Annotated in this window: 51 protein-coding genes, 3 tRNA genes and 1 pseudogene (2 of these 55 running past the window's edge); 26 read left to right on the plus strand and 29 right to left on the minus strand. The window is 37.4% G+C overall.

The window, feature by feature from the left end; translation table 11 throughout:
* The 3 genes from kdsA to G7B20_RS00795 form a co-directional block, all read left to right on the plus strand.
* On the plus strand, positions 1 to 461 hold the 3' portion of the coding sequence (kdsA, locus tag G7B20_RS00785; RefSeq protein WP_164108134.1) for a 3-deoxy-8-phosphooctulonate synthase. 355 nt of this gene lie to the left of the window's left edge; the window shows 461 of its 816 coding nt (coding positions 356-816); its start codon lies beyond the left edge, outside the window; the stop codon is at positions 459 to 461.
* Between the two features lie 181 nt (positions 462 to 642).
* Positions 643 to 2121: an alanine/glycine:cation symporter family protein gene (locus G7B20_RS00790; RefSeq protein WP_164108135.1), complete on the plus strand. Its 1479-nt coding sequence runs from the start codon at positions 643 to 645 to the stop codon at positions 2119 to 2121.
* 341 nt (positions 2122 to 2462) lie between these two features.
* Positions 2463 to 3806 (plus strand): Na+/H+ antiporter NhaC family protein, encoded by a 1344-nt coding sequence (locus G7B20_RS00795; protein ID WP_164108136.1) that lies wholly within the window; start codon positions 2463 to 2465, stop codon positions 3804 to 3806.
* A 53-nt stretch (positions 3807 to 3859) separates the two neighbouring features.
* On the opposite strand, the gene purH is transcribed toward G7B20_RS00795, so the two are convergent.
* The 6 genes from purH to G7B20_RS00825 all read right to left on the minus strand — a co-directional run bounded on the left by purH (position 3860) and on the right by G7B20_RS00825 (position 10457).
* Positions 3860 to 5386 carry a bifunctional phosphoribosylaminoimidazolecarboxamide formyltransferase/IMP cyclohydrolase gene (gene purH / locus G7B20_RS00800; RefSeq protein ID WP_164108137.1) on the minus strand — a complete coding sequence of 509 codons (1527 nt, stop codon included), beginning with the start codon at positions 5384 to 5386 and terminating at the stop codon, positions 3860 to 3862.
* A gap of 230 nt (positions 5387 to 5616) precedes the next feature.
* On the minus strand, positions 5617 to 6192 hold the full coding sequence (gene purN / locus G7B20_RS00805; RefSeq protein ID WP_164108138.1) for a phosphoribosylglycinamide formyltransferase: 576 nt from the start codon (positions 6190 to 6192) through the stop codon (positions 5617 to 5619).
* Positions 6193 to 6326: 134 nt separating this feature from the next.
* Complete coding sequence (locus tag G7B20_RS00810) at positions 6327 to 7757, minus strand: serine hydrolase domain-containing protein (protein WP_164108139.1); 1431 nt, start codon at positions 7755 to 7757, stop codon at positions 6327 to 6329.
* Positions 7758 to 7782: 25 nt separating this feature from the next.
* Positions 7783 to 8520 (minus strand): LytR/AlgR family response regulator transcription factor, encoded by a 738-nt coding sequence (locus G7B20_RS00815; RefSeq protein ID WP_164108140.1) that lies wholly within the window; start codon positions 8518 to 8520, stop codon positions 7783 to 7785.
* Positions 8513 to 9547 carry a sensor histidine kinase gene (locus tag G7B20_RS00820; protein ID WP_164108141.1) on the minus strand — a complete coding sequence of 345 codons (1035 nt, stop codon included), beginning with the start codon at positions 9545 to 9547 and terminating at the stop codon, positions 8513 to 8515. The genes G7B20_RS00815 and G7B20_RS00820 overlap by 8 nt, the downstream gene beginning before the upstream one ends.
* 22 nt (positions 9548 to 9569) lie before the next feature.
* Positions 9570 to 10457 carry a LiaF transmembrane domain-containing protein gene (locus G7B20_RS00825; RefSeq protein WP_240452769.1) on the minus strand — a complete coding sequence of 296 codons (888 nt, stop codon included), beginning with the start codon at positions 10455 to 10457 and terminating at the stop codon, positions 9570 to 9572.
* Between the two features lie 247 nt (positions 10458 to 10704).
* Between G7B20_RS00825 and G7B20_RS00830 the strand changes: the two genes are divergently transcribed.
* From G7B20_RS00830 to rseP, 5 genes are all read left to right on the plus strand, one after another.
* Positions 10705 to 11043 (plus strand): DUF3276 family protein, encoded by a 339-nt coding sequence (locus G7B20_RS00830; protein WP_164108142.1) that lies wholly within the window; start codon positions 10705 to 10707, stop codon positions 11041 to 11043.
* A 199-nt stretch (positions 11044 to 11242) separates the two neighbouring features.
* A complete protein-coding gene (locus tag G7B20_RS00835; RefSeq protein WP_164108143.1) occupies positions 11243 to 13369 on the plus strand; it encodes a S9 family peptidase in 2127 nt (708 codons plus the stop codon).
* Positions 13370 to 13787: 418 nt separating this feature from the next.
* Positions 13788 to 14579, plus strand: coding sequence for a hypothetical protein (locus G7B20_RS00840; protein WP_164108144.1), 792 nt, complete (start codon positions 13788 to 13790; stop codon positions 14577 to 14579).
* A gap of 12 nt (positions 14580 to 14591) precedes the next feature.
* The gene (locus G7B20_RS00845; protein ID WP_164108145.1) at positions 14592 to 15758 is read left to right on the plus strand and encodes a 1-deoxy-D-xylulose-5-phosphate reductoisomerase; all 1167 of its coding nucleotides are present in this window, start codon (positions 14592 to 14594) and stop codon (positions 15756 to 15758) included.
* 10 nt (positions 15759 to 15768) lie between these two features.
* A complete protein-coding gene (gene rseP / locus G7B20_RS00850) occupies positions 15769 to 17076 on the plus strand; it encodes an RIP metalloprotease RseP (RefSeq protein WP_164108146.1) in 1308 nt (435 codons plus the stop codon).
* Between the two features lie 57 nt (positions 17077 to 17133).
* On the opposite strand, the gene G7B20_RS00855 is transcribed toward rseP, so the two are convergent.
* On the minus strand, positions 17134 to 18015 hold the full coding sequence (locus tag G7B20_RS00855; RefSeq protein ID WP_164108147.1) for a LysR family transcriptional regulator: 882 nt from the start codon (positions 18013 to 18015) through the stop codon (positions 17134 to 17136).
* A 91-nt stretch (positions 18016 to 18106) separates the two neighbouring features.
* Here G7B20_RS00855 and G7B20_RS00860 point away from each other — a divergent pair, with 91 nt between their 5' ends.
* Positions 18107 to 18823, plus strand: coding sequence for a class I SAM-dependent methyltransferase (locus G7B20_RS00860; RefSeq protein WP_164108148.1), 717 nt, complete (start codon positions 18107 to 18109; stop codon positions 18821 to 18823).
* A 123-nt stretch (positions 18824 to 18946) separates the two neighbouring features.
* Positions 18947 to 20197 carry a thioredoxin family protein gene (locus G7B20_RS00865; protein ID WP_164108149.1) on the plus strand — a complete coding sequence of 417 codons (1251 nt, stop codon included), beginning with the start codon at positions 18947 to 18949 and terminating at the stop codon, positions 20195 to 20197.
* Positions 20198 to 20240: 43 nt separating this feature from the next.
* Here G7B20_RS00865 and G7B20_RS00870 read toward each other — a convergent pair whose 3' ends face one another.
* Positions 20241 to 21194: an acetyl-CoA carboxylase carboxyltransferase subunit alpha gene (locus tag G7B20_RS00870; RefSeq protein ID WP_164108150.1), complete on the minus strand. Its 954-nt coding sequence runs from the start codon at positions 21192 to 21194 to the stop codon at positions 20241 to 20243.
* 134 nt (positions 21195 to 21328) lie between these two features.
* Here G7B20_RS00870 and G7B20_RS00875 point away from each other — a divergent pair, with 134 nt between their 5' ends.
* Entirely contained in the window at positions 21329 to 22198 is an 870-nt protein-coding gene (locus G7B20_RS00875; RefSeq protein ID WP_164108151.1) for a mechanosensitive ion channel family protein, read from the plus strand.
* Here G7B20_RS00875 and coaA read toward each other — a convergent pair.
* From coaA to G7B20_RS00915, 8 genes are all read right to left on the minus strand, one after another.
* Complete coding sequence (gene coaA, locus G7B20_RS00880) at positions 22185 to 23141, minus strand: type I pantothenate kinase (RefSeq protein ID WP_164108152.1); 957 nt, start codon at positions 23139 to 23141, stop codon at positions 22185 to 22187. The two genes, G7B20_RS00875 and coaA, sit on opposite strands and share 14 nt — an antisense overlap.
* Positions 23142 to 23198: 57 nt before the next feature.
* The gene (locus G7B20_RS00885) at positions 23199 to 23603 is read right to left on the minus strand and encodes an OsmC family protein (protein WP_164108153.1); all 405 of its coding nucleotides are present in this window, start codon (positions 23601 to 23603) and stop codon (positions 23199 to 23201) included.
* Between the two features lie 6 nt (positions 23604 to 23609).
* Complete coding sequence (locus G7B20_RS00890) at positions 23610 to 23978, minus strand: methylglyoxal synthase (protein ID WP_164108154.1); 369 nt, start codon at positions 23976 to 23978, stop codon at positions 23610 to 23612.
* Between the two features lie 17 nt (positions 23979 to 23995).
* On the minus strand, positions 23996 to 25225 hold the full coding sequence (locus tag G7B20_RS00895) for a nucleoside recognition domain-containing protein (protein WP_164108155.1): 1230 nt from the start codon (positions 25223 to 25225) through the stop codon (positions 23996 to 23998).
* Between the two features lie 95 nt (positions 25226 to 25320).
* Complete coding sequence (locus G7B20_RS00900) at positions 25321 to 26607, minus strand: anthranilate synthase component I family protein (protein WP_164108156.1); 1287 nt, start codon at positions 26605 to 26607, stop codon at positions 25321 to 25323.
* A 3-nt stretch (positions 26608 to 26610) separates the two neighbouring features.
* Positions 26611 to 27885: an adenylosuccinate synthase gene (locus G7B20_RS00905; RefSeq protein ID WP_164108157.1), complete on the minus strand. Its 1275-nt coding sequence runs from the start codon at positions 27883 to 27885 to the stop codon at positions 26611 to 26613.
* 244 nt (positions 27886 to 28129) lie between these two features.
* Positions 28130 to 28624: a Fur family transcriptional regulator gene (locus tag G7B20_RS00910; RefSeq protein ID WP_164108158.1), complete on the minus strand. Its 495-nt coding sequence runs from the start codon at positions 28622 to 28624 to the stop codon at positions 28130 to 28132.
* Positions 28625 to 28701: 77 nt separating this feature from the next.
* Positions 28702 to 30909, minus strand: coding sequence for a RelA/SpoT family protein (locus G7B20_RS00915; RefSeq protein WP_164108159.1), 2208 nt, complete (start codon positions 30907 to 30909; stop codon positions 28702 to 28704).
* 185 nt (positions 30910 to 31094) lie between these two features.
* Between G7B20_RS00915 and G7B20_RS00920 the strand changes: the two genes are divergently transcribed.
* The 3 genes from G7B20_RS00920 to bshB1 all read left to right on the plus strand — a co-directional run bounded on the left by G7B20_RS00920 (position 31095) and on the right by bshB1 (position 33310).
* Complete coding sequence (locus tag G7B20_RS00920; RefSeq protein WP_164108160.1) at positions 31095 to 31709, plus strand: DUF4294 domain-containing protein; 615 nt, start codon at positions 31095 to 31097, stop codon at positions 31707 to 31709.
* Positions 31710 to 31720: 11 nt separating this feature from the next.
* The gene (locus G7B20_RS00925) at positions 31721 to 32224 is read left to right on the plus strand and encodes a glutathione peroxidase (protein WP_164108161.1); all 504 of its coding nucleotides are present in this window, start codon (positions 31721 to 31723) and stop codon (positions 32222 to 32224) included.
* A 366-nt stretch (positions 32225 to 32590) separates the two neighbouring features.
* A complete protein-coding gene (gene bshB1, locus G7B20_RS00930) occupies positions 32591 to 33310 on the plus strand; it encodes a bacillithiol biosynthesis deacetylase BshB1 (protein ID WP_164108162.1) in 720 nt (239 codons plus the stop codon).
* Between the two features lie 11 nt (positions 33311 to 33321).
* Here the strand turns inward: bshB1 and G7B20_RS00935 are convergent, their stop codons facing one another.
* The 5 genes from G7B20_RS00935 to G7B20_RS00955 form a co-directional block, all read right to left on the minus strand.
* Positions 33322 to 34299, minus strand: coding sequence for a bifunctional riboflavin kinase/FAD synthetase (locus G7B20_RS00935; protein WP_164108163.1), 978 nt, complete (start codon positions 34297 to 34299; stop codon positions 33322 to 33324).
* Between the two features lie 6 nt (positions 34300 to 34305).
* Positions 34306 to 35037, minus strand: coding sequence for a tRNA pseudouridine(55) synthase TruB (gene truB / locus G7B20_RS00940; protein ID WP_164108164.1), 732 nt, complete (start codon positions 35035 to 35037; stop codon positions 34306 to 34308).
* Positions 35037 to 35831, minus strand: a complete 795-nt coding sequence (locus G7B20_RS00945) for an undecaprenyl-diphosphate phosphatase (RefSeq protein ID WP_164108165.1) — start codon at positions 35829 to 35831, stop codon at positions 35037 to 35039. Before G7B20_RS00945 ends, truB begins: the two co-directional genes overlap by 1 nt.
* Positions 35832 to 35843: 12 nt before the next feature.
* A complete protein-coding gene (locus G7B20_RS00950) occupies positions 35844 to 36077 on the minus strand; it encodes a DUF3098 domain-containing protein (protein ID WP_164108166.1) in 234 nt (77 codons plus the stop codon).
* 68 nt (positions 36078 to 36145) lie between these two features.
* Positions 36146 to 37024 (minus strand): cell division protein FtsX, encoded by an 879-nt coding sequence (locus tag G7B20_RS00955; RefSeq protein ID WP_164108167.1) that lies wholly within the window; start codon positions 37022 to 37024, stop codon positions 36146 to 36148.
* A 230-nt stretch (positions 37025 to 37254) separates the two neighbouring features.
* Here G7B20_RS00955 and leuS point away from each other — a divergent pair, with 230 nt between their 5' ends.
* A complete protein-coding gene (gene leuS, locus G7B20_RS00960) occupies positions 37255 to 40038 on the plus strand; it encodes a leucine--tRNA ligase (RefSeq protein WP_164108168.1) in 2784 nt (927 codons plus the stop codon).
* Positions 40039 to 40568: 530 nt separating this feature from the next.
* Here leuS and G7B20_RS00965 read toward each other — a convergent pair.
* Entirely contained in the window at positions 40569 to 40973 is a 405-nt protein-coding gene (locus tag G7B20_RS00965) for a DUF5606 domain-containing protein (protein ID WP_164108169.1), read from the minus strand.
* Between the two features lie 18 nt (positions 40974 to 40991).
* Complete coding sequence (locus G7B20_RS00970; RefSeq protein ID WP_164108170.1) at positions 40992 to 41450, minus strand: peptidylprolyl isomerase; 459 nt, start codon at positions 41448 to 41450, stop codon at positions 40992 to 40994.
* Positions 41451 to 41597: 147 nt separating this feature from the next.
* Between G7B20_RS00970 and radC the strand changes: the two genes are divergently transcribed.
* Positions 41598 to 42284, plus strand: a complete 687-nt coding sequence (radC, locus tag G7B20_RS00975) for a RadC family protein (RefSeq protein WP_164108171.1) — start codon at positions 41598 to 41600, stop codon at positions 42282 to 42284.
* Between the two features lie 58 nt (positions 42285 to 42342).
* Here the strand turns inward: radC and gap are convergent, their stop codons facing one another.
* Genes gap through pfkA form a run of 3 tightly spaced genes read right to left on the minus strand, consistent with a single transcriptional unit; the run spans position 42343 to position 45186 of the window.
* Entirely contained in the window at positions 42343 to 43341 is a 999-nt protein-coding gene (gene gap / locus G7B20_RS00980) for a type I glyceraldehyde-3-phosphate dehydrogenase (RefSeq protein WP_205600162.1), read from the minus strand.
* A gap of 5 nt (positions 43342 to 43346) precedes the next feature.
* On the minus strand, positions 43347 to 44195 hold the full coding sequence (locus tag G7B20_RS00985; RefSeq protein WP_164108173.1) for a hypothetical protein: 849 nt from the start codon (positions 44193 to 44195) through the stop codon (positions 43347 to 43349).
* 7 nt (positions 44196 to 44202) lie between these two features.
* The gene (gene pfkA / locus G7B20_RS00990) at positions 44203 to 45186 is read right to left on the minus strand and encodes a 6-phosphofructokinase (RefSeq protein ID WP_164108174.1); all 984 of its coding nucleotides are present in this window, start codon (positions 45184 to 45186) and stop codon (positions 44203 to 44205) included.
* Positions 45187 to 45327: 141 nt separating this feature from the next.
* Here pfkA and G7B20_RS00995 point away from each other — a divergent pair, with 141 nt between their 5' ends.
* The 10 genes from G7B20_RS00995 to G7B20_RS01040 all read left to right on the plus strand — a co-directional run bounded on the left by G7B20_RS00995 (position 45328) and on the right by G7B20_RS01040 (position 55379).
* Positions 45328 to 45984, plus strand: coding sequence for an NUDIX hydrolase (locus G7B20_RS00995; RefSeq protein ID WP_164108175.1), 657 nt, complete (start codon positions 45328 to 45330; stop codon positions 45982 to 45984).
* A 131-nt stretch (positions 45985 to 46115) separates the two neighbouring features.
* Entirely contained in the window at positions 46116 to 46724 is a 609-nt protein-coding gene (locus tag G7B20_RS01000) for a TetR/AcrR family transcriptional regulator (RefSeq protein WP_164108176.1), read from the plus strand.
* Complete coding sequence (locus G7B20_RS01005) at positions 46725 to 48047, plus strand: TolC family protein (protein ID WP_164108177.1); 1323 nt, start codon at positions 46725 to 46727, stop codon at positions 48045 to 48047.
* Positions 48048 to 48061: 14 nt separating this feature from the next.
* A complete protein-coding gene (locus G7B20_RS01010) occupies positions 48062 to 49117 on the plus strand; it encodes an efflux RND transporter periplasmic adaptor subunit (RefSeq protein ID WP_164108178.1) in 1056 nt (351 codons plus the stop codon).
* 23 nt (positions 49118 to 49140) lie between these two features.
* Positions 49141 to 52347: an efflux RND transporter permease subunit gene (locus G7B20_RS01015; protein ID WP_164108179.1), complete on the plus strand. Its 3207-nt coding sequence runs from the start codon at positions 49141 to 49143 to the stop codon at positions 52345 to 52347.
* Positions 52348 to 52535: 188 nt separating this feature from the next.
* Positions 52536 to 52609, plus strand: a tRNA-Arg gene (locus G7B20_RS01020).
* Positions 52610 to 52684: 75 nt separating this feature from the next.
* A complete protein-coding gene (locus G7B20_RS01025) occupies positions 52685 to 53260 on the plus strand; it encodes an adenylate kinase (protein ID WP_164108180.1) in 576 nt (191 codons plus the stop codon).
* 21 nt (positions 53261 to 53281) lie between these two features.
* The gene (gene obgE, locus G7B20_RS01030; RefSeq protein WP_164108181.1) at positions 53282 to 54283 is read left to right on the plus strand and encodes a GTPase ObgE; all 1002 of its coding nucleotides are present in this window, start codon (positions 53282 to 53284) and stop codon (positions 54281 to 54283) included.
* Positions 54284 to 54415: 132 nt separating this feature from the next.
* Positions 54416 to 54488 (plus strand) — tRNA-Lys (locus tag G7B20_RS01035).
* A gap of 818 nt (positions 54489 to 55306) precedes the next feature.
* Positions 55307 to 55379: transfer RNA gene (locus G7B20_RS01040), tRNA-Lys, on the plus strand.
* A gap of 149 nt (positions 55380 to 55528) precedes the next feature.
* Here G7B20_RS01040 and G7B20_RS19650 read toward each other — a convergent pair.
* The 3 genes and pseudogenes from G7B20_RS19650 to G7B20_RS01060 all read right to left on the minus strand — a co-directional run.
* A pseudogene (locus G7B20_RS19650) lies at positions 55529 to 56123 on the minus strand (transposase).
* A gap of 195 nt (positions 56124 to 56318) precedes the next feature.
* Positions 56319 to 56921 carry a hypothetical protein gene (locus G7B20_RS01055; protein ID WP_164108183.1) on the minus strand — a complete coding sequence of 201 codons (603 nt, stop codon included), beginning with the start codon at positions 56919 to 56921 and terminating at the stop codon, positions 56319 to 56321.
* A protein-coding gene (locus tag G7B20_RS01060) for a hypothetical protein (RefSeq protein ID WP_164108184.1) crosses the window boundary here: on the minus strand, positions 56921 to 57671 show its 3' portion. 572 nt of this gene lie beyond the right edge of the window; only the last 751 of its 1323 coding nucleotides appear in the window; its start codon lies off the right edge, out of view — the gene reads right to left on this strand; the stop codon is at positions 56921 to 56923. Before G7B20_RS01060 ends, G7B20_RS01055 begins: the two co-directional genes overlap by 1 nt.

The following is a 57671-nucleotide window of genomic DNA, read 5'->3' on the forward strand; positions in this document are numbered from 1 at the left end:
AGACAGAATTGTTAGCTGCAGCAGCAGAAACAGGGAAAGTGGTTAACATTAAGAAAGGACAGTTTTTATCTGCTGAGTCAATGGCATTTGCTGTTGATAAAGTTAAAGATTCTGGAAATGATAAGGTGATCTTGACGGATAGAGGAAACTCATTTGGTTATCAGGATTTGATAGTAGATTTTAGAGGTATCCCGACGATGCGTTCTTTTCAAGTACCCACCGTAATGGATTGTACACATTCTTTGCAACAACCTAACCAAACAACGGGAGTAACTGGAGGGAAGCCCGCTTTGATTGAGACCATTGCTAAAGCTGCTATTGCAGTGGGAGCCGATGGTCTTTTTATTGAAACACATCCTGACCCTGCAAATGCAAAGTCTGATGGTGCAAATATGCTACATTTGGATTTGCTTGAGGGACTGATGCAAAAACTGGTACGTTTACGTGAGGCGGTCATGTAGGAGAAAATAGCAAGATGATGTTTTCGGTTTGTTGTTGAAATTTTAAACAGTAAAGGCGTTTTTTAGGAACGCCTTTACTGTTTAATTTATTTTCGGATTTTTTAGAATATTTTTTAAGTTTCTCCTAAAAAATACTTTTATTTACAGAATAAATGACAATTATAACAGCTATCCTTAATTAATGGAACATCTTATTTCGACTATTTCAAGTTATGTTTGGAGCGATTTTTTTATTTACTTCTGTTTGTCGATAGGCCTTTATTTCTCTTTGCGGACAGGATTTCTTCAAATTCGTTACTTAAAAGAGATGGTTCACCTTCTTTTTAAGAAGAAGAAGTCGAAAGAGGGAATATCTTCGTTTCAAGCTTTTGCGTTGGCAATCTCTGGACGTGTAGGTACAGGTAACATCGTTGGTGTTGCTACAGCCATATTTATGGGAGGGCCCGGTGCTGTCTTTTGGATGTGGATCATAGCGTTTTTGGGATCTGCCTCTGCTTTTGTAGAATCGACTCTAGCGCAGGTTTATAAACAAAAAGAGGGTGGAGAGTTTAGAGGTGGGCCGGCTTATTATATAGAAAAGGGATTGGGGGTAAAGTGGTATGCAGTTTTGTTTGCAGTAATAACTATTTTGAGTACCGGATTTCTACTCCCTGGGGTTCAGAGTAATGCAATTAACAGTACGATAACAAATGCATTTGAATATTCCAACACTGTGATTTCTTTAGGTAGTTTTGATATGACTGTAAGTTGGGTGGGAATTGTAGTCGTACTATTACTTATAGTTATTATTATAGGTGGAGTGAAGCGATTGGGACAAGCCTCTGAGTTTATTGTACCATTTATGGCTGGGGCTTATATTTTAATGGCTTTGATTGTTATCGGTATGAATTTTATGCAGATTCCAGCAATTTTCAAACTTATCTTTACTTCGGCGTTTAGCTTGGATGCAACTTTTGGAGGGGTGGTTGGAATGGCAATCGCTTGGGGAGTTAAGCGAGGTATCTATTCAAATGAAGCAGGGCAAGGAACAGCTCCTCATGCCGCAGCTGCGGCCGATGTACGTCATCCTGCTCAACAGGGATTGGTGCAGGCTTTTTCAGTATATGTAGATACGCTCTTCGTCTGTACAGCGACTGCCTTGATGATATTGTTTACCGGTATGTACAACGTTGCTAACAGATTTGATCAGTCTGGCCATGTTGTATCTTTATTAAAGGAAAATATTACAGGGGTTGCTGCTGATGGATTTACACAGGCTGCAATCTCACATCATTTTCCGGAATTTGGTAATCAGTTTGTAGCTATCGCTTTGTTCTTCTTTGCTTTCACGACGATCATGGCTTACTATTATTATGCCGAAACTAACGTGGCTTATATCGTGAAGGGTAAGAATAAAAAGACTGTTATCTGGGGATTGCGGATTGTCTTCTTATTTTCAACTTATTTTGGTACAATCAAGACAGCAAAGCTGGCTTGGGATCTAGGAGATATTGGTGTAGGCTTGATGGCTTGGGTTAACTTAATTGCTATTGTCTTAATGAGTAAGACCGCAATGAAGGTGTGGAAAGACTATGTATCAAAACGAAAACGTGGAATTGAAGACCCTGAGTTTGATCCTAATGAACTTGGTATTAAAAATGCAGATTTCTGGGAAAAATAGGAAAAAGGTAATTTTTACTACTCCTTTTCCTATTTCCTAATTAATCCCACCAATACATGTTGTAGCAAATATTAAGACAAATGCAATAAAGAGTAGCATTAAGAAAGTGGTATAAGAGAGCTTTCTCATAATATTAAGTTTGTTTAAATAGTGAAGGTATAATTGCAAATAGTGTGCCACAGGTTGTCTTATCATTTATGTGTATAAAATATCGTATATAAATTTTAGTTTTGTGTGCAATTTAGTGATTTATATAAAATGAAATATCCATATAACGGAACTGCACACACTCGGATGAAAATATCCGAGCTTCCGAGCTCAGCGAAGATAATTATTTACATATGAACAATAAACACAAGGAAAGGAGTAAAGCCTGGGCTCTATTACCGTTAATCGCATTTGTATTAATCTATTTTTCAGCTTCTTTATACCTTAACGACTTTTACGCGGTACCAGTACTTGTGGTTTTTGTCCTGTGCTTATTTATAGCTTTTATTCAATATCCAAAGAAATCGTTCTCGGATAAATTAAAACACTTTTCTTTGGGTTCGGGTGATGAAAATATATTGGTAATGATTCTTATTTTCCTGTTAGCAGGCGCTTTCGGTAGTCTATCTAATTCAATAGGCGCAATTTCATCTACCGTTAATTTTGCTTTAACTTATGTATCACCTAGTTTTATTATTTCAGGAATCTTTTTGATATCTTGTTTTATTTCTATTTCATTAGGGACTTCTGTGGGGACCATAGTTGCTCTAGCACCAATAGCAGTAGGATTTGAATCACATGTCCCGGGAATAATGGCGCTAGCCTTAGCTGCTGTTGTAGGAGGGGCAATGTTTGGGGACAACCTGTCCTTTATATCTGATACAACTATTGCTGCTACGCGCACACAAAATATTGGCATGAGGGATAAATTTAAAGTGAATTTTGCCATTGTTTTTCCCGTGGCGGTATTGGTCTCCGTGATATATTATTTTTTAGGAGCGCAGTTCGAGCAGAAGATAAATGCGGTAAGTGTTGCTGATTATGAATTGATAAAGATAGTCCCGTATCTTGTTGTTTTTCTTTTAGCAATATTTGGATTGCAGGTTATTTGGACCTTGAGTATAGGTGTTTTGGTCGCATTAGGGATTGGTTTACTGAGTGGAGATATTAGTTTTCTAAATAGTGTTGCTGCTATCAACCAAGGATTTGCTAGTATGTTTGAACTTAGTTTACTCTGTTTAGTTATAGGAGGAGTGGTCGGTGTGATCCGATTTAACGGAGGAATCAATTATTTGCTAAATACAATCCTTGGAAAAATTAAGACAGCTAAAGGAGCAGAAATGGGGATTAGTGTATTAACTGCACTTGTGAATCTAGCTCTTGCTAATAATACGATTACCATTGTGATTGTAGGGCCTCTTGCAAAAGAAATATCTAATAAATTTTCCTTAAACCCTAAGAGGGTTGCCAGTATTCTAGATACGACCTCATGCTTTATACAAGGAATAATTCCTTATGGAGCACAGATACTTGCAGCATTAGCTGCTTCAGCAGCTGTTTTTGAAGTCGGTACTGGAAAAACTGCTTTGTCACCGTTTGAACTGATTCAATATTTATACTACCCATTTTTCACAGGCATTGCAACACTGCTATTTATTATTTTTTCTAAACGAACAAAAGGTGATATCGCCAATTAAACGTAAAAAAGGAGCTTATAAGCTCCTTTTTTATGAATTCTATATCTTGATGATTAATGTTTGAAATGTCTAACACCAGTGGTTACCATTGCTATTCCTTTTTCATTAGCCATGTCAATAGATAGTTGATCTTTGATTGATCCGCCTGGTTGCAATACGGCTACAATGCCCGCTTCCGACGCTATTTCTACGCAATCCGGAAAAGGGAAGAAAGCATCGGATGCCATAGATGAACCTTTTAAGTCAAATCCAAAAGCATTAGCTTTTTCGATGGCTTGTTTTAATGCGTCAACACGAGAAGTCTGTCCAACCCCTGAAGTTATTAATGTGCCATTTTTGGCAAAGACTATCGTATTTGATTTAGTATGCTTTACAATTTTGTTAGCAAAAAACAGATCCTCTAATTGAGTTGATGTAGGTACAACAGTCGTAACAGCTGTCATTTGTCCTGGACCTTCGACAGTGTTGTCTTTATCTTGCTGGATTACTCCATTTAGCAAAGTTTTGAACTGTTGTGTTGGTAATTCAACCTGTTTACGTACTAAGATGATGCGGTTTTTCTTTTCTGTTAGTATTGCTATAGCTTCTTCTGTATACGAAGGAGCGATGAGCACTTCGAAAAACAAGTTGTTTATTTCTTTCGCTGTTTCGCCATCAACTGTACCGTTTGTAATCAATACGCCACCAAAAGCTGATACCGGATCACAGGCCAAAGCAGCGATCCACGCCTGTTTCACTGTGGGACGGGAAGCAACTCCACACGCATTTGTGTGCTTTAAAATAGCAAATGTAGGTTCTTGAAATTCATCGATGATCGCGACAGCCGCATCAACGTCAACCAAATTGTTATAAGAAAGCTCTTTCCCGTTCAATTTGTCAAACATGGCATCAAGATTACCAAAGAATACGCCTTTTTGATGAGGATTCTCTCCGTAACGTAATACTTGAGCCTTTTGCTCAGACTGCTTGAATACTTCTAGAGGTTCAGTTTGGTTGAAATAGTTGAATATTGCCGTGTCATAATGCGAAGATGTATTAAAGGCACGCTTAGCAAATGATTTGCGTTGTTCTAGTGTAGTTGTCCCTTCTTGATTTGCTAAAATATCTTCTAATTCTTTATAGTCATTTTTGGAGGAGATGATGACAACATCGTTGAAATTTTTTGCTGCAGCGCGAATTAGAGATATTCCCCCAATATCGATTTTTTCGATAATATCTTCATCAGCTGCACCTGAAGCTACCGTTTCTTCAAAAGGGTATAAATCGACAATTACCAAGTCGATTTCGGGAATTTCGAATTGTTCGAGTTGTTTCTTGTCATCTTCTAATGGACGGCGGGATAAGATACCACCAAATATTTTTGGATGTAATGTCTTAACTCGGCCTCCAAGTATAGAAGGGTAGCTCGTTAAATCTTCAACACGTTCTACTCCAATTCCTAAATCACGGATAAAGGCTTCCGTACCGCCTGTAGAGTAGAAAGTAACTCCGTATTTGTTTAAAAGTTGGATAAGGGGGGCAAGGTTGTCTTTGTAATAGACTGAAACCAATGCATTTTTAATCTTAACAGGATGATTCATTATTTTTTTCTGAAAGTGTCAGTGTTTTATTGCCATCAAGAACTTTTTTGCCTGTTCCTAAGTGGTGTATGAAAGTTTTTATTTAAAGTTGCAAAGTTACAAAATTCTGTATTTAATCCCTATTGCTATGTTTTAAATTCGTGTAAAAACGAAAACTGTTGTCTTAACAATACGTATGAAAGCTAATCGGGCCAAACTTCTTCACTAGAGAAAGCTTGGCCCGATTAGTTTTAATTGTACTTTTTTATAAGGTTTTCTATTACTTTAGGGTAGTGGAGATGTTCGAGTTGTTGTCCGTTAAATTTCAGAATCTCTAGTGTATCCCCCTTTTCAACCTTGAAACGGCCTTGATAAATAATTTCCCCTTCATCAAAATTTTCATTCACAAAATGTATTGTGATGCCATGTTCATCATCTCCGGATAGGAGGACAGCATTGTGAACACGATCACCATACATCCCCTTTCCTCCATGTTTAGGAAGGAGACTTGGGTGTATATTGATAATTTTGTTGGGAAAGGCACTTAGAAGATTTTGGGGAATCAACCATAAAAATCCAGCTAATACCACCAAGTCGATCTCTAATCTTTTTAGGAGAGAAACAACTTCATCGGTTTGATAAAAGTCATGTCTGTCAAAAACATGTGATGGGATTTCAAAGTTGTCCGCCCGCTGCAATACATAGGCATCAGGATTGTTACTTAATACTAACGCGACTTCCGCATCATCAGAATACTTGAAGTGTTCCATGATTTTTTGCGCATTAGAACCTGAACCGGAAGCAAAAATAGCTATTCTCTTTTTCATTGAATAAATTGTTCTTTTACGTAATGGAGCTCTTATTTTGTAATACCCCAAACTTAGCTAAAAATCTTGGTCTTTACGATTCTTGCCTTTAAAAAACTGGATATAACAGGGGTAAAAACATATAAAAAGCAAGACTATTTTGTGTTTATCACTTTACTTATAATCTGTGCACTTATCTGATCCACAGAAAGAGCTGAATTGGACAAAACAATAACTGCAGATTTCTCATCTGGGATTAGCGCAAAGAATGATGAGCTACCTCCTGTTCCCCCGTTGTGCCAGTATTGTATCACATCATTTGTCATATTCATATGCCAAGCCAACCCAATATCTGTTGAAGGAGGCAGATAATAGGTGAATTGTCTGGTAAGAGCAAGAGCTTGTTCTAGTTTGCTTTCCGGCATTTTGAATTGTGCCTGAGCAAAACGCAACATATCGGTGATTGTTGATTTTAAAGCCCCTGTTGAGGCATAAGCCTGCCATTGCCACATAGGCACTTCAACACCTGTGCTGTTGTAAACTTTGGCCGCATGCTGCGTTTTCAAATTCACCTTTTCCACTGTATTGGCCATTCCCAATGGTTGCGTGATGATTTCTGTTAAGTATTGACTATAGGTCTTTTTTGTCATCAAGGAAATCAATTCACCCAGTAGCGCAAAGCCCGTATTACTATACTCAAATTTATCACCTGGATCGCTTTCGGGTTTTATATTTTTTAAATAGGAAAATAGCTCTTTACGGCCATAGCTCGCATAAGGATCGAGCATCGAGAATTTTGGCGTTTTATCCAGATTCGCTGCTAATCTAGGAAGTCCTGAAGTGTGATTAGCCAGGTGTTTAAAGGTAATCTTATGTAGGTTAGGGTTTTGCGTTAAAGAGTCTGGCAGGAATTTGGTAATGCTGTCGTCTAGTGTTATGACCTGATTTTCCACCAGATTAGCCAATAGTGATGCGGTGAAGACTTTTGTAATCGAACCTATTTCGAAGAGTGTATTCTCTTTAGGGATAGAAAGGGAGTCACCTTTAACAGTCTCACCATAGTAAAAGGTGTTGATTTTTCCCCTGTGGATTATACCAATAGCTAGTGCCTGGGCATTTTTTTGTTCAATATATGTTTTCGCTATTGAATCAATAAACTCATCCAGTGGATTCGTTTTAAGGACAATTGATTTTACATTTTCCTTTTTTTCTATCACTATCTCTTGATCCTGAATCTTAAATAGGTCAAAATGGAACGTACTATCTGTTTTTAGAAAGAGAGAGGCTTTCTTTTTGCCTATAGTCAGATTATAACCGGCTATACCATTGTTAAATGTTGCTGGAATTACTTCTTTGATCTGTCCAAAACTGTAAAAGTATTGTAGTGCTATTTCCAGATCTTTAACTGGAATATTTTTTTTAAAATCAAGACTAGCCATCGCATAGATAGAATCAGTTTGCTGCGTGTTAAAGAAATATTCTATTCTATTGTACACTAGTCTATTACTCTTTTCTACAGGAGACTGGGGATATACAGAAGATACATAGAATAAAGTAATAAGCGCGTATATTGCATTTTTGATCATGCTACAAATCTACAAAAACAGGAAGTTATAATCCAATTGTTTGTTTTAAGCGTGCGTAGCCTGATTTACTGATGTTAACTTTGTCCCCATTTAAGAGCATACCTCTATAGCTTTCTTTTTCCATCGGTTCAATCTTAGCTAACTGATCTACTTTGATAATGAAAGATCGGTGTACTCGCACAAATTGTTTCGCGTCCAATTGTTTTTCGAAGGAAGACATTGTTTTGTTCTTTAAGAACATACCTTCTTTAGTGTGGATTTTGACGTAATCGTCATAGGCTTCCAGATATATTACCTGTTGAACAGGGATCAACTTGATTTGTGTTCCATTTTTTACTACTATGCGCTCCAACACATCTTCTTCGACTTCTTCTTGGAGATTTTTTATTGCTTTTTGTGCTTGATTTGATCCGTGAATATTTCTGAATTTTTGTATAGCCTGTTTAAATCTATCTTCGGATATAGGTTTCAGTAAATAGTCGACTGCAGATTTCTCAAAGGCTTTTATGGCAAACTCTTCAAAAGCAGTGGTGAATACAACATGTGGCATGTCATCTACAATCTCTAGCATTTCGAATCCCGTCAATTTGGGCATTTGAATATCCAGAAAAACCAGGTCGGGTTTGTGTTGGTGTATTGCTTTGGCTCCTTCAAAGCCATCGCCGCATTCTGCTACAACCTGAATATCACCTTCGTTTTCTAAATATCCTTGCACGATCATGCGTGCTAGAGGTTCGTCATCAATTACAATTGCTTTAATCATGTTGAGGTATTTTAATGGTTGCTGTAAATTGGTTTTCTTTTTTTCTAATGCTTAATAAGTCTGTTCTACCATAAATTAAGAACAGTCGTCGTTGTATACTGGTTAGGCCGAAGCCTGTTCCTTTTGAATTATAAAATTGGTCGGAATCGTATGGATTTGTAATTTCAATGGTCAACATGTGCGGTTCCATACTGATAATTGTTTCTATTAAAACATCTCCTGTCACATTGTATAATCCATGTTTGATAGCATTCTCCATTAGTGGTTGAACAATCATACTTGGTACCTTGGCTGTTAATACTTCTTCTGGATATATAAAAGTCGTATTGAGTCGATGACCAAATCTTACTTTTTCAATTTCTAGATAGAGTTCCAGATGTTTGATCTCATCAGTCAATTGTATAAGCTGTTTGTCGTCTTTTCTCAAAGTTCCTCTTAAGAAATCAGATAGTTGGAATGTCATCTTTTTTGCCAGATCAGGTTTTACAGTAATCAATGCAATAATTGAGTTCAAACTGTTGAAAAGAAAATGAGGTTGAAGCTGTTGTCTCAAATTGTATAATTCAGCGTCCCGTACCAGTTTTTCAGATTCTTCCTTTCTTTTTTTGTTTTCATGATACTCTTCTTGAATATTCCAAAAAATATTTATGATCATCACACACATTAATAGAAGGAAGTTTATTATAAAACGGTAGGGAAGACGTTCGTAATAGTGATTGATAGACGGGTTGTCAAAAAATCGGGTTGATGAAAAAAGCGATATACCTAAACTCAATATAGTCAATATAATACAGATAACTGTAATCTTAATATATTGGTTTTTTTTTGGCATGTAAAACTGCATGGAGCTGAATATCAAATAGCAGCATGCTGTGATGGATAAAGCTCCGATGGCAGGTTCTACAGGATTGACTTTAAGGGGATGAAACTCCCACCACAACAGAAAGTAAGACGCTAGAAAGTAGAGTACAAAAATAGTCCAGGCACTGATGTGCATCAGCATGTTTTTTGACTTTAGTTTAAACATAGTTGAGGACATAGATTAGCGTTTAGCTATTTTTTATTGTTAAACTTCCGAATATAGAAGTACCGGTAATGAAAAGTTTTTTATTTTCATCAAACGGATGGTTGATGATCACACGTCTATCATCACTTTCGCCCATAATAGATGAGACGGAAGGCGATACAGTCCAGTGCGGAGGAACAATAATTTTAGTGCTACCAAACAATTGAAAGACATCAATGACCGCAGGCTGATTGAGATCTGCCTGTAGCAAATTAACTTCGGTACTGCCGAAAATATTTGTCATCGTACCGCCTAGAAAGTTTTTTGACAGTACTATTTTTTTTGCACTTCCAAATATAGAGTCTATTTTTAAATAATTCTCCGCGTAGTAAAAGGCACTCCCTTTAGGGGCCCTTTGATCATGATATGTGTTTTCGTCATTGAAATTCTGCGTATTGGCATGTGGCGTTTCATGAGAAGAATGTTGTTCTATAACGTCAATAACTCTTTTGTCCCAATCAAATTCATCTGTGGGATGTTGAGGTGTGTTGTCAGGAGGAGTCATTGGTATCTCAGGAACTTTACGATTTCTATTAATTATGTAAACACCTAGTATTATTGCTACGGCAGGAATCAATATTTTTCCTGGATTAAAATCTAGCATTTCTCTCAGCAGGAATACTCCACCGATGGTGATAAGAATAAGAGAGGATTTTTTTTGAAACTTCGAATTCACACCTATTACAAGACCAATAATAATCAAGATCATTTGCCACCCAAATATCCATCTAGGGAATAGATAGCCGAAGTCTAAGTTTTTCAATAGAAGAAAGAGACCGAACAATATGATTATGGCCCCAACTGTAGTTGAACTTTTATTATTATTTGGTGGTAGTACTGGCTTCTGTTTCATGTTGTCTGTTGTTTCCATTTCAATATTATTTATATCCCAAAAGTACTCACTTCATACATATAGCTGTATTGCTATTAGGTATATGATTTCTCTTGTTCGGTAAATGGCTTCATTTAGTCGGTGAAAATAACACACTTCTTACGGGAATTAAAATAATGTGTGAAAAATACATATTTTTTCAATAAAATTTGGATGTTTAAAATTAATTATTATATATTTATGGAATTAAAAAATAGGATTTAAACTTAAATACTTAACTAGACTAATGGGAGATTTTGAAAACAAAGAGCGTGAAGAAGTATTTTCAAAAAAGGTGAGAGCTGGAAAACGTACTTATTTTTTTGATGTAAAGGCTACGCGATCAAATGATTACTATGTGACTATCACTGAGAGCAAGAAGCGTTTTGAAGATGGTCAGTTTATCAAGCACAAGATATTCTTATATAAAGAAGATTTTGAGAAATTTGCAGAAGGACTTACGGATGTTGTAGAGTACATCAAATCAAATCAAGAAGTTGTTGAGAAGAGATACGAGCCTAGTCAAGATGATTCTGCATACGAAGGTAATGAAGAGTTTGTAGAGAAGAATAATTACTCATTCTAATCAAAAGCTTTTCAAAGGTTATAGTGAGCCACTTTAATGAAAGTGGCTTTTTTCTGTATTATATGCACGATGAAAAAGATAGGTGGATTTTCTATGTTCGCTACTGAATAGTGTATATTCGTGGTAAATATGTTGCAATAATCTTTACGGAAGCAAATAGGTCTTTTTATATTTTCGTGAATATTTTTTTAAATAAGTTATGAACAAGTTGTTTAGTGTTTTTTTTGCTTTGTCTTTTTTGGTTCTACAACAACCAGTCGAAGGACAGACCAAGCGTTTGAGTTTCGATGAGTCTTGGGGACGAGGGTATACGGTTACCAAAGCTATTAATGGTTATATCGGTTGGGCTGATAAAGAAAACTATCTCGAGTTGGATCAGTCTGACAGAAAAACTTATAAGGTGAATGTTAAGTCTGGCAAAAGGGAGTTATATACGCCGCTACCCAGTAGCGATATACAGGTTTTTGTGAAAGAAAAGGATATTTATATTAAATATGGTCAGGAAGAAGCAAAAAGGATAACTAATTCGCCTGATAAAGAAGAACAAAATCCAACGTTATCACCAGATGGTAAACGTATTGCGTTTACCAGAGCCAGCAACCTGTTTAGTGTCAGTGTTGAAGATGGCAAGGAGCTTCAATACACCAATGACGGCACAGATGTAATATATAACGGTTGGTCCTCTTGGGTTTATTACGAAGAAATACTAGGGAGAGCTACCAACTACAAGGCCTTTTGGTGGTCCCCTGACAGCAAAAAAATAGCTTTTATGCGTTTTGATGATTCTAAAGTGTCAATGTTTCCTATTTATGTTTCAAAAGGTCAAAATGGTTACTTGGAAGAAACTAGGTACCCGAAAGCAGGACAGAATAACCCCGAAGTAAAGGTGGGATTTGTGAAAGCGGAAGGATCGGCCGTTACTTGGGCAGCATTTAATGAAAAGGACGATCAATATTTTGGACAACCCTATTGGAGCTTTAACAGTGAATCTATCATGGTTCAATGGATGAATAGGGATCAGAATAACTTGAAATTTTACGCAGTAGATCCTAATACCGGATTGAAGAAGGAAATTTATGATGAGGCGCAGGCTACCTGGATTAATTTAGATCATGATGAGCGGATTACTTATCTAGGCGATAATAAACATTATATCTTGAAATCTGATAAGACGGGTTGGGCACATTATTACTTATATACATTAGAAGGAAAGTTGTTAAATCCTATTACGCAGGGAGATTGGCAAGTGACTTCCTTAGCACGTATTGATGAAAAGAACAAGGTTATTTATTTCACAGCCCGAAAAGAAAATTCGGCGACGATGGATTTATATAGAGTGGATTATTCTGGAAGGAATCTGAAACGATTGACTTTTGGTGATTTCACCCACAATATTAGCGTCTCTCCAGACGGGAAGTATTTCATTACAAACTATTCCAACGTAAGTACACCAACTAAGGTGGCCTTAGTGGATAACCAAGGTAAGGTATTGAAAGAATTAGCAGACGCTAAGTCGACAGATTTTAATAACTATAAAATTGGTAAGACGGAGTATTTTACGATTAAGTCCGAAGATGGTAAGTTCGACCTTCCTGTAGTTATGACATATCCCACAGATTTTGATGAGCAAAAGCAGTATCCTGTTATCATGAGTATTTATGGTGGGCCAGATGCAGGTACTGTCAAAAATACTTGGAAAGGTACATCGAATCAACATTGGGCAAATGAAGGTGTTATCCAGATCGCTTGTGACCACCGTGCTTCCGGGCATTTTGGTAAACAAGGAGTAGCGCTCATGCACAGAAATCTTGGCTATTGGGAGCTGTTGGATTATATAACGGTTGCCAAATGGTTAAAATCCAAACCTTGGGTTGCAAAAAACAAGTTGTTGATTACAGGGCATAGTTATGGAGGGTATATGACTTGCTTGGCATTGACAAAAGGAGCCGATTATTTTGATTATGGTATATCCGGCGCGCCTGTTACAGGTTGGGAGTTATACGATACGCATTATACAGAACGTTGGATGGATACGCCTCAAGATAATGCCGAAGGGTATAAAAAGGGGTCAATTCTTACTTATGTAGACAAATATAAAGGTGGTTTAAGGATTATGCATGGTGATATGGATGATAACGTGCATATGCAAAATACCATACAGTTAGTTGACGCGTTGACTGATCGTAATGTTCCGTTTGAGTTAATGATTTATCCTGGAAGTAGACACGGATGGAATAAATCTAAAGTGGCTTACGACTTCAGAGAACGCGCTAGGTTCTATTATCAATATTTATTAGAAAAGCCTTTACCAAAGGAATTTAAATAAGGTTTTTATTTCGTTATAAATGAATTTAAATTAATGAATCTATACTCACCGTTTTGCATCACTTTTGTCTAAAAAGTGATGCGTTTTTAAAAGGTGATAGTATATATCTGGAAAGTAACGTGGTGTATCTTTTTACTGATCTTTTTGAGGAGCAAAAATGATATTGTTTTTATATAAAGCTAGCGAGTTTCTCAGGATACTGATGTGAAGTAGTTGGATATTGATTGGTTGTGCTCTAAAGCTATTGTCTTAAGTGATTACAGCAGTGTATTTCGATCCGTTCGAGAATATGTTTGTTTTAATATGGATAACTTATGTTCCAATAGCAATATTCTCTAGAATAGAAGTGGTTAAAAAGATTTGGTTTCGGTTGATGTAATCCAAAAAATATATCATCTTTGCAGTATTATCCGTTTATATGTTAGAATTTTTAAAGGAAAGTACGTTTAAAGCAAATGATGTGTTTTTCAGAGCTTTGAATATTTTGAGAAAACACTACATCTCTGTCGCAGGATTATGTTTTCTCTTGTTTGTGACCAATAATCTGTCTACATTTTTGGCGACATATCTTAGCGACAGTACAGGTAGCGCTGTAAAGGTTTTATTGCTTTTGGTTTTTGTCGTTTTGTTTTTTGGGTTACAACTGATCTTGATTAAAAGAGCCATACTACTTGCCAATCATGTGGAACATGCGGAATTAGTGACTTATATCCCGTCTGTAAAGCAGTTTTTTAACTTTTTATTGGGACTCATTACTTATTCTATTTTGACCAGTTTGATTTACTTGGGCTGTTCTATTGTATGTATGCCTTTGTTGTACATGAATGTAGATATGGATACTATTTTGTGGGAGATCAACCCATTGTTGACAGGTATTGTCATGATGTTGGTTTTAATTCGTATATCTTTCTTTCCTTTTTTTATTTTAGAAAAGAATTACAATGTACTTAGAGCGGGAAGACTGAGTGTAGCTTTTACAAAGGGAAATGTTGTAAATCTATTGATATTGATGTTGGTTCTAGCTTCGGCTTATATTCTGCAATTAACATTTGAATATTTTGACTCTCCGCTATTGGCTAAGATCTCGAGCTTATTGAATACCTTTATCGTCATTCCTTCGGTGAGTTTGGTTATGGCAGTGGCTTATGTCGATATGATGAAGGAGTATAAAGGGAGTGATGATCCAGAATTATTGAAAAATATTATTTAAGTAAAAGGATAAGTGGAGAAGAAGAAAAGTGTAGCAATATTAGGATCAACTGGTAGTATCGGGACTCAAGCCCTCGATGTTGTTAGATCTTTCCCCGATAAGCTTGAAGTGGCTGCATTGACCGCTAGTAATAGTGTCGATTTGCTGATTCAGCAGGCATTGGAATTTAGGCCAGAAGTCGTTGTCATTATCAAAGAAGAGTACTACAGTCAAGTGAAGACTGCTTTAGTTAATACGGCATGTAAAGTACTTGCCGGTGAAGAGGGATTGATTGAGGCCGCTACATTGATGGGGGTTGACGTCGTTCTGAATGCTATTGTTGGGTCAGCTGGATTGCGACCTACGGTAGAGGCTATAAAGTGTGGTAAAGATATTGCCTTAGCAAATAAGGAGACGCTCGTAATGGCTGGTGAGTTTGTCATGGATCTTGCTCATAAGCATAAAGTCAATATGTTGCCTGTAGATTCAGAACACTCTGCTATCTTTCAATGTCTAGTAGGTGAAGATAATGCGATTGAAAAAATATATCTTACGGCATCAGGAGGGCCATTCCGGGGAAAGACCGCCAAGGATCTTGCACAAGTAACACGCGAACAGGCCCTGAAACACCCAAACTGGGCTATGGGGGCAAAGATCACGATAGATTCCGCTTCGTTGATGAACAAGGGACTGGAGGTAATTGAAGCCAAATGGCTGTTTGATCTGGATCTTTCCCAAATTGATGTTATTGTACATCCACAATCTATTATACACTCCATTGTACAATTTGAAGATGGTTCTATGAAGGCTCAAATGGGAGTGCCTGATATGAAGCTACCCATTCAATATGCGCTGACCTATCCTAAGCGATTAAAGAATGATTTTAAACGTTTTAATTTTATGGATTATGCTGAGCTAACTTTTGAACGGCCAGATTTCGGTACCTTCAGAAATCTAGGATTGGCTTATAATGCATTGCATGAAGGAGGAAACAGATGTTGTGTATTAAATGCGGCAAATGAAATTGCGGTTGAAGCCTTTTTACAGGATAGAGTGTCATTCTTAGGGATGTCGGATATTTTAGAGGAGACATTATGTCAGATTAGTAACCTTGAAAAACTTAATTTAGAGGATTACATAACTTTTGATAAAGAAAGTAGGCTTGTGGCACGAGATTTAATAAGTAAGTTGAGAAACTAAAATTTAATAGATGGGAACATTAGTAATGATAGGACAGGTGATTTTAGCACTGTCTATTTTAATTATATTACACGAACTAGGGCATTTTTTGGCCGCCCGTATGTTCGGTATCAAAGTTGAAAAATTCTATTTGTTTTTTGATGCTTGGGGTGTTAAACTGTTCAAGTTCAATTATAAAGGATGCGAATATGGTATAGGCTGGTTACCTTTAGGTGGTTATGTTAAGATATCCGGTATGATAGACGAGTCTATAGATACGGAACAGATGAAAACAGAACCTAAACCGTGGGAGTTTCGCTCTAAACCAGCTTGGCAACGTCTTATCGTTATGTTAGGTGGAATTATTGTTAACGTGATTGTGGGTATAGTTGTCTTTTGGATGATTACTTTCAAGTATGGAGAGGCTGATTTTGATAATACAAAATTGTATGGTATAAAACCCGGTATTATAGGACAAAATATAGGACTTAAAGATGGGGATAAAATTATTGCTGTAAACGGTAATAGGGCAAATTTATTCTACAAGGATTTGATGACCTCTGATGTCTTAATGGGAGACGCGACCTTGCAGATCGAAAGAGCTGGAAAGACATTGGATATTGTGCTACCTGCTACTATGCTAAATGAAATAGCCGAACATAAACGGAATGAGTTTGTAACTCCCCTATTCAAAATGCTACCTATAGATTCTGTTTATAGAGAATCCCGAGCCGAAAAGATGGGCCTATTGAAAGGGGATAGTATTGTTGCGATCAATGGTGTTAAGGTAGATCGGTTAGATGTTTTTCAAGATGAAGTAGCCAAGAACAAAGGAAAGGAGATTAAGCTGGAGGTGATACGTGGAGTAGATTCTTTGCGGTTGATTGCTGCTGCTGATACTTCATCGATTTTAGGATTTATTAATTCCCAGCCTGTAGTGAGGCGTAACTATACTTTTGCGGAATCTCTTCCTATTGGTGTCAACAAAGCTTTTTCGGTAATAACGGATAATATTAAAGGGTTTGGTAAAATATTCAAAGGGGAGGTTCGTGCAGATAAGGCTCTATCTGGACCGGTAGGTATTGCCAAGATGTTTGGGAAAGAGGTGGATTGGATGCGTTTTTGGACACTAGTGGGTACGCTATCCATGGCTTTAGCATTTATGAATCTTTTGCCTATCCCTGCGTTAGACGGAGGACACGTAATCTTCTTATTGGTTGAGATGGTTCAAGGAAAGCCATTAAGTGATAAGTTTTTAGAGACGGCCCAGATGGTGGGATTTTTTATACTGATCGCACTGATGCTCTTTACCTTTGGAAATGATATTTTAAAGTGGTAAAGTTTTTAACAGAATATTAAATTATGGAGAGCCTGTATAATATATATATAGGCTCTTTTATTTTAGGTAGTTCTTGATAAGTGCTATTAGGGAGATCAGGACAGGACTTGGATTGGAGTTTACGTAAGTCATAAGAATTTGAGTGTTGATATCCGTAATGTTTTTAATATCGACGAAGTATACTTGAGAACTATCGTAATCTTGTTGAACTGATTTTGGTACTATAGCTAGCCCTGCTCCATGACCGACTAATTCTAATATCGATTGCATCGTATTACATTCATGAATTATCGAAGGTGTAAAGTTAAGTCTACCACATATCTCTAATACTTTTTGATAATAAATAGGAGCATAGTCACTATTATATGTTATAAAATGTTCGTTGTTAAAATTGATCTTATTTATGGCTTGTAAGTGAGCCCTAGAGCTTGGTGTTGCCAAAACGAAACCATCTTCATATAAAGGCACTTGGCAGAATCCCGAACGAGTAATAGGAGCTCGTATAATACCTATATCGAGCTTACCTTCCTCTAGAGCCTTTAATTGTTTTTGAGATGAAATCTCAAAAAGATGTATTTGCAACAGCGGATACTGTTCTTTTGCAGATTTTAGTATTTCGGATATTTTCTTTTTAGAAATGGAACTAACATAACCGAGACTAAAGACGCCACTTTCGGCAAGATGGATCTGTTTACAGCGGTATTTTACTTTTTCTAAATGACTTAGTATATGTTCGCATTCTGTCAAGTAATATTCTCCTGCATCTGTCAACACTACTCTTTTGTTACTTCTTAAAAATAACTGAACTTCCAGTTCTTTTTCCAGCTCTTTAATCTGTCGACTAAGTGGGGGTTGAGAAATGAAAAGTCTTTTGGCAGCTTTTCCAAAATGCAATTCTTCGGCTAAGATCTTAAAATATCGGAGGTGTCTAATTTCCATGATACCTAATGGGTATTGATGATTAACAAAAATAGTATTTTTAAGGTATTATAAGCTTCTGTAGATTTGATTTTGTTATAAGAACCAAAAGATGAACAGAAAGTCTACATTGAAAGAAATTGAAGAACGTTTTGATCAAGATGTCGAACGTTTTTCAAACTTGGAAACAGGGCAAGCGACTACGCTCGATGCGACATTTAATATGACACTATTTGCCGAGGGCATAGTGGCAGCTTATCCCAAACTGGCTTCGGTCTTGGATATCGGTTGTGGAGCTGGTAATTATGATGTTAAGCTATTGACACATATTAAACCGCTCGACATTACTCTTGTTGATTTAAGTAAACCTATGCTCGATAAAGCACGCGAACGTGTAGAAGAGCTTAATGAAGGGGGCAAGGTGATCTGTTTGCAAGGAGACTTCAGAAATATAGATATCCCAGAAGAGTCGTTTGATGCCATTATCGCTACTGCTGTACTCCACCATCTTCGTGAAGACGAAGATTGGAAACAGGCTTTTACCAAGTTCTATCGTTTGTTACGAAAAGGGGGGAGTATTTGGATTTTTGATCTTGTGGAGCAAGTTACTCCTGCGCTGCAACAACTTATTTATAAGGAAAAGTATGGAGATTATCTGACATCTCTACGTAATGAATCTTATCGTGATCTTGTCTTTGATTATATAGAAAAGGAGGATAGTCCCCGATCATTGATGTTTCAGGTTGATTTGTTACGGCAAGTCGGATTTTCTAAAGTGGATATCTTACACAAAAACTTGTGTTTTGGAAGCTTTGTTGCTTTTAAGTAAATGCAATTGTGTAATGTTATTTTTTGTTAAGTGTCTATTGATCATTTCGTTTGTCCAATAAATTGATTTAAATTGTAGAATAAATCAGAGGTTATCATCATCTCTATAAACTAATTAAACATTATGAGAAAATTATTGACACTTCTTTTTATCATCCCTCTTTTCGTGACGGGTCAAGAAAAAGGGATTAATTTTGAACACAACGGCAATTGGGAAAAAATCAAAGCCAAAGCGAAAGCAGAGAATAAACATATTTTTGTGGATTGCTTTACGACCTGGTGTGGCCCTTGTATCTGGATGGCAGAAAATGTTTTTCCACAGGAAAATGTAGGCACTTTTTTTAATGCCAATTTTGTAAATCTAAAACTTCAGATGGATCAGACTAAAAAAGATACTGAAGAAGTCAAGTCGTGGTATAGCGAGGCTACTCGATTTGCTAAAGATTACGGTGTCAGGGCATATCCTACTTTTCTTATTTTTTCACCAAATGGTGAGCTCGTACATCGTATGGTAGGAGGCGGAGAGGCGGAATCCTTTATCGCAAGAGCGAAGGAAGGACTCAATCCAGAGACACAGTACGTAACATTGGTCAAAAAGTTTGAGGCTAACCCCAAAGACGCCGCGATAGCGAAAAGTTTGGCGAAAGCCGCACAGTCTGCCTATGATGAAGCTATGTCCAGTAAAGCAATTACTGCTTTTATTGAGAGTGTAGGTGTTGAAGGAGCTTTGACGTCAGACAATATTGACTTACTATTGCAAGGCGCAACTTCTAGTAAGAGCGCTTCATATGGTATTATTAAAGATAACATGAAAAAGGTAGATGCATTGCTTGAGGAAACTCAAAAACCAGGTAGTAGTAATGATATTTTATCTTCAATATTAGTCTACGAGCTTGTTATGCCTAAAATAGGGAAAGCTGAAACGCCTTCCGTTGATTTTGTTGCCTTGCAGAAAGAAATAGAACAAGTTCATCCCTATGTAGATATGACATCGTCTTTGGCTAGAGCTAAAGCTCAATATTATGGTCGAGTAAAGAATTGGCCGGCTTTTAAAGATGCCGTTGATGAATTTGTTAAAGTGGGTAGTAAACGGTTGTCTCCACAAGATTTGAACTCATTTGCTTGGACAATTTTTGAAAACTGTGATGATGCAGCATGCATCACATCCGCATTGGCCTGGAGTAAAAAATCTTTAGAGGCGGGAGAGAATGCGGCTTATCTGGATACGTATGCAAATCTTTTGTACAAATCAGGTGACAAAGCCAATGCCATTAAATGGCAGGAGAAGGCTTTAGTAGCAGCCTCGGAAAGCGAAAAGGAAAATTATCAAGCTATACTTAATAAAATGAAAGCAGGTGAACCGACTTGGGATTAAGAATGTCGTATGAATAAAAAAAAGCCTCGAAAGAGGCTTTTTTTTATTCATGGACAACGCCCATTTTACTGAATTTGTCTATTCTCTCTGTGACAAGTACATCAGGCGCTTTCGCTTTCAATATCTCCAAATCATTTAAAATCTGTGTTTTTAAATGATTTGCTGCCTCTTCCGGGTTTTGGTGAGCACCGCCCAGAGGTTCGGGGATAATACCATCGATTAATCCATTAGCGAGCATATCCTTTCCGGTTAATTTTAATGCTTCAGCAGCACGCTCTTTGTGATCCCAACTTCTCCATAGAATAGAAGAACAAGATTCAGGAGATATAACAGAATACCAAGTGTTTTCCATCATATACACACGGTCGCCTATACCAATCCCCAATGCCCCGCCAGAAGCTCCTTCGCCAATTACGATACAGATTACAGGTACCTTAAGTACGGACATCTCTAAGAGGTTACGTGCGATAGCCTCTCCTTGACCACGTTCTTCTGCTTCCAGACCTGGGTAAGCTCCCATTGTATCAATAAGTGTCACAATAGGTTTGTTAAACTTCTCGGCCATTTTCATTAGGCGAAGCGCTTTGCGATATCCTTCTGGATTGGCCATACCAAAGTTTCGGTATTGTCTCTCCTTAGTATTTTTACCTTTTTGATGCCCGATAACCATAACCGATTGACCTCCAATGGAAGCAAAACCTCCAATAATAGCCTTATCGTCTTTTACTGTCCGATCACCATGCAATTCAATAAACTCATCACAGATCATATCAATATAGTCGAATGTCTGTGGTCTGTCCGGATGCCGTGACATCTGCACTTTTTGCCAACCGGTCATGTTTTTGTATACATCGACTGTTGTTTCAGTAAGTTTTTCTTCGAGTTCACGGATTGTAGCACTCATGTCGACTTTCGTTTTCTCTGCTACTTGATGAACCTTCTCTATTTGAGTTTGCAAATCTGCAATCGGCTTTTCAAAATCAAATGTTGTTTCCATATTTAAAAACGGTTTCGTTTTAGGAGGGCTAAGTTAGTGTATTTTTTGGTGATTCTAAAACAGTTTTGTGCTTAAATAGTATCGCCAATTGTTCAAAAATTAGTAGATTAGGCATCTTTAGAGAAATCAGAAAAATGGTAGAAAAGACTAATACAAGCAAATTTCCGTTTACGTTCGTTATAAAGATTGTTCTTTTAACCGTTACGATCACGCTTTTTTTTAATACTACTAAGGAAGATGAGACTATGTGGTGGTATCAGGTTTTAAGAGGAGTTTATTTTTTTCTTGTGCCCAGTATTATCGTTTCAATTGCACGCTTTGTTATTATCTCTTTTTATAATGCCCGTCATGCAAAGGTGGCAGTACGTGGCAATTTTGTATTGGGGATAAATCGTCTAACCGCGATGTTAAATGCGGTATTTGTTGTCATAGCCTTGATGATAGCATTTGGGATCAAGCCCATAGAATTTCTTACCAGTCTTACTATTGTAGCGATGGCTATAGCGGTATTATTTAGAGATTATATCACGAATATGTTGAGCGGATTATTTATTATGTTTTCTGAACAACTTTCTGTAGGGGACAGGATTAAAGTCGGTGATCAAAAGGGAAGGATAGTCGATATTACGTTTGCAAATATCGAATTGCAAAATGATGAAGATGATATTGTGATGATACCTAATAATCTTGTTTTTACCAATCCAATGGTAAATTTATCGGCTCATCGCTCCAATTTATTTACGGTAAAATTTGAGTTGCCATTAGCGATTCCCATATCAGTTGATCAATTAGAAAGTGATATTCGTTCTACTTTAACAAATCATCCCAATTTAGCTCCCACCAATGAGCTCGATTTGGAAGTGGTTGAAATAGGGAAAGATTTTGTCCGATACAAAATGGAGCTTTATGCTGTCAGTAGCAGCAATAAACTTCATAAAAGTATAGAAAATGAAATTTTGAAATATATCTTAGACTTTAAGCACAGACAGGCTAAATCTTTCTAACTTTAATACTCTCGACAAAATGGTTTGATCCTTTTTGCAATATTAAATCGGCCCTATATTTCGTTGGTAGAATATTGTCATGAAGGTTTGGTTTGTTTATTTCATTCCATATCTGAGTGGCCATGTCGCGACTTTCCTCTAAGGTCATATCTGCATATTTATGGAAATAAGACGTTGGATCTTGAAAGGCTGTTGCTCTTAACGATTCAAAGCGATTAATGTACCAGGAAATAATATCTTGCTCCAATGCATCAACATAGATTGAAAAGTCAAAGAAATCGGATACAAACACCTTGTTGTTTTGACCTTTTTGGGAGTTTACCTGTAATACATTGATACCCTCCAGTATCAATATGTCAGGTTGATTAATTTCTTGGTCTTCTTTGGGAAGTACGTCGTATTCCAGATGCGAATACATCGGTACGAAGATAGATTGAACTCCGGATTTGATTGCGGAAAGGAAATGCAGAAGTTTTTTTGTGTCATAACTTTCAGGAAATCCTTTTCGATTCATTATATTTTTATCAGCAAGGACTTTATTGGGGAATAAAAATCCATCAGTGGTCACTAATTCCACTTTTGGTTTATTTGGGAGAAATGATAGTACTTTTTTGAGGACCCGGGCGGTTGTGCTTTTTCCTACTGCCACCGAGCCCGCGATGCCGATTATAAAAGGCAGTTTTTGTTGATTCCTTTGAAAAAAAGAGTTACTATTATCTCTTATCCTGTCATAATTTTTTATATGTAGTTCGATCAGATGTGCCAAAGGGAAATAAATCTCTTCGATTTCCTTCATATTTAGAGGTTCATTAAGGGCGTGTAACAAATTGATGTCTGTAGATTCCAGATTCAGGTTAAATTGTCCATTTAGATCCTTCCACTCTTCTCTTTCAAATTGCTGGTACGGACTACTTAATACGAGTTCCTCTTGTGATGATGACATTAGTGACTTCTTTTGATGGTGCAAATATAATACCCCTAATACAAATTAACTGTAATTTTATTGTAGTATATTACTTTCGATAACAATAGGGTTGCTTAGAATCTTTTGAACGGGACATTTGTCACCGACTTTGAAAATCCGTTCTTTTTGCATTTCATCCAAATCACCAATCAGTTTTACGGTACAGCGAATATACGTGGTCTGCTGTAGTGTGCTTTTGATCACTTCAGCAGATAATCTGATTTCAACAGATTCTAAAGGCCATTGTTTTTGATCAGCATACATCCGCATGGTCATGGCCTTACAGGTACCTAGTGCCGATAAGAGGAGGGAAGTAGGTTTAGGACCAAGATCAGTTCCACCCACTTCGGTAGGTTCATCAGCTATAAAACTATGTTGATTGATTTGTACTTCTGTTTTGTATTTTTCTTTACCAATAGTTACTTTAACTTCGTCGTTCATGTTTTTTTATTCGTCTAATAATCCTTCTATAATCAAAGATCCGGTACCTGGGTTGGTCGCGAGAGGAACATTGTACAAATCACAAATACGCATCAGCATTTGAATATCTGGTTCATGCGGATGCTTACCTAGCGGATCTCTAAAAAAGATAATACCATCAATTTTTCCTTCTGCAGCAAGAGCAGCAATCTGTGCGTCGCCTCCTTTAGGTCCACTCAGTTTCAATTCTACTTCTAAACCTGTCTGCTTTACATAGGTACCCGTAGTGCCAGTCGCTACCAGTTTAGCTTTTTTTAGGTGTTCGATACGGTCTTTAACAAAAGCCACCATCTCGGCTTTTTTTCCATCGTGAGCTATTAGAGCAATTGTTTTCATGCTTAAATTAAAAGATATTATCCAAAGAAAATGTAAGCTACTATTATAGCAGCAATCACACCAATAAATTCAGAAATCAATGCACATGGTAACGCATGTCTTGTGTTTTTGATAGCTACAGATCCAAAATAAACGGCCAAAACATAAAATGTTGTTTCCGTAGATCCTTGAATTACACAGGCTACACGGGAAGCAAATTCATCTGGACCTTTAGCGGCCATTAAATCTACCATCAGCCCTCGCGCTCCAGAGCCACTAAGTGGCTTCATGAATGCCACTGGGAGTGCTTCCACAAAAGAAGTATCAAAACCTAACTTAGCAATTAAGAATGAAATACCGTTTACGAGGTAATCCATTGTTCCTGATGCTCTAAAAATGGCTATGGCTACTAATATAGCAACTAGATAAGGAATGATATTGACTGCGACACCAAAACCTTCTTTGGCTCCCTCAATAAAGGCATCATACACATTGATTTTTTTGTAGAAAGCGAGAGCTATGAAAGAAACAAACAGCGAAAAGAGGGTTAAATTCCCCACCACCGAAGAAATTACTTCTATTTGCTGTTGTTGTAAGGTTGAAAAATAGTAAAGAAGTCCACCAATTGCAAGAGATAGACTACCCAAGTATAATAATATTGTTTTGTTGAATAAGTTTATTTTTTGATAAATGGAAACCATGAATAGAGCCGCTAATGTCGAGAAGAAAGTAGCAATCAGGATGGGGAGAAATACATCAGACGGTTGTGCTGCTCCAGCCTCCTGTCTATAAGCCATGATAGATATGGGTAGTAAGGTTAAGCTTGATGCATTCAAAACAATGAACATAATCTGTGCATTAGACGCCGTGTCTTTTCGTGGATTCAGTTCTTGCAATTCCTTCATGGCTTTTAGTCCCAAGGGGGTCGCTGCATTATCTAGACCCAAAGCATTAGCTGAAAAGTTCATTAAAATAGATCCCAAGGCAGGATGGTTTTTGGGGATCTCTGGAAAAAGCTTGTTGAAAAATGGACCTACAATACGTGCAAATATGGTAATCATTCCACCTTTTTCTCCTATCTTCATTATTCCTAATGCAAAGGTCATCATTCCTATTAAGCCTAATGAGATGGTAGCGCCACCTGCTGCACTGTCAAATAAAGCCTTGACAATATTTTGGAAGACCTCCGTGTCGCCGCCGATAAGTTTTATCAGAGCTACCACAAAAGTGATCAAGAAAAACGAAACCCAAACGTAATTTAGAGCCATATAATTATAGTTTTCGGTTGTAAATGTAAGGTTTATGAAAGATTCTTCCAAAAAGGAATTTAGAACAGTAAAAACTGTTTAATACAAGTGTATTCTTATTTTAACTCGCTATCAAGTGCTCTTATTATTGCGCTAGCTTTCAAAAGACATTCTTTATATTCTTCTTCCGCTTTAGCACTATAAGTCAAAGCTCCCCCGGTATGAAAAGATAGATACTGTTGGCTCTGATTGTACAAAATTGTGCGTATTACTACATTAAAATCAAAATCCCCATCTGGTGAAAAATATCCAACTGTACCAGCATAAATACCTCTTTTACTTTTTTCATACAAATCGCATAAGCGCATGGCGCTAATCTTGGGAGCACCTGTCATCGACCCAGGGGGGAACAGGTTTTTTAAAGCTTGTATATCCGAAATGTCTGCTTTTTGTTGTCCTGTTATCGTGGAGATTAGTTGGTGTACTTGCTTAAAGGTATGTACTTCCAATTTTCGACTTGCATCTACACTGGCAGGTTCTACAGATTGTGTCATGTCATTGCGTACCAAATCGACAATCATTACGTTCTCGGCAATTTCTTTGGGGTTGTTGCGTAATTCACTTTTAAGACATTCGTCTTCTTCCTCAGTCACTCCCCGAGGTGCTGTACCTTTAATAGGTTGCGAAATTAATGTATGTCCTCTTTTTGCAAGAAAACGTTCCGGTGATGCGGAAAGGACAAACTTATCTCTCAGTTTAAAAAAAGTCGAGAATGGTGTAGGAGATATTCTATTCAATTTGTTGTATGTAGCTATAGGATTTAGTATAGCTTGTTCTGCATAAAATTCTTGACAGAGATTTACTTCATAGATATCACCACGTTTGATATGATACATCATCTTTTCAAACGCATTAAAATAGACCTCCTTGGACATTCTTTTTTTTACACGAATAGCCGATCTTTTTCGTGTAAAGTCTTGGTTCATAAACGAAAAATTGTCAATGGATTGAAATATTTCTTCGGGATTATTCGACTCGATTTCCAAGCTTGAATTCGAAAACTTTAATACTGTTTTTGGGATAAAAAAATAGGCCTCTGGAAAGCCCAGGTTATCCGGCTGCGAAGTAGTTAGTGCCTCTAACTCATTTTTGAGGTCGTAGCTAAAAAAACCAAGCATCCAGTTTTGTGGATACTTGGTTTTAAAATTTTCTACCTTAGCGAAGGTTTGTGTACCATCGCTTTCGAAGTCGGCTTTAGCATCTACTGCCAATAGAGAAGCCACAGAGGAGTAAGCGTCCTTGTAGCCATTGGACTGAAAATAACACACTTGTTCGAATTGTTGAGCCCATTCTAGAGCTTTAGCTTCAAATAAGTGATCAACTTCAAATATGGCTTTAGCCATGGCTTAATTCAAAGCAATAGTTTGTGTACGGTCTGGTCCTACAGATAGATATTTGATAGGCACTTGAAGTGCTTTTTCTAAATAAGCAATGTAATTTGCCAGTGCTGCAGGGATTTCTTCTTGCGAGCGTATCCCTGTTAGATCCTGATTCCAACCTTCGATTTCCTCTAAGATCGGTTCTGGTTTGATTGAATTTATGTCGTAAGGCATATAGTCAATAATTTCTCCGTTATATCTGTAATGTGTACAAGCATATATTTTTTCAAATGTATCGAGTACATCTGCTTTCATCATTACTAATTCCGTTACGCCGTTCAGCATTATTGCATATTTTAAGGCAGGGATATCAATCCATCCTGTCCGTCTAGCACGCCCTGTTGTTGCACCAAATTCATGGCCCAATTGACGTAGTTGTTCACCAACTTCATTATCTAACTCTGTTGGGAAAGGTCCACCTCCAACACGGGTGCAATAAGCTTTGAAAATGCCTAGTACGTCACCTATTTTGTTAGGAGCTATACCTAATCCTGTACAAGCACCGGCTGTTGTCGTATTGGATGAAGTTACAAATGGATAAGAACCGAAATCGATATCGAGCAATGTACCTTGTGCACCTTCAGCTAATACTTTTTTTCCTTCTTTTAAGTATTGGTTGACTAAATGTTCTGAGTCTACATGAGGTATTGTCTTTAAGAATTCGATAGCGGCTAGGAAAGCGTCTTCACGTTCTTTGAAATCAGGAACTTCACCATAATGTGATAAGATATTCAAGTGTTTTTCTTTTAATCTTTCATAGCGTTCCATGAAATCAGGTAACGTAGTGTCCCCTACACGAAGACCATTTCTACCTGTTTTGTCCATATAGGTGGGGCCGATCCCTTTCAAAGTGGAGCCGATTTTTCCTTCACCCATTTTGGACTCCGATGCCGCGTCTAAAAGTTGGTGCGTCGGAAGAATTAGGTGCGCTTTACGCGCTAAAACTAATTTTCCTGTTCCTACAGGATCAAAACCTGCAGACTTTAGGTTATCTAACTCTCTTTTAAGAATAATTGGATCGATTACTACACCGTTTCCAATTAAGTTTAAAGTTTTTGGGTTAAAAATACCTGAAGGGATAGTGTTTAAAACAAACTTTTTGTTGTCAAACTCTAACGTATGTCCTGCATTAGGACCTCCTTGGAAACGAGCGATAAGATCATATTGAGGACATAGTACATCGACTATCTTTCCTTTTCCCTCGTCGCCCCATTGTAAGCCCAGTAGCACATCAACTTGCATAACGTATTATTTTGAGATTAAAATTGAAATTTTCAAAAAATAAAAATAAGACCTTGACCTTAGTCTAAGAAAAACACCTTTTTTAAGGTGTTAACTGACTATAAAAATCATTTTCAGAATAATACTGAAAAATAGCCCTTACCAAATGTAGATCCATTAATAGATACTACAATAAAATAAAGTTCGGAAAATTGATTACTCAATTTTCCGAACAAAAATACTATTTAAAATAAAGGATGGAGAATTAATTTGAAATTACTTCCTTACCTACTTTTTTCTGTTCTTTGCCTTTAGATTCTCGGCAATCCTGACACACCCCATATAAGTTTAGAGAGTGATGCTTGATGTCGAATTTTAGAAGATCACCAATCATACTTTGAATCTGATGGATTCGGGGATCACAAAATTCAACCACTTTGTTGCATTCTATACAAATAACATGGTCGTGTTGTTTGTAGCCATAGGACTTTTCAAACTGAGCCATATTACGACCAAACTGATGTTTGGTCACTAGATCGCAAGATACCAAGAGTTCTAGGGTATTGTAAACTGTGGCTCGACTGACCCGGTATTTTTTGTTTTTCATATGAATATAGAGCGATTCTACATCAAAATGATCTGTACGGGAGTAGATCTCCTCTAAAATTGCATAACGCTCTGGAGTTTTTCTCAGATTTTTATTCTCTAAGTAAGCCTCAAATATTTTTTTAACTGTACTGTAGTTTTCAGCTTGATTCATCTTCTTTTAACACTTAAACAAATTTACCAATTTCTGTTCTAATTCTAGCATATTAAAAAATTCTGATACTGATATGATCAATTTTCAAATTCGTATCTTGTTACGCTAGTTATACCACTAACTAGTTTCAGGTGGTTAATTAGATTGTCTAATTGATCTAGGTTGTTGATGTTAACCATGATATTTCCTTCAAATATGCCTTCATTACTCGATATAGACAGCGACCGTATATTTACCTTAAATTCTTGCGATATGACTGTGGTTAGTTTATTGACAAGTCCGACATCATCGATCCCTATAATACGGATTCCTGTCAGAAAGGATGTTTCTATCTGCGATGATGCCCATTGTGCCTTCAGGATTCTATAACCATAATTGGCCATCAATTTGGAGGCGTTAGGGCAGGAGGTACGGTGTATTTTTATTCCGTCGTTTACTGTCAGGAAGCCAAATATATCATCGCCTGGGATAGGATTACAACAAGGAGCTAATGTATAGTCCACTTTTTGTAGATCATCACCGATTAAAATGGTGTCGTTTTCTTTTTTATTGATCTTATCAACTAACCCTGATATATGGGAAGAGAATTGATTGGTGTTGCTCTCGTGTATTTTTTCACTGGCAGCATATTCTCTCAGGTTTTTGATATCGATATTTCCTTTAGCCACATTATAAAATAGTTCTTGCGAACTCGGGTATTTAAAGAAATTAGCTATCTTATTAATATTATCTGTGTTGTAGGTTATTTTCAGTGACTTGAGCTTTCTTTCCAATATCTCTTTTCCTTCCTCGGCTACTCTTCTTTTTTCTTCTTTTAAGGAAGAACGAATTTTAGATTTAGCTTTTGCTGTTACCACAAAATTAAGCCAATCTTCTTTTGGAGTTTGCTTGTTCGAGGTTATTATTTCTACCTGATCTCCGTTTTGAAGGGGGTGACTTAGCGGTACCAATTTGTGATTTACCTTGGCGCCGATACATGTAGCACCGATATCAGAGTGTATTTCAAAAGCAAAATCGAGTGCTGTTGCTCCGTTTGGAAGTTGTATTAATGCTCCCTTCGGTGTAAAAATAAAAATCTCATCCGAAAATAGATTCATTTTGAAATCATCCAAAAAGTCTAATGCATTTTGCTCCGGACTTCCTAAAACATCCCTTACTTTTTGAATCCATTGATCGAGTCCATTATCCGAGTTGGATTCTTTGTACTTCCAATGTGCCGCAAATCCTTTTTCGGCTATTTCATTCATCCGTTTAGTACGTATCTGCACTTCTACCCATTGACCTTTAGGTCCCATTACTGTGGTATGGAGCGATTCGTAGCCATTTCCTTTCGGTGTTGATACCCAATCTCGCAAGCGATCAGGATTGGGTCTATACAAATCAGTAATGATGGAGTATACCTTCCAGCATTCAGTCTTCTCTTTCTCGTATTCCGAATCTATAATCACCCGAATAGCAAATAAGTCATAGACTTCCTCAAAAGGAATTGATTTTTTACGCATCTTATTCCATATCGAATGTATGGACTTCGGTCGGCCATACACTTCGGCTTTAATCCCCTGTTCCCTCAGGATTTCTTCGATCGGTGCTACGAAGTTTGAAATGAATCGCTCCCGTTCCGCTTTCTTTTCGTTCAGTTTTTTGGCGATAAACTTATAGGTATCTGGATCGGTATATTTCATCGAGAGATCTTCCAGTTCAGATTTGATCGCATAGAGGCCTAAGCGGTGCGCCAATGGTGCATAAAGGTAGCTTGTTTCAGAAGCTATTTTAAGCTGCTTATGGCGCGCCATAAATTCCATCGTACGCATATTATGTAACCTATCTGCTAATTTAATCAGAATAACCCGCACATCGTCCGCTAGCGTTAACAACATTTTTCGGAAGTTTTCAGCCTGCATTGAACTGTTTGGGTCAAAGACGCCCGATATCTTGGTGAGGCCATCAATGATCTTGGTGACTTTTTTTCCAAATAACGCTTCTATATCTTCTAATGTTAGACTTGTATCTTCAACTACGTCGTGTAATAACGAACAGACAATGGAAGTGGTGCCTAATCCGATTTCCTCTGCGGCGATTTGAGCTACTGCAATAGGGTGATAGATGTAAGGCTCTCCTGATTTTCTACGCATGTCTTTGTGACTCTCTAGCGCCAAATCAAATGCTTTCCGTATTTCCTGCTTGTCGCCTTTTTGTAAGGTAGGTTTACAAGCCCGCAATAGAGCCCTATACCGTTTTCTTATTTCTTTGTTTTCCGCCTCAATATCAATCACATAATCTGCCATAAGAACCTTTTAATTATTTTCGTAATTTCAATCAAAAATTGTAATTTTATAGTTAGGGTTTGATATGCCCTATTTGTTTTTGTTTTTATTTATATAAATATACAAAAAAAGAAGAATTTTTTAATTAGTCAATGGTCAAAAAAGCAATGTGTAGCTGTGGATTTACAAGGATTTTAATTTTCCTTATGGTATGGGGAGGTTTTGCTATGGCGCAAGAGCAAAGGCCACTTTTGACATTACCGCATTATGGTGCGGGCACTCCGGAAATAGTTGGCTACTATTTAACCACTAGACTGCAATCGGGAGAAGAGGCTCCTTGGTTTCCAATCGAAGAGGTGGTGATTCGTGCTAGGAGAGAATGGAAGAGTGAAGAGGAAAAAAATAGGTATTTAAGGTTGAAAAGAAATGTTCTTCGGGTACTGCCTTATGCTATATATGCACAAAAGAGATATGAGCAGTTGGATAGAGATTTGGCATTGGTAGACAGTAAGAAGGAAGAGAAAGCTCTGATAAAGGCTTGTGAGCAAGAGATAAAAGAGAAAATTACGAATGAAGTAAAGAACCTTTCGGTCTCACAAGGAAAGATTTTAATTAAACTCATCGAAAGACAAACTGGTAATACCAGTTATGACTTGGTCAAAGATATGAAAGGAAGTATCACGGCTTTCGTATATCAAGGGGTAGCTCGTGTTTTTGGCCATAATCTGAAAAGTACCTATGATCCTGCTGAGGATTTTGAAGTGGAAAACATCATTCGTGAATATGAACGAGTAAGACCTATTAACAAACCCTATCAATAAAGATGTTTTATATGGAGAACAATATTTACAGCTTTAAAGTTCTTGAATTTTCGGGAAAAGAGCGATCACTAGAGGATTTTTCTGGTAAGGTTGTCCTCATCGTTAATACGGCTAGTGGATGTTATTTTCGTAGGCAGTTTAAAACGTTGGAGCAGTTGTATCAAAGGTATAAAGACCAAGGTTTTGAGATATTGGCTTTTCCATCCAATGATTTTAGAAATCAAGAACCTCGCACAGGGGTTAATTTAGAAACCTATTGTAAAATAAAAGAGAGAGTTACATTTCCTGTGTTTAAACGAATACACGTTAAAGGTGATTACATTCACCCGTTGTATCAATTCTTATCCAATAAAGATCTGAATGGGGTATTACATAATAAGCCCCTGTGGAACTTTCATAAATATCTTGTTGATCGCAATGGAAGGGTGGTCGATTTTTATTATACAGTGACCAGTCCAATGTCTGCTCGGGTGCAACGTAAAATCCAGGAATTGTTAGCAGTGAAACAAGATTAATCTTTCATGGCTTTGTCATAAAAGAACTAAGACAATACGTCTATTTCATTAAGCCTATCAATAAAAAATATAATTTACCTAAGTTTGCTCTAAATGCTAAAAACATAATAAGGGTAAGGCAAATAATGTACATCGTGTCGGTTATAAGTTTTGGCTGACAACTAAAAAATACAAACAGATGAAATGTCCATGTATCGGAAACTACGCAAACACGAATGAATATATTTTGGATATTCCATCCCGACTATTTGGGATAAGTTAATGGCAGTTGAAAATCAAGTTATATACATATGAAATACTCATGTTTAGCGAAGCACAAACACCCATGAGTATTCCATATGATTATTAAAAGCAAGTTATACACATATGAAATTAGATTTAATGGTTATGAGCGTGCACCCAGATGATGCCGAATTGGGTGCTGGGGGGACGATCGCTAAATATGTGGCTGAAGGAAAGACGGTTGGTATTATTGATTTGACTAGGGGTGAGTTAGGTACTCGTGGTACGGCGGAGACCAGGGCAGAGGAGGCCGCAGAAGCTGCACGGATATTGGGTGTAGCGGTACGCGAAAATCTAGGTCTTCGGGACGGTTTTTTTGCCAATGAGGAAGATTCTCAGCGTGTTATTATCAGTATTATTCGCAAATATAGGCCAGAGATTATTATTACCAATGCGATTGATGATCGACATCCAGATCATGGACGCGCAAGTAAGCTTGTTAATGATTCGTTATTCTTATCCGGCCTTCGACGTGTTGAGACGCAGCTAGATGGCGTAAATCAAAAGGCATTTAGACCTCGGTTGCAACTTCAGTTGATTCAAGATAAATATTTACAACCTGATATTATTTTAGATATCAGTAGCTATTGGGAATTAAAAGAAAAATCGATTTTAGCCTACAAAACTCAATTTAATTCACTCACGGAAGAGGATGGACCACAGACCTATATCTCGAAACCCGATTTTATGGAGTACACAAAAGCTCGAGCACGAGAGTTTGGCCGGAATATACAGGTATCCTATGGAGAAGGATTTACGTCGCGTAAACTACTTGGTGTAAATGATCTTTTTGAATTGATTTAAATGATCAGAGCCTATTTTTTGAAATAGGCTCTGATATTCTTTTCATCAACTTTAATCTGTTGCTGCATTTCATCCAATGAATCAAAGCGTTCGTCATGTCGGATAAACTCCATGAATTTGATGCGGATAGTTTTTGTATATAAGTTTTCTGTGAAGTCCAATAGGTTGACTTCAATTTTCCTATTCATCCCATCTACCGTAGGCCTTGTGCCAATATAGCACATTCCTTGCGCTGTTTTTTCTGGCTTCGGTTCTTGATAGGTTCCTAGGTCAATAGAAGGTACTTTTGGGTAAATCTCGACTTCTACAGCATAAATCCCGTATGCTGGAATAAGCTTGTGTGCCTCGTGAACATGAATGTTAGCGGTTGGGAATCCTATTTGTCTTCCGATTTGATCGCCCCGAATCACCGTCCCTGTTAGTTCAAATGGATAACCCAGATATTTATTAGCAGTGAGGATATCTCCCTTAATCAATGATTCACGTATACGCGTAGAGGAGACGGCTACATCATCAATATCTTGTTTTGGGATTTCTTGAACCTGAAAGTCAAAAATAGTCGAAAAATGGATTAAATCTTTGATCGATCCCTTTCTGTCTTTTCCAAAATGATGGTCATAGCCTAGGATTATAGACTTAGTACCTAGCTTATTGACCAATACATTTCGAATGTATTCTTCGGCACTCTGATTAGAAAAGTCTCTGGTGAATGGTGTTATAATGAGATGGTCTATGCCGGCTAATGCCAGCTGATGTGTTTTCTCCTCAATATCATTAATAAGACGAAGTCCTTCATCATCAGGATTGATAATAAGTCTCGGATGAGGAAAGAATGTTAATAACACGGATTCTCCACCAAACTCTTTTGCACAATTAACGAGCTTCTTTAATATTTTTTGATGTCCGATATGTACTCCGTCAAATGTACCAATAGTAACTATTGCATTTTCAAGAGGAGCAAATTCATCAAGGTTTCTATAGATTTTCATTAGAAATTATAGTCGATTTTCTAGTTCCATTGATGCTTTTTGAGCTCTAATGGTTTGTATTAATTCCTCTAGATCCCACGCCTTATCGACATGGTATTCACCGCTCATCGTTCGTCTTAAAGACGAAAGGTGAGAACCGTTATTTAATAATTTTCCAAGGTCATTTGCTATAGAACGTATATAAGTGCCTTTAGAACATTTTATACGAAAATATACAAGGGGTAATTCTATTTTTTCAATGTCAAACGCATGTATAACTACAGTCCTAGGCTTTAGCTCTACTTCTTCTCCTCGTCTGGCTTTTTCGTAGACCCTTTCACCATTTATCTTTAAAGCAGAGTGTGCTGGAGGATACTGACTTATTTCGCCCAAGAAGCTTTTTGCAGCTGTTAGGATTTCGTCTTCTGTAATTCCTGAAATATCAAATGTTTGATCGACTTCGGTTTCCAAGTCATAAGAGGGAGTTGTGGCTCCCAAAGTTATAGTGCCTGTATATTCTTTGTCTTCGGCCTGAAAGGAGTCTATTTTTTTTGTCAACTTGCCCGTACAGATAATCAATAAACCGGATGCCAACGGATCCAAGGTTCCCGCATGACCTACTTTAAGTTTAAGCGGTTTCATGGTATTTCTTAACTTACCTACGACATCAAAACTCGTCCAAGTAAGTGGTTTATCTACAAGTAATACTTCTCCTTCTGCAAAGGAAAAGTGTGTGTTTGATTGCTGAATATCTTCCATTAAATAATCTGTAAACTATGGCCACTCAATAGCATAGCTATAATAATCGCACCTACAATAATCCTGTACCAGCCAAAGGCTTTGAAACCATGTTTCGTCAAGATATCAATAAATGTTTTAATCGCAATTATAGCGACTATAAATCCTACGATGTTTCCTACAATTAAGAGATTGATCTCATCGCCAGTAAAAGTATGACCTTCTTTAAAGAATTTTAATAGCTTTACCAAAGAAGCGCCTAGCATCATTGGTATAGCCAAAAAGAAAGAGAATTCTGCTGCTGCTTTTCTCGTAAGTTGTTGTGTCATCCCCCCAACGATAGTACTCGCCGATCGAGATGTTCCCGGGATAAGTGCTAAACACTGATAACACCCGATTAAGAAAGCCTGCTTAAAACTGATGTTGTCTGAGTTTTCAACTGTTGGTTTATTAAACCACTTGTCAACAAACAAGAGCACAATACCTCCGATAACGAGCATTACGCCAACCATCAGCGGACTCTCTAATAATGAGTCAATCACATCATTCAGTACAATACCTAGAATAGAGGCTGGGATGGCTGCAACAACTAATTTATAGTAAAAATCTGACGATTTAAAGAAGCGTTTCCAATAGAGTACAAGTACGGATAGGATAGTGCCAAGTTGAATGACTATGGTAAACAGTTTGACAAATGGAGAAGGTTCGATCCCCATTAAAGCTGAGCCAATAATCATATGACCTGTAGAAGATACGGGTAGGAATTCCGTAAGTCCTTCAATAATGGCTAAAATAATAGCCTCAAAATAACTCATTCTTAGCTTCTTTTATTTTTTAGGCTTATAGAGTATTGCAACAAAACCCATTGCAAAACCTAGAATTACAACTAAAGGTGCTAGCGTGATCTTTGCAAAACTATAAATATCTTCAGTGCCCATCATCAATAAAAAACCAATGGCTACGATAACAATGCTGACAATGAAAAGTTGATAGTTTACTTTTTGAAAGACAAACGAACTCTGCTGTTTTTCATTATTTGCTATAGGATTTTTTTGTGACATTCTTTTTTAGTTATGTGATGAAGTAATGACTTACAAATCTTATTCTTAAAGTTGGTTGTTGCTACAAATTAACGGTATAAACTATGTGACTTAGCACGTAGATACTTGGTTACTGCAAAATAAGTACTCAATCCGGAAATCAATATACCTAAGATAACAACAATTAAAAATATAGCTCCAAATTCATACCAGTTGCGTAAGAAAACTAATTCTGGTACTTGCTTTTGCGCAAATTGTAGTGTAAATATAAGTAAAAGTATCGCTATTAGGGAGCCAATCAAGCCGTGAACGACCCCATACATAATATAAGGTTTACGGATGAAGTTTTTCGTCGCACCGATCAACTGCATGCTTTTTATCAGGAATCTTTGTGAGTAGATTGCTAATCGTATTGTGTTGTTAATCAATGCTACGGCAATAACCAATAGAATTACGGTGAAAGCAAGCACGATTATAGAGATGATCCGTATGTTCTTATTTACCATGTCGATCAGTGACTCTTGGTACACTACTTCCTTTACACGGCTATTTTTTGCCAGTTTTTGTATGAAAGGTTGTATACTGTCCGAATTGGCATATTGTTCCTTTAAATAGATATCAATAGAAGGTAGGAGTGGGTTATGGCCTAGATATTCTATAAAATCTTCACCAAGATCTTCTTTGAGGTTTTTAGCGGCAAGTTCTTTACTTACATATTCAGTGCGTAACACATATCCATCTTTTTCAATATCTTTTTGAAGCGATAAGACATCCCCCTCATTTATCTTGTCATTGACGATGACATTAAGAACGATATTCTCTTTTACGTACTTGGAGAGGTTTTTAGCATGAACCAGTATTAGGCCCAAAAGACCTGTCATTAACAATACCAATGCGATACTGATAACGGTTGAAATATATACAGATTTAGTTCTTTTATGAGACGAGCCTTGATCTACTATTGACATAAGCCTTTTTTATTATTTGATGCGAAAGTAAAGAATTAAGATGATTTTAGGAATAAATAATATAATAACCTAATTGAAGGAGTATATATTTAACATTTTTTATCGTCCTATCCTCACTTAATAATTACAACTAATATCTGAAATTATTATGGACAATAAAAAATTTTGTATTAAAAGTGACTTTAAATCGCTATTTTCGCAACTCCTGTAAAATTCTTTTTTTGTACGAAATGGATTATAATCATAAATCAATAGAACAGAAGTGGCAAGCCTTTTGGGCAGAAAACGCAACTTTTAAAACATCAGAATCAACCGAAAAACCAAAGTACTATGTGTTAGACATGTTTCCTTATCCATCAGGAGCGGGGCTACATGTAGGCCATCCACTTGGGTATATTGCTTCTGATATTTTTTCCCGCTACAAGCGTACTAAAGGATTTAATGTGTTGCATCCAATGGGCTATGATTCATTTGGTTTACCGGCTGAGCAATATGCTATACAGACGGGGCAGCATCCTGCCATCACTACTGAAGCAAATATTAAACGGTACCGTGAGCAGATGGATAATATTGGATTCTCGTTTGATTGGTCGCGCGAAATACGCACTTCAGAGCCTGATTATTACAAATGGACGCAATGGATATTTATGCAAGCCTTTAATGCTTGGTATGATAAGAATGAAGATCGTGCCGTGCCTATCGAAAAGCTTGTTGTTCATTTTGAGACCAAAGGGTCTCAAGGCGTTTATGCTGAGTGTGATGAGGATGTGCGTGTTTTTACTGCCGGAGAATGGATATCGTTTACGGAGCAAGAGCAGCAAAAAGAATTGTTAAAATATAGATTAGCTTTTTTAAGAGAGAGTACTGTTAATTGGTGCGCAGCTCTAGGAACCGTTTTGGCCAATGATGAAGTCATTAACGGCCTTTCTGAAAGAGGAGGCTTTCCCGTGGAACAGAAGAAAATGATGCAATGGTCTATGCGAATCACAGCATACGCGGATCGATTGCTTAAAGGGTTAGATACGATTGATTGGCCAGAACCTTTGATCGAGATGCAGCGCAACTGGATTGGTAAGTCGGTAGGAGCATTGATCAAATTCCCTGTACCACAGCTTGATTCGGATATTGAGGTGTTTACTACACGAGTAGATACTATTTTTGGTGTTAGTTTTATCGTGTTGGCACCAGAACATGATTTGGTAGCTTCACTTACTACAGATGGACAACGATTCGAAGTTGAAGCTTACATCGACAAGACCTCTAAAAAGTCTGAGTTAGATCGGATGGCAGATACAAAGACCGTTTCAGGTGTGTTTACGGGATCATATGCTAAGCATCCGATAACAGGTGAAGACGTGCAGATCTGGATCGCGGACTACGTATTAGCAGGTTATGGCACTGGGGCTGTCATGGCAGTTCCATCAGGTGATCAACGTGATTACGTATTTGCGAAGCACTTTAATCTGCCGATAGTTGCTATTTCAGACAGTCAGAATATCGAAGAAGCCGCGGATCCCAATAAGGACGGCTTGTACATTAATTCAGGTTTTGTAAATGGGATGAACTATACAGAAGCCACAGCTGCACTTATAGCTAAGCTTTCAGAGTTAGGTTTAGGTAGAGCAAAAGTTAATTTCCGCATGCGTGATGCTATCTTTGGTCGCCAGCGTTACTGGGGAGAGCCTGTTCCTGTTTTTTTTAAAGACAGCATACCTTATCTAATTAAGGAGGAAGAGTTGCCTCTATTGCTTCCCGAGGTCGATAAATACTTGCCTACGGAATCGGGAGAGCCACCATTGGCGCGCGCCGAAGGGTGGAAGTATCAGGATCAATATGAGTATGAATTGAGTACCATGCCGGGGTGGGCAGGATCTTCTTGGTATTGGTTTAGGTATATGGACCCTCAAAATAGATCAGCTTTTGTGTCAAAGAATGCTGTTGATTATTGGAAAGCTGTTGATTTGTATATAGGAGGGTCAGAGCACGCCACAGGCCACTTATTATATTCTCGTTTTTGGAATAAGATTTTGAAAGACCTTGGTTTTCATAATGAAGAAGAGCCTTTTAAGAAGCTTATCAACCAAGGTATGATTCAAGGACGTTCCAGTTTTGTATACCGTTTATTAGATGACGAAGGTAGAGGGACAAATACGTATGTTTCGTTAGGGTTAAAGGATTCCTATAATACGATTCCATTGCACGTAGATGTGAATATTGTTCATAATGACGTTCTGAATACGGATAAGTTTAAGGCTTCCCGTCCAGACTATGCCGAAGCTGAATTTATTTTAGAGGACGGCAAATACATCTGTGGCACTGAGGTAGAGAAAATGTCTAAATCCAAGTTTAACGTTGTTAATCCTGATGATATTATAGCTCTTTATGGTGCGGATACTTTGCGCCTCTATGAGATGTTCTTAGGACCATTAGAACAGGCTAAACCATGGAACACAAACGGTATTGAAGGGGTTTATAAGTTTTTAAAAAAAGTATGGAGACTCTTTCACGATGCAGAAGGTAATCTGAATGTATCTACTGAAGAACCATGTAAAGCAGAGTATAAAGCGTTGCATAAGATTATTAAGAAAGCGGAAGATGATATTGAACGTTTTTCTTTTAATACCTCGGTGTCAGCTTTTATGATTTGTGTAAATGAATTGACAGAGCTCAAGTGTAATAAAAAGACAATATTACAGGATTTTGTTATTGTGTTATCTTCTTATGCACCACACATCACCGAAGAATTATGGGCTCTGTTAGGTAATGAGCCGGGATCAATTTCTTCCGCCGTTTATCCGGTATTTAATCCAACGTATTTGGTTGAGTCAGAATTTGCTTATCCAGTTTCTATAAATGGTAAGATGAAGATGAACTTGTCTCTATCCCTCGATTTAGATCAAAGGACTGTAGAGGAAATAGTGTTATCAAATGCTGATGTCATGCGTTATTTGGATGGTAAAGCTGTGAAAAAGATGATTTTTGTCAAGGGCAAGATTATAAATATCGTGGTGTAATCAAGTTAAATACAAAAAAGGGGCAACCGTAAAATTGTCCCTTTTTTTAAGCGTGTATGCTAAGTGGTCATCAAGAATCTTTGTCATGAGTTTGTTTTAGTATTGGTATTTAAGATCTCACCCGTTAGGATCGGCTTCGCTTCATTTCTGTTTTTGATCACCACCTCACGATCCTGAAAGTTTTATTTGGTTTCTATCTTAGTAGAGAAAAGTAGCCAACTTTATAAATTTGGCCTGCTTATTGAGGGATGTTTAATACATAACAAAATGAAAGGATAAAATATGATTAAAAAAAGAAAGGAAAAGAAAACAAGTTTACAGCGGAATCCACTTATGTTTTATATGACAAATTGGGGTTTTGTAGAAAGACCCACCGATACCAAGGCAAATAACACTAAAAAAAGTTAATATAAGTGTACCTTTATTAAAGACTTTAATGTCTAACATGCAATGCTTTCCATACGAAGCATTTTTTTTGTGCCATTGATTCAAAAAAAAGTCTGATGTTTGAATATCAGACCTTTTATTTTTTATTGGATAGGAGCCGGAGCTTCTTCTTCAAATAAAGGAAATTCCTTTATGATATTATACCAAGTGATTATTTTTTTGATATCAGAGGTATACACGCGTGATTCATCGTGTCCAGGAGCTACATTTCTAAAAAAATCTCGCAGTATGTCACTGCCAGATTTTGTATCGGGTGTGTTTACTCCTTCAGCTTTAATTCTCTCAAGAACATCTAATAGGCGGATTTCTTCTTCTTCACCATAGATGGTTATATCTTCTAATGTAGCCATTTTTGTTGTATTAAGATTGACTACAGATTTAATTTTTGCGCTATCTAGAGATTCTAGAATAAAACCACCTTTATTTTGACCGATAAGTTTAAACAAACCTGGTTTACCTGTTACTGATACTAAAGCTCTTAAATTCATCTTTTGGGTTTAAGGTTATTAATCTTCTATTACTTCAATAGCTAAAATACGGTCTCCTTGGCGGATATCATCTACTATATCTAGATTTTCTATCACTTTACCGAAGCAAGTATGGTTACGGTCTAGGTGAGCTGTGTTATTACGGCTGTGACATATGAAAAATTGAGAACCACCTGTATTACGACCTGCATGTGCCATCGATAAAACACCACGGTCATGATATTGATTTTCTCCTGTCAACTCACAGTCTATTTTGTAGCCAGGACCGCCTGTTCCAGGTACACCTGCAGCACCTTCTTTCGAGTTAGGACATCCTCCTTGAATAACGAAATCGGGGATCACACGGTGAAAAGCAAGTCCGTCGTAAAAACCAGATTTAGCCAACTTAACGAAATTTGCAACGGTATTCGGAGCGTCTGCTGTATAGAATTCTACAGTCATATCGCCTTTCTCTGTCTTGATAATTGCTTTACTCATTACTAAATAAATTTTGTTTTCGAGGTACAAAGATAGGCTTTTTTCGCCAAAGAAAGTGCCTGTCCGTTTGATCTGGACGAGTTAAAGTTTGTTAAGTTGTTCTATTTTTGTAATTTTAAGGAAATCAGTTATTTACTTTTATAAACTATGAGTAAACTTGTTATTCGTGAATGGGCAGAATCGGACCGCCCAAGGGAAAAATTATTAGAACAGGGGAGACGTGCCCTGACAGATGCTGAGTTGTTAGCTATTCTTATTGGCTCGGGGTCAAGAGGAGAGACAGCTGTAGAATTGTGCAGGCGGATTTTAAGCGATTCAAAAAATAATCTTGGCGACTTATCCAAAAAGGAAGTTCCACAATTGTGTGGCTATAAAGGAATAGGCGAAGCCAAAGCTATTGCTATCGTTGCTGCTTTGGAATTAGGCCGACGTCGCAAAAGTGAAAATCAACAAGATGCCGCTATATTGAATAGCAGTAAGAAGGTTTTTACCTATTTTAGGCCCTATCTACAGGATTTACCACACGAAGAGTTTTGGGTTATTTACCTGAATACAGCCTGTAAAGTGTTGAGTGAGCAGTTAATTGGTAGAGGAGGGAATGACTTTACGCCTGTCGATGTACGGATTATATTACGTTATGCCCTACAAAGTAACTCCAACTCGATTATTTTAATTCATAATCATCCGTCGGGTACATTGTCTCCCAGTCAGGCAGATAAAGTGCTGACCCAAAAAGTAAGTGAAGCAGCTCGAGTAATGGATATTCGCGTCAATGACCATTTGATTTTTACGGATAGTAGTTATTATAGTTTTAGGGATGAGGGATTGCTTTGATGCAAAAACAGGAAGCTTATATGGAGCTCCCTGTTTTGGTTGTTATTTTATAATAATCTTAAATGAATTTTGCTGTCTCTTCAGCTAAATCAATGATCTTGTTTGAATATCCCCACTCGTTATCGTACCATGATACGACTTTAGCAAAGTTATCATTTAATGATATACCGGCTTTTGCATCAAAGATAGAAGTGCGTGCATCACCCAAGAAATCTGTAGATACTACATCGTCTTCAGTATAGCCTAGTATACCTTTTAATTCGCCTTCGGAAGCTTCTTTCATCGCGGCTTTGATTTCTTCGTAAGAAGCCGCCTTATCTAATCGCACAGTTAAATCCACTACAGAAACATCCGCTGTAGGTACACGGAAAGACATTCCTGTTAATTTACCTTTCAATTCAGGTAGTACTAGACCTACAGCTTTTGCCGCTCCAGTAGAAGAAGGGATGATGTTTTGATATGCACCACGTCCTCCTCTCCAGTCTTTTATTGAAGGGCCATCTACGGTCTTTTGTGTAGCTGTTACCGCATGTACAGTAGTCATAAGTCCCTCGACGATACCAAACTTGTCGTTCAATACTTTGGCGATAGGAGCTAGACAGTTTGTTGTACAAGATGCATTAGAAACGATATTTTGCTCTGCTTTCAACTCGTTATGATTTACACCCATTACAAAGGTTGGTGTGTCGTCTTTTGCAGGAGCAGACATGATTACTTTTTTAGCACCAGCATCGATATGTTTTTGCGCAGTTTCTTGTGTTAAGAATAAGCCTGTTGATTCGATAATAATTTCAGCGCCGACTTCATTCCATTTTAAGTTTGCCGGATCTTTCTCTGCTGTAACGCGGATTGTTTTTCCGTTAACAATTAGGTTACCATCTTTTACTTCAACGGTACCATCAAATCTTCCGTGAGTTGAGTCGTATTTTAACATGTAAGCCATGTAATCAGGCTCTACCAGGTCATTGATCCCAACAACTTCGATATCTTTACGACCTACAGCTGCTCTGAATGCTAAACGACCGATACGGCCAAATCCGTTAATTCCAATTTTCATTTTTTTCAATTTTTATTTATATAATACTTTGTTAAATTTTGAATAGGCTCTTTGACGATTTTTTCGATGCCTAAATGATATTCATTCCCCAATTCAATCAACCAGTCCTTATAGTTGTATGCCACTGATCCAGTGAGCGATATCGGTGAGTCCGGATAATTGTCTGCTAGTGGGATAAGGTAGGTTTTGATGTATAAATCCAATCCTTTTTTTATAATAGGCATCATATAAGGGTCGTTTTTATTTTCCTGTATGAAGTCAGCAAAAGAGGTGAGGAATATATTTGGATTCGGGGTGTTGTATATTTTTTCCAGGATTGTCTTGCGGTCAATATTGTGTCTTTCCAGCAGTTTCTCCCGGAATCCATTGGGCATAGCTTCTGTAAGGAAATCCTGTAATATCTGTTTGCTTAACCAGTTCGTCGAACCTTCGTCAGCCAGTATATAGCCCAAGCCGTAGTTATTTTCTACGATCTTTTTCCCTGTAAAATAAGCTGCATTTGAGCCTGACCCGATGATCCCCACAATACCTTTCTCATCACCAAACGTAGAAATTGCAGCAGCATCAAGGTCGTGTGAAGCTTTTACTCTTGCATTTTTAAAAAAAGAAGAAAATACCTGTACAATTTTTTCCTGACGATCTTTTGATGAGGCACCTGCTCCGAAAAAGAATATTTTGCGAACTTTTTCTGCGTTATAAAGCAGATCTGTGTTTTTATTTAAAAGCTGGTTGATGAAATTTTCATCCTGAATATACGAGTTTATTCCTGCAGTTCGAAATCCGTGAAGAACTTTACCTTTGTCGACTAGGCGCCAATCTGCGTATCTTGATCCAGTGAAAATTATTAAAATCATGACTCTACTATTTGTTCATTATGTTAGCAATGGCCAGCAGTTCTTCGTCCAGTTTGAATTCCTTTTTGCTTAAAGCTTCCTCTAGAGGTGTGGTTACAATTGCTGTTCCTCTTAAACCTACTGTAGCTCTACTGTTGCCGTTAAGAAGTTCTTTTACTGCTTTGAATCCCATTCTTGTTGCTAAAACACGGTCAAAACTGCTTGGTGAACCGCCGCGTTGAAGATGCCCTAATATACTAACTTTGATGTCAAGATGATTGAATTTTTCTTTAACAATTTTTGCAACATTATAAGCGCCACCATTTTTATCTCCCTCTGCTATAATGACAATCATGGAGCTTTTATTTCTACTTTCAGCCAGTTCAAGCTCACCAAAAAGCTCCGTAATACCACTGTCGACTTCTGGCATTAAGATGGCTTCTGCACCACCGCCTACGCCAGCGTTCAGTGCTATACATCCTGAGTCCCGTCCCATTACCTCGACAAAAAATACCCGGCTATGGGAAGATGCGGTGTCACGTATCTTGTCTATAGCTTCGATTACGGTATTGTTGGCCGTGTCGTATCCTAAGGTGTAATCCGAACCATATAAGTCATTGTCGATAGTTCCTGGAATACACATAACAGGAATATCAAACTCTTTGGAGAATATATCGGCACCGGTAAAGGTACCATCACCCCCGATAGCCACCAGCGCATCTATGCCCTGAGTATGGATGTTGTCGTAAGCCTGTTGCCGACCTTCCTTCGTTTTGAACTCCAGGCAGCGAGCTGATTTTAACACAGTTCCTCCTTTTTGGATAATAGAGCTTACCGAACGACGATTCATGTCGATAAATTCTGCATCGATCATTCCTTGATAGCCTCTGTAGATACCAGTGACCTGTATATTTTCGTATATTGCGGTTCTCACAACAGCGCGAATAGCTGCATTCATTCCTGGTGCATCACCACCTGAAGTAAAGACACCGATGTTCGTTATTTTTTTCAAATCAAACTAATTTTAGGCAATACGAATATAGTGTGTATTTCTTACACTATTAAATTTTTAACGATTTTTTTTGCTTCTTTTGTAATTTTTAAGCAATATTGCCTAATATTTAGCTGATTTGTTACTTAAAATAAAGAGTTTGTGCTTTCCTTTTTTACTGTAGACTGTCTGATCCTGACTTTTCATGAAGGACAATTAAAAGTTCTTCTTACTGAAAGAAACGAATATCCCTATAAAGATTGGTGGGCTGTTCCTGGTTACTTTGTGGACAAAGAAGAGGAGATGGAAGATGCTGTGAAAAGAATTTCGTACGAAAATACAGGTCTAAAAGATATTTATTTAGAACAGTTAGCGGCCTTTGCGGGAGTCAAAAGACACCCTGAAGGACGTATTCTGACAGTCGCTTTTATGGCCTTGGTCCGTTACGAGGATGTGAAAAATAAGGTAAAACCTGTCACGAACTATATGCGGCAAGCCAAATGGTTTGATGTAAATAATGTACCTGAATTGGCGTTTGACCACAAAGATATATTACGTATCGGTTTGCATAAATTGAAAGCGAATCTTACGTTTTCTTTTGCTCCGTTTGAACTTCTCCCGGAAAAATTTACTCTTACGCAATTGCAGCAGATTTATGAATCTATATTAGGAGAGTCTTTGGATAAGCGCAACTTCCGTAAAAAAATGAGTAATTTAGGTTATTTGAAAGAACTTGATGAATATCAGACTGGGGTATCTTATCGAGCAGCTCGTCTTTACAAAATCGATAAGAAAAAGTTTAATAAGCTTTTTGTGTAAATAAAATTCCCGAATTATAGCTTTTTTGTTTTGTCAGAGAATTGTTTTTTTTTACTATTCTTAAGGTTTCCAGGTGCTCTTTCTGTACTTTTGAACAATTTTTAACAAAAGTCAGAAGGTAAAACTGAAAAATGGATAAACGTAAAGAGGAAATTGTTGATGTTGCTTTAAGAAGATTTTGTCATTATGGATTTAATAAAACCACAATGAACGAAATTGCTGAGGATATGAAAATTACTAAAGCAAATCTTTACTATTATTACCAAGATAAGTCCGCCTTGATTACAGATGCGATAGCGGTGGTTGCGGATGAGCTTTATGAAAAGGAATGGGTTCTTATAGAAAAGTATAATGGAAATCTGATCCAGACCTTATATGATATTGTGGAACTCCGTGCGACGTATCTTAGTAAATATTATATGCTTCATATCGATGAAAATCTAGAATGGATAAAGGGGGTCGAAATAAGATCCGTAATTGATAATTTATATAAACGGGATATATCTGCTATTAGGGAGCTTTTTTCGAAAGCCGTTAAAATGGGAGGTGTTCAGATCCGAGATGTGGAAGAGGCTAGTGTTTCTTTTGTCGAGATCATGAAATCTGTTGGTATTATGCATAATGTACAAGATATTATGTCCGGAATTCCAAATAGAGCTAATGTAGGTCATATACTAGAAAGTCAAAAGAGAGCTATCAGATTAATTTTCGAGGAAAGAATCGTCACAAATAACAACTAAATGAAAAGGATACGAATTATTGCGGTTTTATTAGCAGGTGTTTTTGCTGGTAGGTATGCAGATGCACAAGAGGTTTTGACTCTGCAACAAGCTATAAAGTATGCACTGGAGAACAAAGCAGATGCTAAAAAATCCGCTTTGGAACTTGAAAATGCGGAATATCAAATTGATGAAGTACGTGGTGCTGCTCTGCCTCAGATAAATGGTATAGGAGCTTTAAAATACAACGTTATTATTCCAGAAATTCCGATTGATATGGGTGGACAAGTGACTACTGTAAAAATGGGGCAGCCTTGGAATTCTACAGCTATGGTCTCTTTAAATCAACAGCTGTTTAATCAAGCGGTCTTTACAGGTTTAAAGGCCGCAAAAACGACTAAGGAGTTTTACTTGGTGAATTCCCAGTTGACAGAGGAACAGCTGATCGAGAAGGTGTCTATTGCATATTACGATATTTTTCAAACACAATTACAGCTTGAGACTATTCAAACTAATCTTGATAATACCACAAAAACTAAAAATGTTGTGGATGGGTTAGTGAAAGCGGGATTACAAAAGAAAATTGATTTAGATCGTTTGGTTGTTGCAGTAAATAATTTGGAGTCACAAAAGCAACAAATTTTAAACGCACTTCAACTGAAAGAAAATGCACTCAAGTTTGCTATAGGTATGCCTATCGAAAACGATATTGAATTGCCAGAAGAAACCTTTGATATAAATGGGGCTATTACCATGGAATCTATGGATGTTGAATCTAGATCAGAGGTCTTATTAATGAATAAACAGATTGAGCTTTACGAATTGCAGAAGAAGTCAAAAGTAGCTGGTTTATATCCGACATTGTCTTTGGGGGCAGATTTCGGTTGGAATGGTTTCGGTCAAGGGTTTCCTGTCGGAGGAAATTTTATGTGGCCAAAAACGTCTAGCATAGGTTTAAACCTTTCTATTCCGATATTTACGGGGGGAGCTACAAAAGCAAAGATCAACCAAGCTGATATTGAAATACGACAAGCTAAAGTTGCTTTGGATGACACCAAATTGGGATTGTCTTTAGCAAATGAAAATGCCAAAGCGCAGATTAAAAATTCCTTATTAACAGTCAACACCAACAGGGCTAATGTTGTTTTAGCAAAAGAGGTGTTGTCTGATACAGAGAATAATTACAAGAATGGACTAGCTACCTTGACAGAATTATTGGATGGTGAGAAAGCACTTGCCGATGCTCAAAATAATCTCAATACTTCTTTGCTGAATTTTAAAGTTGCTGAAATTCAGTTAATCAAAGCAAAAGGGAAATTAAAATCATTAGTAAACGAAAAGTAATCTAAAAATATAATATGAAACGCGTTATAATAACCATAATAAGTATTGCAATTCTGTTGGTAGGTATTATTTATTTGCTAAATAAGAATAAAAAAAAGAACGAGGAGATAACTGCTGCTGCTGCTGTAACAAATGAAAAAGTTGCGGTACGTGTGGATACTGCCCGTATACAAATGGTGGATTTAGCATATGTCGCAAATGGTAATTTTATGCCCAAGCAAGAAGTTACTGTATCTGCTGAGACACCAGGACGTGTTGTGAAAGTTTTAGTAAGTGAAGGATCAAGAGTTAGCGCTGGGCAAACACTTGCTATCGTAGAAGGTGATAAGTTGAATGTTAATGTTGCAAATGCTCAAGCCAACTATGATAATGCATTACAAAATGTACAGCGATTTGAAAGTGCATTTAGTACAGGAGGAGTCACTCAACAACAACTAGACCAGGCTAAGCTTCAATTTGAAAATGCTAAAAATAACTTGCGCAGCGCGAAATTAACTGCTGGGGATGTGACGATAAAAACTGCTGTTTCAGGTATTATAAATTCGCGCAAGATCGAGCCGGGTACTTATGTGAATACGGGCGCTGCGGCTTTCGATATTGTGAATGTGAGTACGCTAAAGCTACGTGTAAATGTAGATGAGAAAAATGTAGCAACATTAGCTGTAGGTCAGATTGTAAACGTAGGAGTTAGTGTGTACCCTGATAAGACTTATACCGGTAAAATAATATTTATAGCACCTAAGTCAGACGGTAGTTTGAATTTTCCAGTAGAGATTGAAGTTTCTAACCCTAATAATGAATTACGAGCAGGTATGTACGGAACAGCACGATTCGGTGATACTGCTACTGCAAACGTTCTTGTGATACCACGTACTGCCTTTCTTGGTTCTGTAAGTGACAATAAGATTTTTGTCGTGAAAAATGGTAAAGCCGTAGCTACGACGGTTAAATCAGGAAGAAGTTTTGGTGATTATATTGAAGTGTTAGGAGGGGTAAATGCAGGCGATCAAGTTATTATCTCTGGTCAAATCAATGTATTCGATCAGGCTCCAATCTCTATTATTAAATAAAATCTGAACAGACGTTAAATAATATGAAGATTTCAGAAATTTCGATAAAAAGACCAAGTTTGATCATCGTGATGTTTATCATCTTGATCCTTGGTGGTATATTTTCTTATACCCGACTCGGGTATGAACTGATTCCTAAGTTTGATATCAAAGTTATTTTGATTCAAACAGTATATCCAGGTGCATCTCCCACTGAGGTGGAAAATACTGTTACCAAAAAGATTGAAGATGCGATATCTTCACTTGAAATGGTGAAAAAAATTGAGGCTACCTCTATGGAAAGTGTCTCAGTAGTAGCTGTGACATTGAACGATGAGGCGGATGTTAACTTTTTGCTTACGGATGCACAGCGGAAGATCAATTCTATTTTGAACGATTTGCCAGACGATGTCGATCCTCCGATCTTGAATAAGTTCTCGCTGGACGATATGCCAATCATGAGTTTAGCAGTTACTTCTAATTTATCTGAAAAGGAATTGTATGATCTGTTGGATAAAAAAATACAACCAGTTTTTGCTCGTATTAATGGTGTAGCGAAGGTTGATATGATCGGTGGCGAAGAGCGTGAGATACAAGTGAAGGTTGATCCAGAGAAGCTCGAGGGTTACGGCTTGAGTATTTCGCAGATTCAACAGGTTATCGGAGCTTCCAATATGGATTTTCCTACAGGTAGTGTACAATCTAGTGAGAAACGTAACACCATTCGTCTTGCTGGTAAGATCAGTTCTGTTGAAGAATTGCGTAATTTACCTATTACTACTCCTGCAGGAGTGACTGTTTTTCTTCGTGATATAGCAGATATTCAGGATGGGGTAGCCGAGCTAGAAAAAGTAGCAAGGTTAGATCGTAAAAACACGATCTTAATGCAAGTGTATAAGCAATCGGATGCAAATGCTGTAGCTGTATCTAAGTTGGTTCAGGCGACGATAGCAACAAAAGATAAAGACGGGAATATCATTAAGGGGGTTGAAAAAGATTATGTCAAGGAAGGTATACAAGTCCTAGTTGCGAATGATTCCAGTGAGTATACTTTGGATTCGGCCAATCATGTGATGAAAGATTTAGTAGTAGCCGTTATATTGGTAGGTTTTATTATGCTATTCTTCTTGCATAGTTTGCGTAATGCCGCTATTACGATGGTGGCGATTCCTTTGTCTCTTGTGGCGACCTTTATTGGGTTTTACTTTATGGGGTACACCTTAAATTTGATGTCTTTATTGGGATTGTCTCTCGTGGTTGGGATTTTGGTTGATGATGCTATCGTTGTCATCGAAAATGTTCACCGTCATATGGAGATGGGTAAAAATAGGGTACGCGCAGCATATGATGGTGCTGCGGAGATCGGATTTACGGTTACGGCTATTACATTAGTAATTGTAGTAGTGTTTTTGCCAATAGCGATGTCTACAGGTTTGGTGGCTAATATTCTAGCACAATTCTGTGTTACTGTTATTATTGCTACAGGACTATCTTTACTGGTTTCATTTACGGTAGTGCCTTGGTTATATTCTCGCTTTGGTCGATTAGAGCACATCAATTCAAGTTCTTTCTTTGGTCGTATTATTTTAGGGTTTGAAAGAGGTCTTTCTAAATTCACACATTGGATCTCAGATATCTTAAAATGGTCTTTACGAACTCGAGGGAATAAAATTATAACGTTGGTTATTGCTGTTACCTTGTTTTTTGCATCATTATCATTGCCTATCTTAGGTTATATTGGGGGAGACTTTTTTCCTGCAAATGACAAAGGGGAATTTATGATACAGCTTGAGTTAGAAAAAGACGCTTCATTAGAGACAACCAATCAGTTAACACAACGCGCAGAAAACCTCATCGCATCAAAACCCGAAGTTAAGAGATTGATTACTACGGTAGGACAATCGAGCGATGGTGGTATGGGAGGGGTATCAGGGTCTCGGTACAAATCGGAGATTCACGTGATCTTAAAAGATGAATATGTTGGAGTTTTAAATTCTAAAGTATACTCTGCCGAGTTGAAGCGTGAATTGGAGAATGAATTAATCGGTGCAATCGTACGTACCGTCAATATGGGACTTATGGGGGCAGAGCAGGCACCGGTGCACTTAACCGTGATTGGTACTTCGATGGAAGATGCGTTGGATTTTGCTAACAAAGCTGCTGATATTTTGAAGAAAATACCAGGATCGTCCCAGGTAAGGTTGTCTTCTGAAGCTGGTAACCCTGAAATTAATGTCAAAGTGGATCGTGATAAGATGACTTCTTTGGGGCTGAATGTTGCTACGGTAGGTAGTACGATGCAGATTGCATTCTCTGGGAATACCGATAATAAGTTTCGTGCGGGTGATAACGAGTACGATATCAATATACAGTTCGATGATAAAGGACGGGCCAGTATAGACGATGTGCGTAAATTGAAGTTTATCAACAATCAGGGTGCTTCTATTACGTTGGAACAATTTGCAGATATTTCCTATGGTTCGGGACCTACTTTGTTGGAACGTCGTGATAAAACGCCATCAGTAGCTGTCAAAGCGCAGGTGATTGGGCGTCCAGCGGGCACTGTATCTGAAGAATGGAAAAGAGAGTTTGATAAATTAGAGAAGAAAACAGGTGTAGATACGATGTGGGGTGGTAATATGGAAAATCAGGAAGAAGGTTTTGGTACATTGGGAGTTGCGTTATTAGCTTCTATTATATTGGTTTATCTTGTTATGGTGGCCTTATATGATAACTTTGCAACACCATTTGTCGTTTTATTCTCGATACCACTATCATTTATTGGTGCCTTATTGTTGCTAGCACTGACGAATCAAACTTTGAATATCTTTACAATTTTAGGTATTATCATGTTGATTGGTTTGGTTGCAAAGAATGCCATTTTATTGGTTGATTTTGCAAATCATAAGAAGGCGGCTGGAGCGACGACGCATGATGCCTTGGTTGCAGCAAACCATGCCCGTCTTCGTCCGATTTTGATGACTACCATTGCCATGGTGTTTGGTATGATTCCTATTGCTATGGCGACAGGAGGGATTGCCGATACCAATAGAGGTTTAGCTATTGTAATTATTGGAGGTTTATTATCTTCGATGTTCCTGACATTGGTTGTTGTACCGGTAGTTTATTCAATTTTTGATAGTTTACAACGACGTTTTAGCAAAGGTCAAGATGTTAATTATAAAGAATTGATCGTTGCAGATTATGTGCCGAATGAAGATTATGTCGATGAAATGGATGTAAAGCACTAGTATTCATTTGTTTCGTGTATAGCGCGGGAGGAGTTCAAGTTCTTTCGCGCTATTTTTTTAGCGGTGTAGAATAAAACTATCTCTCTTTTTTAGAATAACCAAAGAAAAATGTTTGTATAAAGTTTTTAAATTTCTATATTTGCATCACCAAAACGGAATAGGTAATACCTAAAGAAGTGATGGTCGCTGCGCTCCTAGCTCAATTGGATAGAGCATCTGACTACGAATCAGAAGGTTAGGGGTTCGACTCCCTTGGTGCGCACATTAGTTAACTGAAAAGCCTAATTCTCTTAACGAATTAGGCTTTTATTTTTGTCACCAAAAATTACTCAACACTATGCTAAACCTTGTATTATTCGGTCCTCCAGGAGCAGGAAAGGGTACACAATCAGAAAAACTAATCAGTAAATATAACCTTGTGCATATTTCTACAGGAGATCTTTTTCGTGCACATATTAAAAATCAGACTGATTTAGGTAAACAGGTAAGTCAGATTATTGCCGACGGAAATTTAGTTCCTGATTCGATCACGATTGCGATGTTAGAAGAAGAGATTAAAAAGAATCCAGAAGCAAAAGGATTTATCTTTGATGGTTTTCCACGTACAGTTGCGCAAGCTGAAGCATTAGATCAATTTTTAGTAGATAACGATAGCGCTATATCTGGAGTTATAGCATTAGATGTTAATGAAGAAGAGCTAACACAACGCATTGCCAAGCGGCAGGAGATTTCCGGTCGTGCCGATGATGCTGCTGATAAGTTGAAAAAGCGTATTGAAGAATATTTCGGAAAGACAATACATGTTCTACCTTATTATGAGGCTCAAAATAAGCTATCTAAAGTAAATGGTATCGGTGATATTGACACTATTTTCACAGAATTATCTCACGTGATCGATAGTTATATTGCTTAATTTGTTATTATAAATAATTTTATGGCTCAGGGTTCTAATTTTGTTGACTATGTTAAGGTGTGTTGTAGGTCAGGGCATGGAGGGGCTGGTTCTTCGCATTTGCATCGGGACAAATTCACGGCCAAGGGCGGTCCAGACGGTGGCGATGGCGGACGAGGCGGGCATATTATTCTTAAAGGATCGACACAACACTGGACGTTATTACACCTTAAGTTTAGAAAGCATATTATTGCCGAATCAGGTGGGCCAGGCGGGTCGGCATTGCGGACCGGTGCTAATGGAAATGACGAGATTCTCGAAGTTCCTTTGGGTACAGTAGCAAAAGATGCGGAGACAGGTGAGATACTTTTCGAAATCACAGAAGAAGGAGAGACTAGAATTCTGACGGCAGGAGGAAAAGGCGGTTTGGGAAATTGGCATTTTAAGTCTTCTACACAACAGACACCTCGATTTTCACAACCCGGACTGCCTGGGATAGAACAATGGGTGATCCTCGAACTCAAAGTCTTAGCAGATGTTGGTTTAGTTGGATTTCCAAATGCAGGTAAATCGACCTTATTATCTGTTGTTTCGGCAGCAAAGCCTGAAATCGCAAATTATCCATTTACCACGCTTGTTCCTAATTTAGGGATTGTTGGTTATAGGGATAATAAGTCTTTCGTTATGGCAGATATTCCTGGGATAATTGAAGGAGCGTCAGAGGGAAAAGGGTTAGGAATTAGATTTCTAAGACATATAGAACGTAATTCTGTACTTCTATTTATGGTTCCTGCAGATACCGATCGTACTATCGAAGAGGAATATAATATTCTTCTAAATGAATTAACTTCTTATAACGACGAACTTTTGGTGAAGCCAAGATTATTGGCAATAACTAAGTCAGATATGTTGGATGAAGAATTAGAGGAAGAAATGAAGGCTCAATTGCCGAAAGATGTTCCCTATATTTTTATATCTTCCGTAGCCAATAAGAATATTCTTCCTTTAAAGGATATGTTGTGGAAAGCTATTAATGAAGGTTAAAAATAAAAGCTTAGTAATGAGTTCTTTTTAGTGGATTTGATAAAAAAAGTAGATAAATGTTTGCAAAAACGATGAAAATGCCTACTTTTGCAACACTTCAAACAACGAAGGATAATTCAAATAAAGAATTAGGATTCCGTAGCTCAGCTGGTAGAGCAATACACTTTTAATGTATGGGTCCTGGGTTCGAATCCCAGCGGGATCACAAAAAAAGCTCAATCGAAAGATTGGGCTTTTTTTGTGCCGTTTGGGGGCGAACCCAAGGGTTTGATTCAAGAAAGATTCAGAATTTTGTGTTCGGGCCATGCGGGGCTGATCCAATCCCAACGGGATCACAAAAAGGCACAAATCTCTTTGTGCTTTTTTGATTTTACTCACTTTAAGCAAGGATTTTCAGGTATATACACCAGCCGATAACCATTTTTCTTTAGGGAGTTGATTGTATTGTTGTCGGGTGTTGTTTTAAATATACTAGATACGGGTTCGTAATAAAACTGATTTTCCATACCTTGCGTAAGACACATTGGAAATGTGCCTTAAAGATTACTCAAGAAGAGCAGGAAAGGCATTTTTGATATGGGATCCTGAGGTTCTATAATAATCACAGCAGATTGAGCTTTCGAAGCATCCCCTACAGTAAGCCCTTTTGTGTTTTTTTGTTCGATTTGGGGGATAGGCATTAGATTTAGCAAACACGAACGTAAATCGGATAAATTTCGTTTTTTCAAGTTGTATTAACGTTCATTTCAAGAGATTTGATTTAGGAGGAAGCTATCAAGCATTAACACCTTATCGTATCTACAATTCGCTTGGTCCATTTAATCCTAAAAATAGATGTTTTCGGCTAGGGGTAGCTTATAGGTTTAAGTGATTTTGTATCAGATTAATAGCTGTTTTTTTATGATTTAGTTTTAAATAAGTGCAATAATTGTTGGATTTATCTTTACCAAACCATTGCAATTACAAATATTTTTTCTACCTTTGCATCACTTCAAACGAAGGATAATTCAAATAAAGAATTAGGATTCCGTAGCTCAGCTGGTAGAGCAATACACTTTTAATGTATGGGTCCTGGGTTCGAATCCCAGCGGGATCACAAAAAAGGCTCAATCGAAAGATTGAGCTTTTTTTGTGCCCTTTCGGGGCGAACCCAAGGGTTCGATTCAAGAAGGTTCAGGATTTTGAGTTCGGGCCATGCGGGGATGAGAACCCAGGATCATACCGAAAGTTTGGGGGGTATCTTTATTAAGCATACAATTTCATTACACGATATAGGAAAAAGGTAGTATCTCTTACACCTCGAAAGATACTCCTGAACGCCTTAAGTTTTGCATTGAAGGACTCTGTGGACGCGTTTGTACTTCTATTGTCGAAGTATGGATCTTGCTACACTCTCGAACGATAGTATTCTTGAGCTCCCCACTTGATTGTGCCACAGCCCAAGTTTTGTAAACGCTATTTTCTTATCCTTGCACTTGTTGAAGATATCTCCCAATGCAATTCCCAGGTCGTAGGCTTTCTTTAGTTTTGGAAAGCGGATTAACAGAAGTTCCGCGAGCTGTCTTTGACTTTCTGTCCATCGACCAGGATGTTTACTCTCTTTTTGCATTTCCTGATTTCTCCGGTCTCTACAAAGTCTGATAAGGCATTTATACCACGAAGAAGGTCTCTTTTGCTCCGGGGAAGTGTGTGTTGCTTTGCGTACCCGCGTATGAGATAACTTCTTTCTAGTGATACAGAAGTAAAAATTGGAAATTGCCGAAATCAAATATGCTATCGAACAAATCGTCAAGAAACAAAAAGGTCTCGACCAAAATATCGAATAGCTATTTGAATACATCGACCGCCTGCAGGCGGAGGAAGAGAAGACGAAGCAGAACTCAAAAGGTGAGATCGGATTTAAGGTCGGAGGAAAATAAGGGTGTATACCTCTAGGTGATAAGGAGGGATGTCAGTAATAATCTAATGTAAAATGAAAAAAGCTTTAACTAACACATTAAAGAGAAGATAGAATCACTTTTTAAACGATAAAAAGTCATAAATAAGTTATTTTATCAAATTCAAGCTTTCCTTGTTTTACTTGAGCTAGCTCCTTAGCTCTAAAAGCAGCAATATGTTGGACATAGTTTGTACTGGCCAACTGTCTTTCTACTTCGCTTTCCCCAAATGCTTCATAATTCTTTTCTGCTATAACTCTTTTTTTTAGTTCATTTTCAATGTTTTCAATGTTTTTCTTCGGGAAAACAGAAAAAAGGTTCATAATATGTGTTCCGAAATATACTTCTACCGGTCTAAGATTTTTAGAACTAAAATACAAGCGAACAAAAATAGTCTGTTTAGGATCTAGTTTTTCATCATCTATATTTTCAGGAATATTCGCTATTAAAATAGATGCAACCATCTCTTTATAAGTTGTTTTTAGGATATTCGGATCATAACTATAATCTTTATCATTCTCGAAAAGTTTATTTGAACGTTTACCAATGATTTTAAAATCTTGTCTTAGCTTTTTTTTAAGTGCCTCCAACTCTTTATCCTCCGATTTCTTATTTTTTGTATTTAGGGGGTTGTAAAAATATTTGTAATCAGCACATGAAGTGCATAGGATAATAAGTAAGAGAAGTTGAAGAATTTTCATTATTGATAACAATTAGTGTTTTCTAAAAAGTGCTGTATAGTAGCGGGAATAATATTTAGATTATTATATGGTAAAGAGGGCACCATCGCCTCCGGATTATATATTGATTTATATTGTCTAAACTCTTCTTTGTATTTTTTATACTGACTATTCGATGCAACGGTAGGATCAGCAAAAAAATTATTAGCATTAAATAAATTTCTATTACCATTGTTGTCGGTAGTTAATCCATTTAAAAATCCCCTATATTCTTCGGATTTAGACGCCGTGGGAATCTCAGAACCAATTCGTCCAACTAAATCTATAAATAAGTGAGTTTCAAACTCTATTTCTACTTTACCGTTAGATGCCGTATATTGATTTATTCCATTCGGGTAAATCTTATCCTGACACGCATGAAAGAGCTCGTGAAAAATGATTTGTCTATTAATCACGTAAATATTCTTAAACTGCAGGGATTTGGACCCCGCATTATAAGTCCCTCCACCTATATTGCTATTAATACATAAACTTATCTTTCCGTTACTGCTAGCCCTGCTAGCTAAAAATTGGAGCATTTTTTCTGTAAAACAATCAAAGGGGGGTCTACTTACTAATTCTTGGACTTCTGAAATGAACTTATTATGATTTTCTGAGCCAACTTCCATATCAGGGCAGGGATCAAAGATATCGTTAATATATCCAACTATCTGCGGACTTGGTGTAGGGGGCGTCGGAGTACCGTCCCCAGGTGTAGGGTTTTCTGGATTT

Source organism: Sphingobacterium sp. xlx-96 (assembly GCF_011007365.1).
Taxonomy (GTDB): domain Bacteria; phylum Bacteroidota; class Bacteroidia; order Sphingobacteriales; family Sphingobacteriaceae; genus Sphingobacterium; species Sphingobacterium luzhongxinii.

Excerpts from the sequence above, each read along its gene's own strand:
- G7B20_RS01015 (WP_164108179.1), top strand. The coding sequence starts at position 49,141 with ATGAAGATTTCAGAAATTTCGATAAAAAGACCAAGTTTGATCATCGTG.
- G7B20_RS00920 (WP_164108160.1), top strand. The coding sequence starts at position 31,095 with ATGGTATGGGGAGGTTTTGCTATGGCGCAAGAGCAAAGGCCACTTTTG.
- rseP (WP_164108146.1), top strand. The coding sequence starts at position 15,769 with ATGGGAACATTAGTAATGATAGGACAGGTGATTTTAGCACTGTCTATT.
- G7B20_RS00950 (WP_164108166.1), bottom strand. The coding sequence starts at position 36,077 with ATGTCACAAAAAAATCCTATAGCAAATAATGAAAAACAGCAGAGTTCG.
- gap (WP_205600162.1), bottom strand. The coding sequence starts at position 43,341 with ATGAAAATTGGAATTAACGGATTTGGCCGTATCGGTCGTTTAGCATTC.
- obgE (WP_164108181.1), top strand. The coding sequence starts at position 53,282 with ATGGCTCAGGGTTCTAATTTTGTTGACTATGTTAAGGTGTGTTGTAGG.
- G7B20_RS00810 (WP_164108139.1), bottom strand. The coding sequence starts at position 7,757 with ATGATCAAAAATGCAATATACGCGCTTATTACTTTATTCTATGTATCT.
- G7B20_RS00815 (WP_164108140.1), bottom strand. The coding sequence starts at position 8,520 with ATGATTAAAGCAATTGTAATTGATGACGAACCTCTAGCACGCATGATC.
- G7B20_RS01010 (WP_164108178.1), top strand. The coding sequence starts at position 48,062 with ATGAAACGCGTTATAATAACCATAATAAGTATTGCAATTCTGTTGGTA.
- G7B20_RS00905 (WP_164108157.1), bottom strand. The coding sequence starts at position 27,885 with ATGCAAGTTGATGTGCTACTGGGCTTACAATGGGGCGACGAGGGAAAA.
- purN (WP_164108138.1), bottom strand. The coding sequence starts at position 6,192 with ATGAAAAAGAGAATAGCTATTTTTGCTTCCGGTTCAGGTTCTAATGCG.
- G7B20_RS00925 (WP_164108161.1), top strand. The coding sequence starts at position 31,721 with ATGGAGAACAATATTTACAGCTTTAAAGTTCTTGAATTTTCGGGAAAA.
- G7B20_RS00935 (WP_164108163.1), bottom strand. The coding sequence starts at position 34,299 with ATGAAAATCTATAGAAACCTTGATGAATTTGCTCCTCTTGAAAATGCA.
- G7B20_RS01055 (WP_164108183.1), bottom strand. The coding sequence starts at position 56,921 with ATGAAAATTCTTCAACTTCTCTTACTTATTATCCTATGCACTTCATGT.
- G7B20_RS00945 (WP_164108165.1), bottom strand. The coding sequence starts at position 35,831 with ATGAGTTATTTTGAGGCTATTATTTTAGCCATTATTGAAGGACTTACG.
- G7B20_RS00855 (WP_164108147.1), bottom strand. The coding sequence starts at position 18,015 with ATGGAAATTAGACACCTCCGATATTTTAAGATCTTAGCCGAAGAATTG.
- G7B20_RS00915 (WP_164108159.1), bottom strand. The coding sequence starts at position 30,909 with ATGGCAGATTATGTGATTGATATTGAGGCGGAAAACAAAGAAATAAGA.
- G7B20_RS00830 (WP_164108142.1), top strand. The coding sequence starts at position 10,705 with ATGGGAGATTTTGAAAACAAAGAGCGTGAAGAAGTATTTTCAAAAAAG.
- G7B20_RS00860 (WP_164108148.1), top strand. The coding sequence starts at position 18,107 with ATGAACAGAAAGTCTACATTGAAAGAAATTGAAGAACGTTTTGATCAA.
- G7B20_RS00890 (WP_164108154.1), bottom strand. The coding sequence starts at position 23,978 with ATGAAAACAATTGCTCTAATAGCTCACGATGGAAAAAAAGCCGAGATG.
- G7B20_RS01025 (WP_164108180.1), top strand. The coding sequence starts at position 52,685 with ATGCTAAACCTTGTATTATTCGGTCCTCCAGGAGCAGGAAAGGGTACA.
- G7B20_RS00840 (WP_164108144.1), top strand. The coding sequence starts at position 13,788 with ATGTTAGAATTTTTAAAGGAAAGTACGTTTAAAGCAAATGATGTGTTT.
- G7B20_RS00795 (WP_164108136.1), top strand. The coding sequence starts at position 2,463 with ATGAACAATAAACACAAGGAAAGGAGTAAAGCCTGGGCTCTATTACCG.
- coaA (WP_164108152.1), bottom strand. The coding sequence starts at position 23,141 with ATGTCATCATCACAAGAGGAACTCGTATTAAGTAGTCCGTACCAGCAA.
- G7B20_RS00965 (WP_164108169.1), bottom strand. The coding sequence starts at position 40,973 with ATGAATTTAAGAGCTTTAGTATCAGTAACAGGTAAACCAGGTTTGTTT.
- G7B20_RS01000 (WP_164108176.1), top strand. The coding sequence starts at position 46,116 with ATGGATAAACGTAAAGAGGAAATTGTTGATGTTGCTTTAAGAAGATTT.
- G7B20_RS00825 (WP_240452769.1), bottom strand. The coding sequence starts at position 10,457 with ATGGAAACAACAGACAACATGAAACAGAAGCCAGTACTACCACCAAAT.
- radC (WP_164108171.1), top strand. The coding sequence starts at position 41,598 with ATGAGTAAACTTGTTATTCGTGAATGGGCAGAATCGGACCGCCCAAGG.
- G7B20_RS00900 (WP_164108156.1), bottom strand. The coding sequence starts at position 26,607 with ATGGCTAAAGCCATATTTGAAGTTGATCACTTATTTGAAGCTAAAGCT.
- G7B20_RS00985 (WP_164108173.1), bottom strand. The coding sequence starts at position 44,195 with ATGATTTTAATAATTTTCACTGGATCAAGATACGCAGATTGGCGCCTA.
- G7B20_RS00885 (WP_164108153.1), bottom strand. The coding sequence starts at position 23,603 with ATGAACGACGAAGTTAAAGTAACTATTGGTAAAGAAAAATACAAAACA.
- G7B20_RS00820 (WP_164108141.1), bottom strand. The coding sequence starts at position 9,547 with ATGTTTAAACTAAAGTCAAAAAACATGCTGATGCACATCAGTGCCTGG.
- bshB1 (WP_164108162.1), top strand. The coding sequence starts at position 32,591 with ATGAAATTAGATTTAATGGTTATGAGCGTGCACCCAGATGATGCCGAA.
- G7B20_RS00870 (WP_164108150.1), bottom strand. The coding sequence starts at position 21,194 with ATGGAAACAACATTTGATTTTGAAAAGCCGATTGCAGATTTGCAAACT.
- G7B20_RS00910 (WP_164108158.1), bottom strand. The coding sequence starts at position 28,624 with ATGAATCAAGCTGAAAACTACAGTACAGTTAAAAAAATATTTGAGGCT.
- G7B20_RS00895 (WP_164108155.1), bottom strand. The coding sequence starts at position 25,225 with ATGGCTCTAAATTACGTTTGGGTTTCGTTTTTCTTGATCACTTTTGTG.
- G7B20_RS00875 (WP_164108151.1), top strand. The coding sequence starts at position 21,329 with ATGGTAGAAAAGACTAATACAAGCAAATTTCCGTTTACGTTCGTTATA.
- G7B20_RS00865 (WP_164108149.1), top strand. The coding sequence starts at position 18,947 with ATGAGAAAATTATTGACACTTCTTTTTATCATCCCTCTTTTCGTGACG.
- truB (WP_164108164.1), bottom strand. The coding sequence starts at position 35,037 with ATGGAAGATATTCAGCAATCAAACACACACTTTTCCTTTGCAGAAGGA.
- G7B20_RS00955 (WP_164108167.1), bottom strand. The coding sequence starts at position 37,024 with ATGTCAATAGTAGATCAAGGCTCGTCTCATAAAAGAACTAAATCTGTA.
- leuS (WP_164108168.1), top strand. The coding sequence starts at position 37,255 with ATGGATTATAATCATAAATCAATAGAACAGAAGTGGCAAGCCTTTTGG.
- G7B20_RS00835 (WP_164108143.1), top strand. The coding sequence starts at position 11,243 with ATGAACAAGTTGTTTAGTGTTTTTTTTGCTTTGTCTTTTTTGGTTCTA.
- G7B20_RS00970 (WP_164108170.1), bottom strand. The coding sequence starts at position 41,450 with ATGAGTAAAGCAATTATCAAGACAGAGAAAGGCGATATGACTGTAGAA.
- G7B20_RS01005 (WP_164108177.1), top strand. The coding sequence starts at position 46,725 with ATGAAAAGGATACGAATTATTGCGGTTTTATTAGCAGGTGTTTTTGCT.
- purH (WP_164108137.1), bottom strand. The coding sequence starts at position 5,386 with ATGAATCATCCTGTTAAGATTAAAAATGCATTGGTTTCAGTCTATTAC.
- G7B20_RS00790 (WP_164108135.1), top strand. The coding sequence starts at position 643 with ATGGAACATCTTATTTCGACTATTTCAAGTTATGTTTGGAGCGATTTT.